48 protein-coding genes and 2 pseudogenes (2 of these 50 running past the window's edge) are annotated in these 57,671 nt (G+C 38.7%); 20 read left to right on the plus strand and 30 right to left on the minus strand.

Annotated elements, in window-relative coordinates:
* Both hisF (ATS76_RS11880) and hisIE read left to right on the plus strand, forming a co-directional pair.
* Window positions 1-752, plus strand: partial view of an imidazole glycerol phosphate synthase subunit HisF gene (gene hisF, locus ATS76_RS11880; protein ID WP_006793443.1) — the 3' portion only. The gene continues 28 nt to the left of window position 1, outside the view; only the last 752 of its 780 coding nucleotides appear in the window; its start codon lies off the left edge, out of view; the stop codon is at window positions 750-752.
* A complete protein-coding gene (gene hisIE, locus ATS76_RS11885; protein ID WP_058552311.1) occupies window positions 743-1,357 on the plus strand; it encodes a bifunctional phosphoribosyl-AMP cyclohydrolase/phosphoribosyl-ATP diphosphatase HisIE in 615 nt (204 codons plus the stop codon). The genes hisF (ATS76_RS11880) and hisIE overlap by 10 nt, the downstream gene beginning before the upstream one ends.
* A gap of 496 nt (window positions 1,358-1,853) precedes the next feature.
* Here the strand turns inward: hisIE and ATS76_RS11890 are convergent, their stop codons facing one another.
* On the minus strand, window positions 1,854-2,393 hold the full coding sequence (locus ATS76_RS11890; RefSeq protein WP_058552312.1) for a cytochrome b: 540 nt from the start codon (window positions 2,391-2,393) through the stop codon (window positions 1,854-1,856).
* Window positions 2,394-2,409: 16 nt separating this feature from the next.
* Window positions 2,410-3,417, minus strand: coding sequence for a catalase family peroxidase (locus ATS76_RS11895; RefSeq protein ID WP_058552313.1), 1,008 nt, complete (start codon window positions 3,415-3,417; stop codon window positions 2,410-2,412).
* A gap of 541 nt (window positions 3,418-3,958) precedes the next feature.
* Here ATS76_RS11895 and ATS76_RS11900 point away from each other — a divergent pair.
* The 6 genes and pseudogenes from ATS76_RS11900 to ATS76_RS11925 all read left to right on the plus strand — a co-directional run bounded on the left by ATS76_RS11900 (window position 3,959) and on the right by ATS76_RS11925 (window position 10,556).
* Complete coding sequence (locus tag ATS76_RS11900; RefSeq protein WP_058552314.1) at window positions 3,959-5,029, plus strand: efflux RND transporter periplasmic adaptor subunit; 1,071 nt, start codon at window positions 3,959-3,961, stop codon at window positions 5,027-5,029.
* 10 nt (window positions 5,030-5,039) lie between these two features.
* The gene (locus tag ATS76_RS11905) at window positions 5,040-8,099 is read left to right on the plus strand and encodes an efflux RND transporter permease subunit (RefSeq protein ID WP_058552315.1); all 3,060 of its coding nucleotides are present in this window, start codon (window positions 5,040-5,042) and stop codon (window positions 8,097-8,099) included.
* Window positions 8,100-8,581: 482 nt separating this feature from the next.
* Window positions 8,582-9,361: pseudogene (gene hisF, locus ATS76_RS11910) on the plus strand (imidazole glycerol phosphate synthase subunit HisF).
* Window positions 9,352-9,695, plus strand: a pseudogene (hisE, locus tag ATS76_RS11915) (phosphoribosyl-ATP diphosphatase). Before hisF (ATS76_RS11910) ends, hisE begins: the two co-directional pseudogenes overlap by 10 nt.
* A 142-nt stretch (window positions 9,696-9,837) precedes the next feature.
* Window positions 9,838-10,353 carry a hypothetical protein gene (locus ATS76_RS11920; protein WP_058552316.1) on the plus strand — a complete coding sequence of 172 codons (516 nt, stop codon included), beginning with the start codon at window positions 9,838-9,840 and terminating at the stop codon, window positions 10,351-10,353.
* 14 nt (window positions 10,354-10,367) lie between these two features.
* Entirely contained in the window at window positions 10,368-10,556 is a 189-nt protein-coding gene (locus tag ATS76_RS11925; protein WP_082664349.1) for a DUF1289 domain-containing protein, read from the plus strand.
* A 17-nt stretch (window positions 10,557-10,573) separates the two neighbouring features.
* Here ATS76_RS11925 and ATS76_RS11930 read toward each other — a convergent pair whose 3' ends face one another.
* The 4 genes from ATS76_RS11930 to ATS76_RS11945 form a co-directional block, all read right to left on the minus strand.
* Window positions 10,574-11,233, minus strand: a complete 660-nt coding sequence (locus ATS76_RS11930) for an NADPH-dependent FMN reductase (protein ID WP_058552318.1) — start codon at window positions 11,231-11,233, stop codon at window positions 10,574-10,576.
* 68 nt (window positions 11,234-11,301) lie between these two features.
* A complete protein-coding gene (locus ATS76_RS11935; RefSeq protein ID WP_058552319.1) occupies window positions 11,302-12,573 on the minus strand; it encodes an O-acetylhomoserine aminocarboxypropyltransferase/cysteine synthase family protein in 1,272 nt (423 codons plus the stop codon).
* Window positions 12,574-13,003: 430 nt separating this feature from the next.
* On the minus strand, window positions 13,004-15,091 hold the full coding sequence (locus tag ATS76_RS11940; protein ID WP_058552320.1) for a sensor domain-containing protein: 2,088 nt from the start codon (window positions 15,089-15,091) through the stop codon (window positions 13,004-13,006).
* A gap of 154 nt (window positions 15,092-15,245) precedes the next feature.
* Window positions 15,246-17,027 carry a M61 family metallopeptidase gene (locus ATS76_RS11945; protein ID WP_058552321.1) on the minus strand — a complete coding sequence of 594 codons (1,782 nt, stop codon included), beginning with the start codon at window positions 17,025-17,027 and terminating at the stop codon, window positions 15,246-15,248.
* A 205-nt stretch (window positions 17,028-17,232) separates the two neighbouring features.
* Here ATS76_RS11945 and ATS76_RS11950 point away from each other — a divergent pair, with 205 nt between their 5' ends.
* From ATS76_RS11950 to ATS76_RS11975, 6 genes are all read left to right on the plus strand, one after another.
* On the plus strand, window positions 17,233-18,768 hold the full coding sequence (locus ATS76_RS11950; RefSeq protein ID WP_058552322.1) for a GGDEF domain-containing protein: 1,536 nt from the start codon (window positions 17,233-17,235) through the stop codon (window positions 18,766-18,768).
* Between the two features lie 65 nt (window positions 18,769-18,833).
* Window positions 18,834-20,177 (plus strand): nucleotide 5'-monophosphate nucleosidase PpnN, encoded by a 1,344-nt coding sequence (ppnN, locus tag ATS76_RS11955; protein ID WP_058552323.1) that lies wholly within the window; start codon window positions 18,834-18,836, stop codon window positions 20,175-20,177.
* Between the two features lie 10 nt (window positions 20,178-20,187).
* A complete protein-coding gene (gene xni, locus ATS76_RS11960; RefSeq protein ID WP_058552324.1) occupies window positions 20,188-20,961 on the plus strand; it encodes a flap endonuclease Xni in 774 nt (257 codons plus the stop codon).
* Window positions 20,962-21,030: 69 nt separating this feature from the next.
* Window positions 21,031-21,417: a DUF3192 domain-containing protein gene (locus ATS76_RS11965; RefSeq protein WP_058405152.1), complete on the plus strand. Its 387-nt coding sequence runs from the start codon at window positions 21,031-21,033 to the stop codon at window positions 21,415-21,417.
* Between the two features lie 7 nt (window positions 21,418-21,424).
* Entirely contained in the window at window positions 21,425-23,113 is a 1,689-nt protein-coding gene (locus tag ATS76_RS11970) for a hypothetical protein (protein ID WP_058552325.1), read from the plus strand.
* 187 nt (window positions 23,114-23,300) lie between these two features.
* A complete protein-coding gene (locus ATS76_RS11975) occupies window positions 23,301-24,308 on the plus strand; it encodes an isocitrate dehydrogenase (protein ID WP_006793428.1) in 1,008 nt (335 codons plus the stop codon).
* Window positions 24,309-24,361: 53 nt separating this feature from the next.
* Here ATS76_RS11975 and ATS76_RS11980 read toward each other — a convergent pair whose 3' ends face one another.
* Window positions 24,362-27,376, minus strand: a complete 3,015-nt coding sequence (locus tag ATS76_RS11980) for an immune inhibitor A domain-containing protein (protein WP_058552326.1) — start codon at window positions 27,374-27,376, stop codon at window positions 24,362-24,364.
* A gap of 481 nt (window positions 27,377-27,857) precedes the next feature.
* On the opposite strand from ATS76_RS11980, the gene ATS76_RS11990 reads away from it, so the two are divergent.
* Together ATS76_RS11990 and ilvN are read left to right on the plus strand one after the other, a co-directional pair.
* Window positions 27,858-29,585, plus strand: coding sequence for an acetolactate synthase 3 large subunit (locus tag ATS76_RS11990; protein WP_058405149.1), 1,728 nt, complete (start codon window positions 27,858-27,860; stop codon window positions 29,583-29,585).
* The gene (gene ilvN / locus ATS76_RS11995) at window positions 29,585-30,082 is read left to right on the plus strand and encodes an acetolactate synthase small subunit (RefSeq protein WP_006793425.1); all 498 of its coding nucleotides are present in this window, start codon (window positions 29,585-29,587) and stop codon (window positions 30,080-30,082) included. Before ATS76_RS11990 ends, ilvN begins: the two co-directional genes overlap by 1 nt.
* Before the next feature lie 89 nt (window positions 30,083-30,171).
* Here ilvN and ATS76_RS12000 read toward each other — a convergent pair whose 3' ends face one another.
* From ATS76_RS12000 to ATS76_RS12075, 16 genes are all read right to left on the minus strand, one after another.
* On the minus strand, window positions 30,172-30,447 hold the full coding sequence (locus ATS76_RS12000) for an HU family DNA-binding protein (RefSeq protein ID WP_006793424.1): 276 nt from the start codon (window positions 30,445-30,447) through the stop codon (window positions 30,172-30,174).
* A 207-nt stretch (window positions 30,448-30,654) separates the two neighbouring features.
* Entirely contained in the window at window positions 30,655-31,194 is a 540-nt protein-coding gene (locus ATS76_RS12005; protein ID WP_058405148.1) for a DUF3833 domain-containing protein, read from the minus strand.
* A 1-nt stretch (window position 31,195) separates the two neighbouring features.
* Window positions 31,196-31,684 carry a chalcone isomerase family protein gene (locus ATS76_RS12010; protein WP_058552393.1) on the minus strand — a complete coding sequence of 163 codons (489 nt, stop codon included), beginning with the start codon at window positions 31,682-31,684 and terminating at the stop codon, window positions 31,196-31,198.
* Between the two features lie 46 nt (window positions 31,685-31,730).
* Window positions 31,731-32,234 carry a DUF2878 domain-containing protein gene (locus tag ATS76_RS12015; protein WP_058552328.1) on the minus strand — a complete coding sequence of 168 codons (504 nt, stop codon included), beginning with the start codon at window positions 32,232-32,234 and terminating at the stop codon, window positions 31,731-31,733.
* Window positions 32,212-33,474 (minus strand): SAM-dependent methyltransferase, encoded by a 1,263-nt coding sequence (locus ATS76_RS12020; RefSeq protein ID WP_058405146.1) that lies wholly within the window; start codon window positions 33,472-33,474, stop codon window positions 32,212-32,214. The genes ATS76_RS12015 and ATS76_RS12020 overlap by 23 nt, the downstream gene beginning before the upstream one ends.
* Before the next feature lie 49 nt (window positions 33,475-33,523).
* Window positions 33,524-34,252, minus strand: a complete 729-nt coding sequence (locus ATS76_RS12025) for a DUF1365 domain-containing protein (protein ID WP_058552329.1) — start codon at window positions 34,250-34,252, stop codon at window positions 33,524-33,526.
* A complete protein-coding gene (locus ATS76_RS12030) occupies window positions 34,245-35,501 on the minus strand; it encodes an NAD(P)/FAD-dependent oxidoreductase (protein ID WP_058552330.1) in 1,257 nt (418 codons plus the stop codon). The genes ATS76_RS12025 and ATS76_RS12030 overlap by 8 nt, the downstream gene beginning before the upstream one ends.
* A complete protein-coding gene (locus ATS76_RS12035; RefSeq protein WP_058552331.1) occupies window positions 35,498-36,208 on the minus strand; it encodes an SDR family NAD(P)-dependent oxidoreductase in 711 nt (236 codons plus the stop codon). The genes ATS76_RS12030 and ATS76_RS12035 overlap by 4 nt, the downstream gene beginning before the upstream one ends.
* A gap of 2 nt (window positions 36,209-36,210) precedes the next feature.
* Entirely contained in the window at window positions 36,211-36,639 is a 429-nt protein-coding gene (locus ATS76_RS12040) for a nuclear transport factor 2 family protein (RefSeq protein ID WP_058405142.1), read from the minus strand.
* Window position 36,640: 1 nt separating this feature from the next.
* Window positions 36,641-38,035: a deoxyribodipyrimidine photo-lyase gene (gene phrB / locus ATS76_RS12045; RefSeq protein WP_058552332.1), complete on the minus strand. Its 1,395-nt coding sequence runs from the start codon at window positions 38,033-38,035 to the stop codon at window positions 36,641-36,643.
* On the minus strand, window positions 38,035-38,988 hold the full coding sequence (locus ATS76_RS12050) for a YbgA family protein (RefSeq protein WP_058405140.1): 954 nt from the start codon (window positions 38,986-38,988) through the stop codon (window positions 38,035-38,037). The genes phrB and ATS76_RS12050 overlap by 1 nt, the downstream gene beginning before the upstream one ends.
* An 8-nt stretch (window positions 38,989-38,996) precedes the next feature.
* Complete coding sequence (locus ATS76_RS12055; protein WP_058552333.1) at window positions 38,997-39,677, minus strand: ChrR family anti-sigma-E factor; 681 nt, start codon at window positions 39,675-39,677, stop codon at window positions 38,997-38,999.
* A complete protein-coding gene (locus tag ATS76_RS12060) occupies window positions 39,670-40,293 on the minus strand; it encodes a sigma-70 family RNA polymerase sigma factor (RefSeq protein ID WP_058552334.1) in 624 nt (207 codons plus the stop codon). Before ATS76_RS12060 ends, ATS76_RS12055 begins: the two co-directional genes overlap by 8 nt.
* 67 nt (window positions 40,294-40,360) lie before the next feature.
* Window positions 40,361-40,939 carry an LON peptidase substrate-binding domain-containing protein gene (locus ATS76_RS12065; RefSeq protein ID WP_171034603.1) on the minus strand — a complete coding sequence of 193 codons (579 nt, stop codon included), beginning with the start codon at window positions 40,937-40,939 and terminating at the stop codon, window positions 40,361-40,363.
* Window positions 40,940-41,174: 235 nt separating this feature from the next.
* On the minus strand, window positions 41,175-41,447 hold the full coding sequence (locus tag ATS76_RS12070) for a hypothetical protein (RefSeq protein WP_058405137.1): 273 nt from the start codon (window positions 41,445-41,447) through the stop codon (window positions 41,175-41,177).
* A 336-nt stretch (window positions 41,448-41,783) separates the two neighbouring features.
* On the minus strand, window positions 41,784-42,116 hold the full coding sequence (locus tag ATS76_RS12075; RefSeq protein ID WP_058552335.1) for a hypothetical protein: 333 nt from the start codon (window positions 42,114-42,116) through the stop codon (window positions 41,784-41,786).
* Window positions 42,117-42,267: 151 nt separating this feature from the next.
* On the opposite strand from ATS76_RS12075, the gene trhA reads away from it, so the two are divergent.
* Both trhA and ATS76_RS19080 read left to right on the plus strand, forming a co-directional pair.
* Window positions 42,268-42,897: a PAQR family membrane homeostasis protein TrhA gene (gene trhA / locus ATS76_RS12080; protein ID WP_058552336.1), complete on the plus strand. Its 630-nt coding sequence runs from the start codon at window positions 42,268-42,270 to the stop codon at window positions 42,895-42,897.
* A gap of 300 nt (window positions 42,898-43,197) precedes the next feature.
* Window positions 43,198-46,167, plus strand: a complete 2,970-nt coding sequence (locus tag ATS76_RS19080) for an EAL domain-containing protein (RefSeq protein WP_235590932.1) — start codon at window positions 43,198-43,200, stop codon at window positions 46,165-46,167.
* A 15-nt stretch (window positions 46,168-46,182) separates the two neighbouring features.
* Here the strand turns inward: ATS76_RS19080 and ATS76_RS12090 are convergent, their stop codons facing one another.
* Window positions 46,183-46,482, minus strand: coding sequence for an MGMT family protein (locus tag ATS76_RS12090; protein ID WP_058552337.1), 300 nt, complete (start codon window positions 46,480-46,482; stop codon window positions 46,183-46,185).
* The gene (locus ATS76_RS12095) at window positions 46,472-47,374 is read right to left on the minus strand and encodes a LysR family transcriptional regulator (RefSeq protein ID WP_058552338.1); all 903 of its coding nucleotides are present in this window, start codon (window positions 47,372-47,374) and stop codon (window positions 46,472-46,474) included. Before ATS76_RS12095 ends, ATS76_RS12090 begins: the two co-directional genes overlap by 11 nt.
* 122 nt (window positions 47,375-47,496) lie before the next feature.
* Here ATS76_RS12095 and ATS76_RS12100 point away from each other — a divergent pair, with 122 nt between their 5' ends.
* Together ATS76_RS12100 and ATS76_RS12105 are read left to right on the plus strand one after the other, a co-directional pair.
* On the plus strand, window positions 47,497-48,579 hold the full coding sequence (locus ATS76_RS12100; protein WP_058552339.1) for an efflux RND transporter periplasmic adaptor subunit: 1,083 nt from the start codon (window positions 47,497-47,499) through the stop codon (window positions 48,577-48,579).
* 2 nt (window positions 48,580-48,581) lie between these two features.
* A complete protein-coding gene (locus ATS76_RS12105) occupies window positions 48,582-51,659 on the plus strand; it encodes an efflux RND transporter permease subunit (protein ID WP_058552340.1) in 3,078 nt (1,025 codons plus the stop codon).
* A gap of 92 nt (window positions 51,660-51,751) precedes the next feature.
* Here the strand turns inward: ATS76_RS12105 and rluF are convergent, their stop codons facing one another.
* The 5 genes from rluF to glgC form a co-directional block, all read right to left on the minus strand.
* Window positions 51,752-52,717 (minus strand): 23S rRNA pseudouridine(2604) synthase RluF, encoded by a 966-nt coding sequence (rluF, locus tag ATS76_RS12110; protein WP_058552395.1) that lies wholly within the window; start codon window positions 52,715-52,717, stop codon window positions 51,752-51,754.
* Between the two features lie 64 nt (window positions 52,718-52,781).
* Window positions 52,782-53,852 carry a DUF418 domain-containing protein gene (locus ATS76_RS12115; protein WP_058552396.1) on the minus strand — a complete coding sequence of 357 codons (1,071 nt, stop codon included), beginning with the start codon at window positions 53,850-53,852 and terminating at the stop codon, window positions 52,782-52,784.
* Window positions 53,853-53,882: 30 nt separating this feature from the next.
* Window positions 53,883-55,097 carry an EAL and HDOD domain-containing protein gene (locus ATS76_RS12120; protein WP_058552397.1) on the minus strand — a complete coding sequence of 405 codons (1,215 nt, stop codon included), beginning with the start codon at window positions 55,095-55,097 and terminating at the stop codon, window positions 53,883-53,885.
* A gap of 92 nt (window positions 55,098-55,189) precedes the next feature.
* A complete protein-coding gene (locus ATS76_RS12125) occupies window positions 55,190-56,725 on the minus strand; it encodes a glycogen synthase (RefSeq protein ID WP_058552341.1) in 1,536 nt (511 codons plus the stop codon).
* Between the two features lie 71 nt (window positions 56,726-56,796).
* A protein-coding gene (gene glgC, locus ATS76_RS12130) for a glucose-1-phosphate adenylyltransferase (protein ID WP_058552342.1) crosses the window boundary here: on the minus strand, window positions 56,797-57,671 show its 3' portion. Its footprint extends 427 nt past the window's final position; 875 of the gene's 1,302 nt are visible here — the last part of the coding sequence; its start codon lies beyond the right edge, outside the window; it ends in the stop codon at window positions 56,797-56,799.

A 57,671-nucleotide genomic window follows, 5' to 3' on the forward strand; every position in this document is an offset into this window, starting at 1 on the left:
TAGATGTAAAAGACGGCCAAGTAGTAAAAGGCGTTAAATTTAAAGGCCACGAAATAGTGGGCGATATTTTAACAATGGCAAAAGCATACAGCGATGCCGGCGCCGATGAACTGGTTTTTTACGAAATCAGCGCAAGTGTTGAAAAACGCCTACTTGATGTAAATTGGGTAGAGAGCATTGCCCGCCACATCGATATTCCATTTTGTGTGGCTGGCGGTATTAAATCGGTAGCCGATGCAGCACGTGTACTAGAGCGTGGCGCTGACAAAATAAGTATTAACAGCCCTGCTATTGCCCGCCCTGAGCTTATAAAAGAGCTACACGATGAATTTGGTAAGCAATGTGTTGTTGTAGGTATTGATAGCTTTTACGATGAAGTGACCGGCGAGTATTTAGTGTATCAATTAACCGGCGATCCTAATGCATCAAGCCGTACACGTTACAAAACCGAGGAATGGGTTAAACGCGTACAAGACTTAGGCGCAGGCGAAATTGTTTTAAACTGTATGAACCAAGATGGCGTACGTAACGGTTACGACAATGAGCAGCTAAGTAAAATGCGCGCATTATGTAATATTCCTTTAATCGCATCTGGCGGTGCAGGCAGTATGCAAGATTTTGTTGATGTATTTAAACAAAGCGAAGTCGATGGCGCATTAGCAGCAAGCGTTTTTCACAAAAATGTGATTAACATTGGCGAATTAAAACAATTTTTAACCGATAACCAAGTGGCAGCAAGACTATGCAAGTAACACAACAAAACCAAACTCAAGTAGATTTTGCTAAAAGCGAAATGATCCCTGCGATTGTTCAAGATGCTCGCTCTGGTGTTATTTTAATGCAAGGCTTTATGAACAGCGAAGCACTAAAGGCGACGCTTGAAAGTAACAAAGTAACCTTTTACTCGCGTTCAAAGTCACGTTTATGGACCAAAGGTGAGTCATCAGAAAACTACTTAAACGTAGTATCGGTGCATACCGATTGTGACTACGACTCAATTTTAGTACTGGCTAATCCAGAGGGCCCAACGTGCCACTTAGGCACACAAAGCTGCTTTGGCGATGATGCTAAACCAAGCTTAAGCTTTTTAGCACAATTAGAAGATGTCATTGTTGAGCGTAAAAATGATGACCCATCAAAAAGCTACACCGCTTCATTGTTTGCTAAAGACTTAAGCCGCAGCTGTCAAAAAGTAGGTGAAGAAGGTGTAGAAGTGGCACTTGCAGCAATGAAACATGACAACAATGAACTTACCAACGAATCGGCCGATTTGTTGTATCACCTCGTTGTACTACTACAACGCCAAGGGTTAGAACTCACTGATGTAGTTGCTTGCCTACAAGGTCGTCATAAGTAAATACAACGATTACTGTGTGCGCCATTATGTGGCGCAGATCGTTATAAAAAGCCATAATTTTTCTTTTTAATTCAGCCTCTCAATAGCATTTATTCTCTCCCTTAGGTACCCTTTAACTAGGGTCTGCTGACCTTTGCGGATTAATATTTGTTCAAACTAGGGGCGGTTTAATCGCGGCGCGAGGTTTGCAACCTAGTGGGCTCGATAACTGCTCCTGCGTTATTCTACTGGCTTACATCCATGTAAGAATAAGTAAAAACCGAGCAAAGCTTCCGCGTCCTGCTCACGCCCCTTACCTACATCCATGTAGGCAACAAAGAGTAAATCGCCTCTAGGCAGAACCCTTCGGGCAGCGCCTGTTTGGCATTGATGCTGCGTTATCGCCTATATATGTGGAACATTCACACTACTTAGGCTCTTCCTTGCCTAAATACCAAACAGACTGCTGCAAATTTAATCTAAAAAGGTCAACAGCCCCTAATTAACTTTGACTAAATTATTTATGCTTACCCGGTAACATAGAACCCAATACGCCATCTTGCTTTATTAAACCATGATGAAGTGCAGCGCTTACATGCATAAAAATAAACAGTAAAAATGCATAAGCAATTAAGCCATGTGCTTCACGAAAAAATGCATAGGTCTCAATATTTTTACTAACTAAATTAGGCAAAGTAAATATACCAAAAAAGCTCACAGAACGTTCATCAGCACTTTGCATTAACCAGCCTGAAATTGGCATTAAAATCATATACGCATATAAGCCCACTTGGGTTAAATTTGCCGCTAAAGCTTGTGCTTTAGGAACACTTTGGGGTAATACAGGGCTTTTATGCAGTACTTTATTAATTAATCTTATCGCCACTAATATCAGTGCTAACACGCCAAACGATTTATGTAGTTGTATAGCTTCTACTTGCCATACGGCTAAACTTTGTACCATCGATAAACCAAGAAATAACATAGAAAGTATAATTAATGCCATCGCCCAGTGAATAAGCATACTCGACGCTGAGTATTTAGTAATTGTGTTCATTGACTCGTTCCTGTGATTAATTATTTAAAAGTACTTCTTTAGCACGACGACGAAATGACTCTGCATACGCAGCGCCACGGGCACGTAAAATAGGATCGGCACTTGGCTCAATACCTGTTGGTAATACCAGCGGATCAAAGTTCATGTTTTCACATACCCCACCCTCTTGTGCCTGCAAGCGTGATATTACTAACGTACCGGCGTTAATGGTTTTGCGCGATTGTGGCCATAAAACAGTTGGGTTGTTTTCATTATCTTCTTCGGTTGCAAAGCTAAACAGCATATCGAACTTAACCGGAGACTGAGCTACTTGGTCTTTAAGTTGTAGTTGCAACGCATCTGGTGAATTATTATTAAGTGGTTGGATATTTTCATCACTTAATTGTGGTTTAGCAAGCCAGCGCATGGCATGCTTTTCATCATTCTCATCCACCAAATAAAACGCATTGATACTGTGGTATTGCTCAGTGGCAAAGCTACTGGTTGGCGTGTAGCTTGCTTTCCAGTTAATAAAAGCAGCACTTTCAGGGTGTGCTGCAAAAAACGCTTTAATTTTTTCTGGGCTGCGCTTTTTAGTCACCGGATCGGGTGAAAGTGCTTGTAGTTGTTTAAAAAACGCTTCTGGCGTAGCTACGGCCATAACCGGAGGCGTATTCATTGCCACCCGCCATTCTTGGTTATCATCAGTAGTTATAGAAAACGCTAAACTACGCACAGGAGCTTTTAAATCAGGTGCAGTTGGATTATTACCCGCAATAGAAAAGCGACCTACAAAAGGAGTGGCTCCTAAATCAAATACCTTCGCTTGCGAATACTTAGCAAGCTCACCCGTTGACTCAAAAGAGCCTGCTAAACAAATACCTTTTGCGTGTGCTCGGCGAAATCCCTTATGGGTTTTATCACCTTGCTGTAAATTAACAAAACGCTGTGCAGTCACTGCGTCACGATTAAATGCGCCAGTAAAATACAAAATAGTCAGGGCAAATAAGCTAATAATTGCTATTAAGATGATTTTTTTACTCATGGTAGGATTTGACCTCGTATGATTATTTTTTGATGACTATGTTGGAATTTTTCACAGTTAAAATTACCCGTGAAAATAATGGCTAACCATTGCTGAGTGATGCTTTGAGTTGAAGTGTTTTTATCAAGCAATACCAACATCATTCTTACAAGACCGCTCCTAAGCAATTAATATTTCAATTTAATTTGTAAAAAGTACAGTTTGTGGTTTTAATACTACATAGCTAATATTTTAGGCGTCTGCTTTTAAAATGCTGATTATTAATTATACTTAGCCCACCATAAAGCAAATATTAAGTTGCACTTTTGGTGCTTTCTACAAAATCATACAAATTAAAACAAAACGGTACAGCAATAATAAACTATAGAAATTACAATGTTATTTATTGCCTACTACCTTACTGCTTCTTTTAAAGTAGTTATAGTTTAATAACTTACATTTCAGGTAAATTCGAAAATAAACGCAATTGGCTATTTTATAATTTTTACTGATTAAAAAATGCCAAAAATTAACAACGCACTTTTTATTTAAGGTAAGCCATATGATCAAAACACGTTGTTTTACTCAATTTAATTTGATTAGTATCACGTTTCTACTTTTATTAGCCGGTTGCTCAGAAAGCGAAGTCACTACAGAAAAACAAAACGAACCGCGTGCGGTTAAACTAATAACCATAGGTGATGAGTCGCAATCAAAAACGTTCACCTACCCCGCCACTATCGACACTATAAATAGCTCAAAGCTTGCTTTTCAAGTTAGCGGAAAGTTAGAAGCGCTTAACGTTATTGCTGCACAAAACGTAAACAAAGGCGATGTAATTGCTGTATTAGAACAACGAAACTTTATTAATGAGGTCAAGTCGAGCAAAATTCAGTTTGAAACAGCCGATAATGATTACCAACGTGGTTTGAAGCTCGTTAAAGATGGGGTTATTTCACAACGTGATATAGAGCAACTAAAATCTAAAAAAGAAGTAGCCGAATCGCAATATGACTCAGCGCAAAAAGCATTATCTGACAGTAAAATTATAGCGCCTTACGATGCTATTGTTGCAGAAGTACCGGTAAAGCAGCTTGAAAACATAAGTGCTGGGCAACATGTTGTTACTTTATTTGGTAAAGGTGAAATGGAAGCGGTGGTAAATATTCCCGCGTCTATTGTGGCCACAGTAGATTCTAAGCAGAACAATGTAGCCTCAGTAATTTTACAAGATGTATCAACTGCTCCCATTCCTGCAACATTTAGACGAGCCAATTTAGAAGCCGACTCAGCGAGCCAAACCTATGAAGTACGATTTGCCTTTGCTGTACCAAATAACCTCAATATATTGCCTGGTATGAATGCTAGTCTAAAAATAACCCGTGAAAGCAGCTCAAATACAACTCGCTTACTAGTGCCAACCTTTGCTATTTTTGAACAAAACGGAGAGCACTTTGTTTGGACGGTTGACGCTAAAACAATGCAAGCTTCTAAAGCTCCCGTTAAAATTGAAAATGGCATTGGCGAGCAACTCATTGTCACTGACGGTTTAAAAGCCGGGGATGTAATTATTGGTGCAGGTGCAAACTATGTGACTGAGGGTATGAAAGTACGTCCTTGGACTAAAGCATAGGAGCGCGATAATGGATTTAGCAAAATGGACAATCAATAATAAGTTAATTAGCACCATACTCATTATTTTAACTCTAGGATTTGGTTTTTCATCCTATAAAAACATGCCTCGCTTTGAAGACCCCGAATTTATAATTCGTACCGCGCAGGTGTTTGTTTCGTATTCAGGTGCAAGCCCACTAGAAGTTGCAAAAGAGGTCACTGAGCCGCTAGAGCGTGCTATTCAAGAACTGCAAGAAGTTGATACTATATCATCTACTTCATCTACGGGTTTATCTGAAATTAAAGTAGAGATTAAATCAGAGTTTTCTCCGACTAAATCTGAGTTGCAAGTTATTTGGACTAAGCTCAGAAACAAAATAAATGACACACGTCCAACATTACCGCCTGGTACTGGCACGCCACAAGTTTATGATGATTTTGGTGATGTGTATGGCTTAAGTTATTTAATTACCGCCGAAGGATACTCACCCGACGAGTTACATGCCTACGCTAAAGATTTGCAAAGTGACATTTTACAAGTAGAGGGCGTAGCCAAAGTTGCTATGACAGGCGTGCAGCAAGAAGGCATATTTGTAGAAATAGCCCGTGAAGAGTTAGCCTCTTTAGGCGTGTCTATTAATAATATTTACGGCATTTTAGATGAGCAAAACGCTGTATTGAGCGCTGGTAACACTCAAATTGGCGATCAACGTATTTTTATTGACCCTACTGGGGAAATAAACTCCGTTGATACCATTAAAAATCTATTGGTCAGTGCTAGCGGTGAAGGTAAAACAATTTATCTTAAAGATATTGCCAATGTATACCGTGGCTTTCAAAGCCCAGCAACCAAGTTAGTCCGTTATAACTCTAAACCTGTAATTTCACTTGGGGTCGCCAGTGTATTGGGTGCTAATGTGGTTAAAGTATTTGACCGCGTTGATGACAGAGTGAAACAAACTGAAAACCTCAGACCGCTGGGTATCACAGTGCATGAGTTTTACCACCAAGGTAAAGTAGTACAAGATTCAGTCGACAACTTTGTAGTGAATGTTTTAGTCGCACTGGTGATCGTAATGGTTACCCTGCTGCTATTTATGGGTTTGCGCTCAGGAATTATTATTGGCGCCGTACTACTGCTAACCATTTTTGCGACCCTTGCTACCATGGATTTTAGCGGCATACCCATGCATCGTATTTCGCTTGGTGCGCTTATTATCGCGTTAGGCATGATGGTTGATAACGCCATTGTAGTAACCGAAGGAATTTTAGTCGGTACACAAAAAGGACGTAAAAAGTTAGAAATTGCTAGCGAAGTTGTAAAGCAAACTAAATGGCCATTACTAGGTGGTACCTTAGTAGGGATTGTTGCCTTTGCGCCTATTGGCCTTGCTCCAGGTGATACCGCCGAATTTACCGGTCATTTATTCTGGGTAATTTTAATCTCTTTATTATACAGCTGGCTATTTGCCATTACCCTAACCCCCTTATTTTGTTATTGCTTGTTTAAAGAGCAAGATAACGATACCTCAGGCTCAGCGAAGCCAAATAAACTTATGGCACTTTATCAATCGGTAGTGGTGTCAGCACTGCATCATCGCTGGCTCAGTATTACCGTTGTAGTTGCCACCTTTAGTGTGTCTATGTGGGGATTTCAATTTGTAAAATCAGGATTTTTTCCAGCTTCTACCACACCACAAATGGTGGTTGATTTTTGGCTACCGCAAGGTACCGATATTGAAAAAACCAAAAAAGACATGCTCAAGTTAGAGGAATTTGTAAAGCAACAAAATGGTGTTGAAGGTATCCAAACCCTTATTGGTGGTGGCGGGCTTCGCTACATGCTTATTTATGGTAGCGAGTCACCAAACAGCTCTTACGGGCAAATTTTAGCCAAAGTCGATGACTATAAAAAGCTAGATAAACTCTTACCAATCGTACAAAACTACATTGACGATAACTTTGTTGATGCTCAGGGCAAAGTATGGCGTTTTGTAATGGGCCCAGGTGGTGGCTCTAAAATAGAAGCCACATTTAAAGGCCCCGACCCAGATGTATTAAGAGAGCTAGCTGCACAAGCAAAAGGAGTATTAATTGATGATGGTGGCGCCTTGTCTATTAAAGATACATGGCGACAACGCATTAGTGTTATTGAACCACAGTACTCTGCCATTAATGCGCAGCGCGCTGGTGTAACGCGTAAAGCGGTTGCTGAAGCCTTACAGCAGAACTTTTCTGGTCAAGTGGTTGGACAGTATCGTGAAGGTGAAGAGCTCATTCCTATTATTGTTAGAGCACCACAATCGGAACGTGTCGACATAAACGATATTGGCAACATTCAGGTACAAAGCAATATCACTGGTGAAACACTGCCCCTAGCGCAAGTAACCAATGGGTTTAAAACTGTCTGGCGCGATGGCATTTTAAAACGTGAAGACCGCGAATGGACTATAAAAGCTCAAGCGGATCCTCTGCCGGGTGAACTAGCCTCAGAGTTATTTAATCGGGTAAGGCCTAAAATAGAAGCCATTGACCTTCCTCAAGGGTATCGACTTGAATGGGATGGCGAATACGGACAATCGAAAGAGTCTAACGAAATGTTGGCCTCAACTATTCCAATGGGCTTTTTAGCCATGGTGCTGATTGTTATTGTGTTATTTAATGCTTTAAAACAACCAATTATTATTTGGCTGGTTGTGCCATTAGCCTTAATTGGTGTTGTGTTTGGGCTGGTAACCACACAAATACCACTAGAGTTTATGGGTATATTAGGATTACTGTCGCTCTCTGGTTTGTTAATTAAAAATGCCATTGTATTAGTAGATCAAATGGACATGGAAATTCGCCAAGGTAAACCTGCATATAATGCCATTATCGACTCGGCAAATAGTCGGGTAAGACCGGTAATGATGGGCACTCTAACCACGGTGTTAGGGGTTATTCCACTGTATTTTGATGCATTTTTCCAATCAATGTCTGTGGTTTTAGTATTCGGGTTACTGTTTGCTACCTTGCTTACATTAACCGTAATACCTGTTCTATACGCCATTTTTATGAATGTTAAACAAGACGAACAGGCAACTAATTAAACGCCAACAAAGATATGGCCATGCTTAGTAGTAAGTCATGGCCTTTTTATAAGCTTTGAGCAAAATAATTCATATAATTATCACAATTAACTTTTAAAAAATACTGCATATACAACATACCTTTCAAACCTTATAGCTGCTAAAAACGCCCTCAGATACGGTTATTCTTTTTCAAAATAAACATTTTAATTTTAGTATTTTATAAATTTAAATAAGCATTGAAGCGGATATTTTTTTAAGGCATTAATTATCACTTTAAGTTCTAGCTTTAAGTATTAACATAGCCGGAGTTCTATTATATGGTGAGGCTAAGAATTCATTGCATAGTAATGCATTAAGATTCATTCATTAAATTAACTATTCAAATTTATCAAATAAATAACATATCAAGTGCAGTCTATGCGTCTTCTATTTAGTCATACAAACGATAAATGTAAAAACAGCTTTATTTCAAATCAAAATTTTAAAAACTAGGCATTCTCATGTTATCAAAACGCATAATTCCTTGTTGAGATGTAAAAGACGGCTAAGTCGTTAAAGGGGTTAAATTTAAAGGCTACGAAGTGGTTGGCGATGTACTTACCCTAGCTAACGCCTACAGCGAAGCCGGTGCTGATGAACTTGTGTTTTAAGAGATCAGTGCAAGTGTTGAAAAACGGTTACTCGATGTTAATTGGGTTGAAAACATTGCCCGCCATATCGATATTCCATTTTGTGTAGCCGGTGGCATTAAATCGGTAGCCGATGCAGCTCGTGTGCTTGAACATGGCGCTGACAAAATCAGTATTAATAGCCCTGCAATTGCGCGTCCAGAGCTAATAAAAGAATTACATGATGAGTTTGGCAAGCAGTGTGTAGTTGTTGGCATTGACAGCTTTTTTGACGAAACAACCGGTGAATATCTTGTTTATCAGCTTACTGGCGATCCTAATGCGTCAAGCCGCACCCGTTATAAAACCGAAGAATGGGTTAAACGCGTACAAGACTTAGGTGCAGGCGAAATCGTTTTAAATTGTATGAACCAAGATGGTGTTCGCAACGGTTACGACAACGAGCAACTCAGCAAAATACCCCAGCTGTGTGATATTCCTTTAATCGCCTCAGGCGGTGCAGGCAGCATGCAAGATTTTGTTGATGTATTACAACAAAGCCAAGTAGATGGTGCGCTCGCAGCCAGTGTTTTTCACAAAAACGTGATAAACATCGGTGAACTAAAACAATTTTTAATCGATAACCAAGTGGCATCAAGACTATGCAAGTAACCTTAGAAAACCAAACTCAAGTTGCTTTCGCTAAAAGCGAGATGATCCCTGCCATTGTTCAAGATGCCCGCTCTGGCGTAATTTTAATGCAAGGCTTTATGAACAGCGAAGCGCTAAAAGCTACACTGCGTCACTGTTCGCAGAAGACTTAAGCCGTAGCTTTCAAAAAGTAGGTGAAGAAGGTGTAGAAGTGGCACTTGCGGCAATGAAACACGACAACAATGAACTTACCAACGAATCGGCCGATTTGTTGTATCACCTTGTTGTACTATTACAACGACAAGAGTTAGAGCTCACTGCTGTAGCTGCTTGCCTACAAGGTCGTCATAAGTAAATATAACGATTACTGTGTGCGCAATTATTTGGCGCACATCGTTATAAAAAGCCATAATTTTTCTTTTTTAATTCAGACTCTCAATAGCATTTATTCTCTACCTTAGGTATCCTTGGTAGCAATTACAAAAGGATAGCGCACTATGAAAACTTATATATCGCTTATACTCACGGGCCTTATTTTATCTGGCTGTAGCAGTTTAACCAGTGAACAAAAAGCCAAATTAGACAGCTTAACGCCCTGTGAAAAAATGGATGGCTTAATAACCGAATTCGATAATCGCTTTGATGCGTTAAAAGACACTAAAGTACAAAACTCATATTTAGATGTATGGACTGCAAAGTACAACGTATTTGGCGATAACTGCCAAGTGACTAGCTTTAACAATAAAACTGTGACCTATCAATGCCAAGAAAGCTACAAAGATCAACAACAAGCGGTAGCTATGCATCAACAAGCAGTTGAACTTACTCGCCAATGTTTAACTAAAAAAAACAACTGGTTAGAAACACAAAAAGAGTCAGAAACGTCGCTGCGTACCACCTTTGTACTTGATGATAAGTCGCCGGTTATTTCTGTTTATACCAGCAAAACGTTATCAAAAATTAAAACTTGGTCGACCTCTTTAGAAGTAGGAAAGCCCGTCGCCACTAAATAATGACGAGAGAATTTATGCGCCAAACACCCATTAAACAATCCACTCATTTAAAAACAGACTGTATCGGTGAATGTTATAGAATGAATGGCTACTGCACTGGGTGCGGGCGCACTAGCGATGAAATATTCGACTGGATTATTTTAACTGACGAACAAAAGCAAGCAATATTGACCTCCCCCCGCGAAGACGCAAACAAAGACTAGCTTAAATTTATCAACTGTTAAGGCGCATTACGTTGTGATGGGTCTCGTTTAAAATCCTTGCTTAATTGCTTAGGATCTAACGCTTCACGTTGTTTGCTGGCGCCCTCAGCCCACCACATTAATTGATTAAAGGTGCGCGAAAAATAGCTATCCCACGATGTTTGCTCTTCCCTATTGTTTACTTCACCACTTTCAATAAACACGTCTTGCGCTTTTGGTACATGGATCATTGCTGATACGGGTAAACAGCCCAGTTCACTTAAAAAACTGCGCATGCCAACAGCAGCACGTACGCCGCCCCACTGCCCTGCAGAATAGGTAACAATAGCACTGGGTTTATAGCCAAATAGAGAACTTCCAAAATGGTTTAACAAATTAGCGAGTGCCGGACTCATAGAATGATTATATTCAGGGCTTACCATCACAAAGCCATCGCTGGCTTTAACTTTTGTCGCTAAATCATCAAGCCGTTTAGGTACCTCAGCCTGCGAATAGGCAAAGTGCGGTTTAAACACAGGGTCTAAATCGTAATCGAGCGGATCAATAAGCTCTATTTCATGCTTAGAGTAATGCTCAAGCAAACAACACTCACATGCTTTTGCTACCCTTTCCCCTAAACGCGCAGGCTTAGGTGGAGTACTTTTTCTAACCGAACCGAGAAAGATTAAAAATTTCATGTATCGGCACTCCTTTTTAATTACAAAAATAAATACCTCAAAAAAGCTTGAGGTACTTACCGTACGATTTAGGCTTTATCGAGTGCTTGGCTTACATCGGCAATAATATCATCAATGTTTTCAATACCCACCGATAACCGAATTAAATCGCGGCTAACGCCAGCATTAGCAAGCTCTTCATCATTTAATTGGCGGTGCGTAGTAGATGCTGGGTGACACGCCAGCGATTTCGCATCGCCAATATTCACCAAACGTAAAATCATGTTTAGGGCATCAATAAACCGCGTACCGGCTTCAAGGCCACCAGCAATACCAAAACTTAAAATACCCGAAGCCTTACCATTGGTAATTTTTTGGCTCATTTCGTTATACGGGCTTGATTTTAATCCCGCATAATTAACCCAAAGCACCTTAGGGTGACTCTCTAGGTATTCAGCAATTTTTTGCGCGTTTTCGCAGTGACGATCCATTCTTAGCCCCAACGTTTCAAGGCCAATTAAAATATCAGAGGCGTTTTTAGGCGCAAGCGCCGCACCGGTGTTTCTAAGAGGGACAACGCGGCAACGCCCAATAAATGCCGCCTCAGCAAACGCATCGGTATACACTACATTATGGTACGACGGATCAGGCTCATTCATCATCGTAAAACGGGTGGCATTGGCTTTCCAATCAAACTTGCCCGAATCAACAATCATACCGCCAATCGCGGTACCATGGCCGTTAATATATTTAGTGAGTGAGTGCACCACAATATCGGCACCTAACTCAAATGGACGACACAGATACGGCGTAGCCACGGTGTTATCTACAATTAAAGGCACTCCTTTACTGTGGGCAATTTTTGCTAGGCGAGCGATATCAACTATATTCCCTGCAGGGTTACCAATCGACTCACAAAATACCGCACGCGTATTGTCATCAATAGCATTTTCAAAACCGTCAAAATCATCGGCTTTAATCATTCGCGCTTCTATACCTTGGCGTGGCAAGCTGTGGGCAAATAAATTATAAGTACCGCCATACACTTGGCTGGTGCTGACAATATTAGTGCCCACTTCACATAAACATTGAATCGCATAGGTAATCGCCGCCATACCCGAGGCAACAGCCAGCGCACCAATGCCCCCTTCCATTGCAGCAATACGGTGTTCAAGTACAGCATTGGTCGGGTTCATTATGCGGGTATAGATATTTCCAGGTACTTTTAAATCAAATAAATCAGCACCATGCTGCGTGTTATCAAACGTGTACGATGAGGTATTATAAATAGGCACTGCTGCTGATTTCGTGGTTTCTTCAGACTCGTAACCATGGTGTAGTGCTAAAGACTCTAATTTCATAATTAATTCCTTTGGTAAATTATTAAAACATACCACTTAAGGGAAATTAAATGCACGTAAAAATATAAATTCATAAGAAAAGAATAATATAACCGTTAAAGCTATAAATTAAGATTAAACTAGTTAATTTGGTTTTAGAGTGCCTAGCAGCTAATACTAGAGCATGAACTAAACTTGTTACTTCTTATTGTCTATTAAATTGTCACCTCAAAACATAGCAGACGCTGAATCCGAAGTGCAGATATAACTCAACCAATTTAAGAGCGATAGCACAATCAAAACCTTAAAAATACGCGCTCATGCCGCAATATGTGGAAGTAATTAATTAAACGAAGTCTTCAATCGATTTATGTTTGAATTCGAAAACCGTATATAAAATGTTATTTAAACACAGTAGTTACATCGCACCCTTTACAATGTTTACTGTAAGTTAACTATAAAAACGTATCGAAAAATCAATGAGGTCTTGCTCAGGTATTGGTTTACTAAAGTAATACCCTTGGGCAAAATCACAACCAAGTTCTTTTAATATTGTGAGTTGTTCTTGAGTTTCAACTCCTTCAGCAACCACTCTCAAGCCTAAACCATGCGACATGGCGATTGTTGCCTCTACTAAGCTGTAGTCTTCATTGTTTTCAGTAATCCCCCCAATAAAACCACGATCTATTTTTAATACATTAAACGGGTATTGCCTTAAGTAGCTAAGTGATGAATAACCCGTCCCAAAATCATCCATGGATAGAATAACCCCTAAATTTGTGATGTTGGTTAAGGTATCAGTAATGGTGGACTCTCCAGTCATCAACACTCCTTCTGTAATTTCAAGCTCAAGGTTTTTAGGCTCAATATTCGCATTTAATAACGATGTTTTAATAAAGTTAAACAGACTTAAATCTTTAAATTGACTTGGAGATAAATTTACAGCGATAGTAAAATTTTTATTTAACTTTTCTACGTTTTTCCATCGTTTGAGTAAGTGAAGTGATTCTTTAATAACAAACTCACCAATAGAAATAATTACGCCTGTTTTTTCTGCAATAGGAATAAACTCATCTGGTGCCACGCTACCGAGTACAGGGTTTAGCCACCGCAGTAATGCCTCTGCACCTGTAATTTCATTGTTTTTAACATCAAATTGCGGTTGGTAATAAAGAATGAATTCATTGCGCTGCAGAGCACCTCGCATTTGCTCTTCTATTGCTAAGCGTCGTTGAATAACGGTATTCATTTGACTGGTAAAAAACGAATATGTGTTGCGCCCCAGTGCTTTTGCCTGATACATCGCTGTATCTGCATTTCTGAGTAAATCAGAAGCTGTTTTGCCGTTATCTGGAAATATTGCCACACCAATACTAATTGTTAACATTAACTCGCGGCCTTCAATTATGAAGGGGTTTCTAAAATTTTGCAGGATCTTCTCAGCAATACCCACTGCATTTTGCTGAGTAGAAACCCCTTTAGACAGAATTATAAATTCGTCTCCTCCTAGTCGACCAATTGTATCTGCTTTTCTCAAAGCGTTTTGCAGGCGGTTGGCTGTTTCAATCAAAACCTTATCGCCAGCCTCATGGCCAAGTGAATCATTTATTTTTTTAAAGTCGTCTAAATCTAAAAAAAATACCGCGGCTTTTTCATTATTGCGATCGGCTTCTATTGTTACCTGTGATAATCGATCGAGGGCTAGTAAACGGTTTGGTAATTGTGTAAGGCTATCAAAATAAGCTTGTTTACGAATTAATTGTTCTGATTGGTGTTGTTCGGTAATATCTCGAATAATTATCATTATTTGGTCATACTTAGAGACTTTATTTATTCTTGCCTCAAAGTAGGCTAAGCCTTGGCGTACTGTAAGCTCATATTTAAATGTCACCATCTCTTCTTGTTCAATTGCTTTAGCGATATGTATTTCGAATTTTTTAGCAACACCCTTTGGTAAAATATCAAACATATTATTACCAATAAACTTTTCAGGGGATACATAAAGGGTATTTTTGTTATTAGTATGGTAATCAATGATGATTCCATCATGATCCATTAAAAAAAGTAAATCAGGGATAGCTTCAAAGATTGTTTTCAGCATTTGCTCTTTAAAAGTAGCAATGGCTTGGGCCTTTTTTACATCCGACAAATCAATGTCTATACAATACATTTGCTTGACTTTAAATTCATTTTCAAACATTACGTGGCTTGAATAAACGTATATATCAGTTCCATTTTTATGCTTAAGTAGTATTTCTGCAGCGGGTATTGCTACGCCTTCCTTAATCCACTTTGTATGAGCCTCAACTACCATGTCTTTCATCGGAGCGGGTATGATAAGTTCTTCTAACTTCTTTCCAAATGCTTCTTCTGATTTAAAGCCATAAAGCAATTCACTTCCCTTGTTCCAATACACAACTCGTCTTTGTTCATCATAACCTTGCACTGAAATTGAATTTACACTTTCAAATAGTTGGTGCAATGAATCGTTAGTAACAAACTGTTTAGATAATTGATTAACAACTGTGCTGGAACTCATATTGTGGCTATCTCCTATAAAATTTCCTCATTTTATAATAGAAGTTAATTGTTGAATTTCCATACACATATATTCAAAAGTAAGCTTAAGTGTATTATTCACTGTTAAAATAATAAAAAAGGAGCCTTAGCTCCTTTATTAGTGTTGTTAAATCTTATTTAACATCATTTGGGTGCTCAACACCCATCCATGCTTTAAAGCGTGCTTTTTGATCTGTAGTTGCTTGAGGATTTGCTGTTACCTTTTTGGGCTTATCAAACTTTTCAGTTAACACTAAGGTAAGGCTTTGTAGTGAATCACGACGAATAAAGTCAATGGTTACCTTATCTGAAGGACTAAAATTTTCAAGGGTCGACTTCAGATCTTTTCTTACGTGATGCTTGTTTATAGCTACGATTTTATCGTTAGTCGTTAAACCCGCTTTCCAAGCACTACCACCACGTTGAACATGTGTTAATGTTAAAAGCTGCCCGGTATTTTTAGCTACTGCATCTATGCTGGCAACAGCCTTAGCGTCTTTGGGTCGCTCAAAAACTAAACCTACTTTATTGAGTAATTCGTCAAAATCAATTTTTGCAGGTGAATCAACATACTCTTTCCACCAGTTTGAATAATCGAGACCCGTCAGGTTTTTTAAAATGCTTAGTACGTCTTTTTCATTAAAACCTAATGGTAACTTATGGTTGTTATAAAGTGCTTTATGCACATCACGGTAACTGACTTTACCTGCTGTTTTTTCTAGTAGGTTAATATCAAGCACCATTGACAACAATGAGCCTTCTGAATATATATTAGTACTGTAATTACGTCCGTGATCTCCACCTTGGTTAATCCATTTATCAAAACTTGTTTCACTGGCACTTTGAACTTCTCTGCCTGGTGTTTGTAAGTGTCTATTTATGGTTTTTGTAAGCCCTTTAAAAAACTCATCCGTTGTCTCAATTCCTGAACGCACTAATAAATGGTCCTCAAAGTAACTTGTCGAGCCTTCTGCAATCCAAAGTAATTTTGAATAATTCATATTAGTATAATCGTAAGGTACCAATCCCTCTGGACGATATGCTTTTACATTCCAAGTATGAATAAATTCGTGCGCAGCCGTACTAATAAAGCCTAAATAATCTTCACGAGAGCCAAATCGATCGCGCGGCCTTTGAATTATGGTCGAATTTAAATGCTCGGTTGCACCACCAGCGCCAGAGGTTGCATGCACCATAAACACATAGCGCTCATAGGGGTAACTATCCCAAATTACATTGCCCGTTGTTACTAGCTTTTTAAGATCACGGAGCATTAATTCAACGTCGTAATTACCTTCCCCCCAAATTACTAATTCGTACTCACGCCCTTCAACGTTAAATGAGTGAAGCTGGTTAATACCTGTTTCGATAGGCGAGTCCACTAGCACATCATAATTAGCTGCTTTGAATGAATGAGTAGAATCTAAATTACCCATTCCAGATACTGAACGCCACTGTTTAGGAACCTCTAAATTAATCGTTACAGGCTCTTGACGAAATGATTCGCTAAACATGAAAAAACCAGAAGCGTCTATAAAAGCGTGACTATCATCAATGTGGCGAGCACGCTTACCTAGTTCATTGGCGTAAACCTGATACCCTACACTTACTTCTGTGGGTGTATCAATATGGACACGCCATGTACTGTGATCAATTTTTTCCCACTTTAAAGGGTTACCCTCTTTATCCGTTGGGTTAAAATAACGTACTCCATTGGCAAGATTAAGAATTTCATAACGACCGGAGCGCCAAGAAGGTAATTTAATATCAAGATGAGCTTGTGCTGACTTAGGAAATTGAACGCGAACATCACCCAAATGATGTTGGGGTTCATCTATACTCAATGAATAATTAACATCAGCAAAAGCAGATGCAGATAACGCAGCACAAATTGATAAAACTAATAACTTTTTCATATGAACTCTATTAAAGACCTTGATTGCCTCCAAGGTTATCAAGCGAACATTTAAATGTGAATTAAAAGCGATAAACACTCATTTATACCAGTTTGTACGCACTAGGCTGATAAAAATATAGAGTTTTTACCGAGATAACTACACTTAATATAAATTTGTTGTAGACTTAGAGTAATAAAATTACAAATCATGGTGGCTTGCCTAGGTGTCAGAAAAATCTACTGCTACAGAGAGAAAACTAAAACAAGCAATTGGTGCGCGCATGGCACTGGAAGACGCGCGAAAACATCAAGTAGACACCCTCTCTATTTTTTCATCTAAATTATCCTTAGCGTGTAAGGGTCTTGATACGGAACTTGACAACAGACTTGCTAACTTTAGAAGCGCACTCAACAAAGGCGTTGGTTTTGATGATTTATCCCCTTTAATAGACGAAACAATAGAGCTGTTAAAAAAACAAGAGTCCATTCAACTTTCGCAACAACGTGACCTACAAGAAAGTGTTTTATCAGCGGGCAAACAACTCCAAAAAACCAAAGGCTTGCCAGAAGGCACACGCCGCTCGTTGAGAAATTTACTCGATCACGAAATGAATAACGTTCATTCCACTCATGACTTTATTCCGATACTGGAAAAATTAATTAGCTTTTATCACCAGGCGCTAAACACAAAACTACGTGCAGATAGCAAGATTACTTGTGAAGCGACGCCTGCATTAGCACAAAAACTACTTGAACTTGCTAACGACTTAGTTCTTGAAGATGAAGCAACAGTAGAAATTAAGCGTATTAAAAGCATTATATCTGAAAGCGATAATTTAGGCTCATTGCTCGATACGGCCATAAACATAATTACTGTTGTCGTAAAAAATATAAATAAAGAACGAGAGTCAGCTCAAAGCTTTTTATCGTCGCTTAACCAAACAATTGAAGAACTGCATAAATCAATAGTCGCTACAAGTAAGCATTCAACGTCAATGGGGGCTGAGTTTGAGACCCTCAATAAAAATATTAAAAGTAAAATAGAAAACTTAAACGAAAAAACACAATCCGCTACTTCTATTTCATCTTTAAAAGAGCTTGTTGATAATGAACTAAAGTCGTTAACTCAAGACTTTATGGCAAAAGAAAAACTAGAACGCCAAGACAGGGAAATACTTGTATCGAGTTTTAATGAGATTAATGGCCGTATTGGTACGCTTGAAACAAAACTAACAAAATACAAAAAGCGCTTAAACGATCAACGCTTTAAAAGCCTACTAGACGGCTTAACAAAATTACCTAATAGAGCCGCTTTTGACGAACGCTATAACCACGAAATGCATTTATTTAATGTTCAGCAATCAAATGTTACGCTGGTTGTTATAGATGTTGATCATTTTAAATCAATAAACGACAGGTTTGGCCATACAGCTGGCGATATTACGTTGCAAGTGATTGCAAAAGCATTACAAAAGACGATACGCAAATCTGATTTTATAGCGCGATATGGCGGTGAAGAATTTGTCCTATTGATGAGTGAAACCACAGTTGATAATGCGGTTGCACCGCTTGAAAAACTCAGAAAAGTTATTAAAAATATTCCGTTTAAATTTAAAGATAAGCAAATTGAAATAACTATCTCCGTAGGCGCTACGCAGTTAAAAAAAGGGGATACCCCAATTAAAGCTTTTGATAGAGCTGACGATGCTTTGTATGAAGCCAAAAATACTGGTAGAGACCGCCTTTGTATAAGTAAATAATGCCATACGGGTATAAATAATGTATGGCTCAGTAGTAATTTACATAAATAGCAAGGAGTACGCCCATGTTAATACAGTTAAACCCAACTGGTGTATTAGATTTACTATCTCAGTTAGAGGTTGATTTATTAGAACAATCCTCAACTAGCGAGCGTTATAAGTTATTTAGAAATTGTGTATTAGCGGTACTTAATGTAGGCAGCCATACCGACGAAAGTTCGCAAATATACGACAAGTATAAAGACTTTGACATTCGCTTACTCAGCCGAGAGCGCGGCATAAAAATTGAGCTTGAAAACCCACCTCAAACTGCCTTTGTAGATGGTGAAATAATCACCGGTATACACGAACACATATTTTCAGTTATCCGCGATATTTTATTTATTTGTCAAAAGTACGAAAAAGATCTGCAAGAACAAAAAGCCATTACTCATATGGTGTTTGACATGCTTAGAAATGCGCATGCGCTTCGTGTAAATAGCGAGCCTAATATGGTGGTTTGTTGGGGCGGGCATTCAATAAACGAAATTGAGTATAAGTATACCAAACAAGTAGGTTATGAATTGGGCCTGCGTGGATTAAATATTTGCACTGGTTGCGGACCTGGAGCAATGAAAGGTCCAATGAAAGGCGCTACTATAGGCCATGCAAAACAACGTATTAAAAACAATCGTTATTTAGGGCTAACAGAGCCCAGCATTATTGCAGCAGAACCCCCTAACCCAATAGTAAACGAACTCGTTATATTGCCAGATATAGAAAAACGGTTAGAAGCATTTATACGTACAGCCCATGCAATTATTATATTTCCAGGCGGTGCGGGCACTGCCGAAGAACTACTGTATTTATTAGGCATTTTATTGCATCCAGATAACGAAAAGCAGTGCTTACCCGTTATTTTAACCGGACCAAAACAAAGCAAAGATTACTTTGAAAAACTGTGCGAATTTATTGAAATGACGCTCGGAAAAGAAGCGCTAGACAAATTTGAAGTTATTATTGACGATCCCAGTTTAGTTGGACAAAAACTAAAATCTAAAATGGCTAATGTTCGCGAGTATAGAAAAAGTGAAGGCGATGCATACTATTTTAATTGGACGCTTAAAATTGATAACGATTTTCAGCAGCCCTTTGCACCTACACATGAAAACATGGCAAACCTAGATTTACACTTGGATCAACCAAAACAACAGCTTGCAGCAAACTTACGACGTGCATTTTCAGGTATTGTTGCCGGTAATGTTAAAGATGAGGGAGTAAGCGCCATTAAACAACATGGACCTTATACTCTCAATGGTGAACCTGCATTAATGCAAGATATGGATGTACTTTTACAAGCCTTTGTTGACCAAGGCCGCATGAAATTACCTGGTAGTAAGTATACTCCGTGTTACAAAATAAAAGCATGAGTCATATAGTTTGAAACCTCATTTATTATTAATTGATGCGCTTAATTTAATTAGGCGCATTTATGCAGTTGATGTAAACCAAAAACACAACAACGAAGAGCAATTAATACTTACGTGCAGTGAGCGTGTAGCTCAAGCATGCAAAAAACTGCTTCGCATAACGCAAGCAACGCATGCAATTGCAGTGTTTGACGGAGATAAAAGTTGGCGCTATCACTTTTATGAACATTACAAACACTCAAGAGCCCCGATGCCCGAAACACTAAAAGGTGCGTTATATCATTTTAAATCAGCAATTGAGGAAACCGGTATTATTGTGTTTGAACCAATAAATGATGAAGCTGATGATATTATTGCTACGCTTGCTTGCAAAGCCGCTGATAAAAAAATAATGAATACGATTGTATCTACTGACAAGGGATTTTTACCGTATTTAAACAATGAAATACAGATTTATGATTATTTTAAAAGGCAGTATTTAGATGAACCCACAATGGAAGAGCGCTTTGGTGTAGAAAAAAATAAACTCGTCGATTTTTGGGCACTTGCAGGCGATAAAACGAATGACATACCTGGTGTAAAAGGAGTTGGTATAAAATCAGCTCAGCAGCTTGTTAATAATTACACCTCTGTAAATGAAGCATTGAGTGATGAATTACTAAACACAGCGCTACGCAAAAAACTTGAAGCCAATATGGACATGTTCGTTATATCTAAACAATTGGTTAGTTTAAGAACAGATATAAATTTAGGGTTTAGTTTAAAGCAGCTTAGGCTTAATTAGTCGCAAGTAAATAGCGTGTATTTATAACAAAACGTATACTAATACCCGTGGTAGCATTTAAGGTAAATAGTGTTGAAAAAGTTTATACGGTATTTAATTTTAGGGTTGGGGCTATACGCGCTCATTGCAACCTTAGTGATTGCTTTTTACAAAGACGATCCACAAGCAATGATTTGGCAAGATCGAGAATCATTTAATAAGCGCTACATTGAAAAGCTTTCGCTAGATTCTCAAACTACACTCAACACCGTACTTGATTACCTTGGTAGCCCAGACTTAACATTTGCCAAGCGCGATAATGAACAAGTATTACAAATTATTTTTTATCGCACGCAGCATATTACGTCAGACGGTATAACAACGATGGATGAATGCACGGGCTTATTATTTAAAAATGGCCAGCTAATTTTATGGGGACCAAGTGCATACAGTAAATATCAGGAAGAAATTAGGTGAAGGCATAATGGATGAGCCCCTTGCAAATCGTTTAAAACAACTGCACGAAAATACGCAGCGTTTTTTAATTGGCTATAATAATAAAGACCATTGGCAAGCCTTATACCCTATGGCCTGTAAATTAGCCGAACAGTATAGAGTCTTATACGAACACTGCCCTAATGCACTACTATCCAAATTAACGTTATTTAATTCCCACTACAGCTATTCAGCTAATTTAGTGATAAGCCAGTGTGTCATTACTGCAAGCTTATGTGCTAGCCAAAATTACGACAAAAAACTAACCGAACTTTACATAAACGCCGCACTTGTGGAGCATTTGTGTGTCTGCTCGCAACTAAACAAGCTAGCTGAACAATCTGAATTTAGTGCTAACGATAAAAAGATTTGGCAGCTGCGTCATCAATTTGCAGCAAAAATAATGTTAAGCTGTGGCAATAGCGCTGCACCGATTACACATATACTCGCAAAACTAAATAAATATAAGCAAGCTCTCGTAAATACACCAAAGATAATGCTCTACGATGGTGGAATTACGCTTGTTGCACTCGCTAATATAATAGCAATGAATATAACCCATACCCCTGCTAAAAAGCACATAAGCTTTTATCAGGCCTTGTCCGATTTATATTTACGCACGCCAAATATTTTTGCACAACATTTAATTAAATCTTACGTTGCCCACGTAGGGGCATTTTTGGCTGGTAGCCGAGTTGTGTATCAAGATCAAAATATGATTTATCTAGCGACCGATAAACAAAACAGGCATATATTAGTTACCCCTGCAAATAAACAAAAATTAGCTTGGTTTAGAGTAAAAGCGACATTAAAAGACAACCCCAAACAATGGAAATGTGCAGATAAAAAGCTTCTATACAGTGTATGGAACAGCGAACATATTACTATTAACGAGCAAGGCTGTTTAAATAAATCAAACCAACTAATTGAGTTAATAAGCCAAATTAAAGTTAACCATGAATATAGTTTTAAAGGTTTAAATAAAATAATGGCTCATCATCCCGAGATTGTTACGCGAGTGTGTGAAGCCGTTAAACCTTATAATAAAGAACATCAAGCAGCTAAAGATCTGCGCCATAGCTTGTCTATGGTTGGATACAATAATGCGCCTGCTATTATTCAGCGCGTCGTATTTGAGCAATTGGTTAATTCAACACCCCACCCACTACAAAAGTTTATATTAAATCGACTAGACTGTTTGGTAAAAATAATGGCTTTATTGGTAACACACAATAAGCAGTACCAATTTGAGCACATCACTTTACCTTTGTACGCATATACTCATTTTTTGTTAACCCAATGCAGTACTCGCTTAACACGAAAAATAGCTATCGATGAAGCGCCAAACAAAACGTTAAGCACTCCATTTAGTGCATTTTTTGGTGTATCTAATATTAATAATGAGCATGTAAAAGCATTGCTTTTGCAATTACTAAGCGATAACCCTTGGGCAAACACGTTGTTACAGGCAGAGCAAACAGCAAAAAAACAGCTAACAAATGAGCATAAGCTATGGGTTGCTTTAAAAGTGATTGCACAACGGGTTTTCAAACCTGAGCTAAAATTAACCCCATGGCAACAGCAAACTCTGAGTGAGCAACTAAGACTAAATGGCTGGGATGATGAGCGACCTTTTTACGCCCAATTAGCGGGTTTACAAATATATAACAATATTTAGTTCGTTTATTACCACTATAAATAGAAGTTATACCCATTATTTATTCTATAAACTGGCAAAATAAGTGGTAAATTGGTATAAATGCGCCCTTAAAATTTTCAATCATTCACATAAATGACCTAACAAGCAGTTACTCTTTTAGAGTAATTTTTTTATGTGCACATCAAACTCTTTAAAGGAAACGTTAATGGCCAAACAAACCATCACAGTGATCAAAGGCGACGGCATCGGTCCGAGCATCATCGACTCAGCACTTGAAATACTAAAAGCCGCAGGATGCGATTTTGATTATGAATTTGTTGATGCTGGCCTAGCCGCTCTTGAGAAAACAGGTGAGTTACTTCCACAAGAAACGATCGATACCATTGCTAAAAACAAAATTACACTTAAGGGTCCGTTAACTACGCCTGTAGGTGAAGGTTTTACGTCTATCAACGTAACACTTCGTAAGCAATTTGGGTTATACGCAAACGTTCGCCCTGTAAAATCATTTGTGGGCACTAAAGCTCGTTACGATGATATTGACATCATCACTATTCGTGAAAACACACAAGGCATGTACTCAGGTGCAGGCCAAGTAGTGAGTGAAGATGGCAATGAAGCTGAAGCAAAATCAGTAATAACACGTGAAGGTGCTGAAAAAATCGTAACATTTGCTTATGAACTTGCAGTGCGTGAAGGCCGTAAAAAAGTAACCGCTGTTCACAAAGCAAATATTTTAAAGTCTACGTCTGGCTTATTTTTAAAAGTTGCTCGTGAAGTAGCTGAGCGTTACCCACAAATTGAATCAACAGAAATGATTGTTGATGCAACATGTATGAAGCTTGTAATGACACCTGAAGAATTTGATGTAGTTGTAACTACAAACTTATTTGGTGACATTTTATCAGACCTATGTGCTGGCTTAGTGGGCGGTTTAGGTATGGCACCAGGTGCAAATATTGGCGAAGATGCTGCAATTTTTGAAGCTGTGCACGGTAGCGCGCCAGATATCGCAGGTAAAAACCTAGCAAATCCTACTTCGGTAATTTTAGCGTCTATTCAAATGCTAGAGCACTTAAATATGGGTGACACAGCAGAGCGTATACGCAGCGCCGTTGCTGATGTAATCAAATCAGGTGACCGCACTACACGTGATTTAGGTGGCAGCCACGGAACAACTGATTTCACACAATCAGTGATTGACCGTCTGTAATTTAATAGGACGTTCAAAAAAGCCAGCGTTTAATGCTGGCTTTTTTATGCCGTTTAAAAACGTTTTGACCTAATTGAAATTAACAACATTAAAACTAATAACCCCCCAAGCGCCCCTCCACTAGAGCTTGTACCATTATTATTTTCTGGCTGTGCTACGCTTACCGACAAGTTAGCACTGATAACCTCACCCGTATTTGTGTCTGTTATGGTTAAAGCCACAGAGTAACTGCCAGCACTTTGATACGTATGACGTGGGTTTTGAACTTGGGATAGGTCGCTGCCGTCACCAAAATCCCAACTGTAAGCATAATTTTTAAAGCCACCTATCGCATCTGCATTAAATTGAACCGTTAAGTTATTCGTTGAAAAAGAGGTATTAACTGCTAGTGGAACATTAACGTTTACATTTACGTTTTGAGATACCGACACCCCTTGGTCATCAGTCACGGTAAACGACACTGAATAATCACCCGAGTATAAATAGTTATGTGAAACGCTTTGTGATGCTAACGAACTGCCATCGCCTAAATTCCACTGGTAACTGTACGGCGCTAACCCTCCTTCAACGTCAGCTTGTGCTGTTAATAGCCCTTGTGTTATTTCGTAATCAATTGCAGTGATACTCAGGGGAGCAACAATGGTTACTGTCGTTGTTGCTGTCTGCTCATCGTTGCCGTTACTTGCTGTAAATTTAACATCATAGCGTCCGTAACCTTCAAAAACGTGCGAGGGGGTTAATTCAAAACTTGTTTTTCCGTCACCAAAATCCCAAATAAACGTGTCAGATGGTGAAAGCGTTAACCCTTCTACTTTAAAATCAGCTGTGAAATCTGAGAGCGAGTAACTAATACCATTTAATGGCTCATAATTTAATAATATTTCAATGCTTTCATTATTGCTTTCTTGGTTTGTGAGCGTAAAACCAAAACCAACTTGTGGTAATGTAACACCCGATTCTGCTTGTTGTGCAAAGCTGAAGTCCGTCTTATCGCTAAAAGAACTAATAGCAGATAAGTCATTATCTCCTAGCCCAGCTCGCTGAGCATAAAGACTGAATGCGGCATCTCGTACCTGAATAGCTGTATTTGCTGGCGATTGCGTGCCTCCTTTATTGATAGCACGCTGATCTGCGTCAACAACCAATGCAAAACCACTACCAGGATGCTCTGTTGTGTTGTTATCCGTATGTGATTCATCGCTATACCATAGTAATAATCCTGGCGAGTAACCTTCTTTTTGTAAGCCACTATCTACACCCGAATAGTCACGCAACTGCAGGTAGTAATACGATGGCCTAGCAAATACATAACTACCCACTTTTGAAAAGCCGGCTAAGGTGATAGTGCTTTGAGTTTCTGCGTTATTTTGCCAAATTAATGAACCACTTTGCTCAATACGCATATCGTCAATAACAAAGCCATAATAGTGCGTATTAGCGTCTGTTAAGTATTGTACTTGCAACTCTATTGTTTGCCCTGCATAAGCAGATAAATCAAATTGGTGTATTAAATAACCGTTAGGAAGTTGCGCATCAGCATTTAAAAATGAATCGCCTGTAATATAAGGGCCAATATTGCCATAGTAAGGGTTTATAGATTGTGTATAGTTGCCAGCAATAGGCATACCATTAACCTTTATTTGGACTAGGTCGTAATCTTTCTCAATACTGTAAAAGGCAACAAAGCTCAGCATAAGCGACTCAGTTGTACTTGGTAAATTAATGGTATTTACTAAACTCGTATTAAGATTATCGCCAGTATTTGAATAATATTGAAAAACACCTTCTACCGGGGTTTTAAATTTTTCAAGTTTTGGTGGTAATGTAACCTTTATTTGGCTTTGTAATATAGATGTACTTGCTGCATTATTTATCACTTGCACAGCATTGGTATTAATCTCATCCATATCAAGGCTGAGCTGGTTTACCCAATTACCTTGGTAGCGTGTTTGTAGATACTCTAGCGCATATGGGCTGAACATGACCGGCTCAGACCCTCTGGGAGAACCCGCCCACGTACCTGATGACATAACAGACCATGAAGCAACGGGTTCACCAACCGTATTAGACTGTAAATCATATTCATCCTTTAAACCTAAATCGTGTCCAAACTCATGAACAACAACACCAATGGCTGCATCAATAGGATTTATTGTGTAACCAAATAGCTTAATGTCACTACCAACAACTTCAGAAGGTTGACTATTTTCGTCTAAAACATAAAAGCGATGTGACCAAATAGCATCAGTGGCTAAATAACCACCGCCCGACTCTTCACCAATACTAGAATGAAAAATCATAACATGATCGATTATCCCATTTGGCTCATCGGTAATACCGTCACCGTCTATGTCATCAAGGTCGGTTAAATCATAGTCTGCTAAATTAATATTAAATTGGGCAACCGCTTTTTCCACAGCTTCTTGCACTAGGCTTGGAGCGTCTTTATCTCGGGTGGAGCCTAAACGTTCACCGTAAAATTTAGCATTATTATTTGCAGTTACCCACCCGTAAACTTGCCCTTCAAAATTTAAGCTGTTGCCCGAAGCAGCTGCATAATACTCAGCCGCAGACAAAAGAGTCTCTCCATTAGGACCTTCATATCCGCTCGAATTAAACAACATCTGCTGGTAATGTTCGGCTGAGTAATCGGCATAAAACATGCCTGTATCTTGAGGAGTTAACTGGTTTTTGTCGTGTTTTAAGTTAGGAAAATCAATTAAAATAGTTAGCACTTTAACTGTATTTACTCGCTCATCAGGAACTAAGCCTGTTGAAAAACTCGGTTGTTGTTTAAACAAGGCCTTATTTTGTAACGAGTTATACGATGATATGCCTGATGATTGACGAAACCCATTTTTTAACGGCAGTTGCAGTGGTGATTGATTACTGATGAATTCATTATAAGAAGCTTCTAACTCATCGGGAGTTAAACCCTCTTTTTTATTAAGCCAATACAAAATACGTTCTTTGTTAGTCACCCCTAAATCGTGCGGAGTCGGTGCTTTAGCAGTAGCGATAGTGCTAAAAAACATAGTAAAAAAAGTAAGTAACGCTATTTTGTTCACTGTGTGTTCCTCAAACAGATTGTTAGACACATCATACCTAATAACAATCATTTAAACAGGTTATAAACTAGCTTAAAGTATATGCTAGCAACCTATTTTTGCTTAAGCCCAAAACAACAGCAAGTAAATGAAAACAAACAAATTGCATATTATCTCCTTAAAACCTTTAAATACCATTCAAATAAAGCATTAAAAAGCCAAAAAGACCCAGCAAATGAATTTAAAATGCAAAAATACACATTCAAGGTTGACATACACACCTAAAACACTTAAAAATAGCTCTATACAAAATTTCACATCAAAGCAGTGTTTTGCTAAGTAGAGTAAATAACTATGAAAACACAATTTAATCTTCTAGTCGTTCTCGTACTGGTCTTAGTAATAAGCCCAGCGGGGATGTATTAAAAGGTAATACTGCTTTTTAAAAACCCTCGCTTTAAGCGGGGGTTTTTTTATGCACAAAAAGCGCAGAGGAATGAGGATGAGCAAACAAGAGTATAATGGCTCTGAACTAGTCGTTCAGGCATTAAAAGAATTAAAAGTAAAATATATATTTGGCTACCCTGGTGGCTCGGTATTAGATTTATACGATGCACTTTTTCAACAAAATGACATTGAACACATCTTAGTTAGGCATGAGCAAGCGGCAACACACATGGCTGACGGTTATGCACGTGCTACCGGAGAAGTCGGTGTCGTTCTTGCTACCTCAGGCCCTGGTGCAACAAATTGTATTACGGGTATTGCAACCGCTTATATGGACTCTATTCCAATGGTTGTATTATCAGGACAAGTACCCACTAGTTTAATTGGTGACGACGCCTTCCAAGAAACAGACATCGTTGGCTGCTCTCGCCCAATTGTAAAACACAGTTTTAACTGCAGAAGCGCGCAAGAAATTCCAGCTATTTTGGCAAAAGCGTTTTATATTGCAAGCACTGGCCGCCCTGGCCCTGTTGTAGTTGAGCTACCAAAAGATATGCTAAATCCGACAATCAAATTTGAATACGACTTTCCTACAACAACTGAGCTTCGAACATATAGCCCAAATACAAAAGGCCACTCAAAACAAATTAGAAAAGCAGTGGCTGCTATTTTGGAAGCTAAAAAGCTAGTTATATACTCTGGTGGCGGGATTATTATTTCAAACACATCTGAGCAATTAACTCGATTAGTAGAATCATTAAATGCGCCCATAACTAACACCCTAATGGGGCTTGGTGGTATATCAGGAGTCCACCCTAATTTTATTGGTATGCTAGGGATGCATGGTACTTTAGAAGCAAACAAAGCGATGGCTAACGCCGACGTTATACTCGCATTGGGTGCCCGCTTTGATGATCGGGTGACAAATAATGTTAAAAAGTTCTGCCCTAACGCCACTATTGTTCATGTTGATGTAGATCCAACCTCGATTTCTAAAACCATTAAAGCACATATCCCTGTTGTAGGCTGTTTAGACACGGTACTTAAACAACTACAAGATGGCATAGATAAAAGCACAATCCAAATAGATCGCAGTGCACAAGAGGATTGGTGGCGACAAATTATTAGCTGGCGTGAACAAAAATGTTTGGGATATAAACAACAACCATCTGAAAAAATTAAACCTCAAGCCGTTATTGAGGCCCTTTATAAAGCAACTGAAGGAGAAGCTTACATAAGTTCTGATGTTGGGCAACACCAAATGTTTGCAGCACAATATTACCCATTTAAATACCCTCGCCAATGGATAAACTCTGGTGGCCTAGGCACTATGGGCTTTGGTTTACCCGCCGCTATGGGTGTTAAGCTTGCATTTCCTGATAAAGAGTCGGTATGTGTAACAGGCGATGGCTCTATTCAGATGAATATTCAAGAACTTTCTACGTGCTTACAGTACAACTTAGCGGTTAAAGTGGTTTCTCTCAATAACCGTTCATTAGGAATGGTTCGTCAATGGCAAGATATGGTGTATGGCGGACGTCATTCTTCCTCGTATATGGACTCGTTGCCTGACTTTATAAAATTAGTTGAAAGCTATGGCCACGTTGGCATTCAGGTAAACACGCTTGAAGAGCTTCAACCCGCTATTGATAAAGCAATGAGCATAACTGATCGACTCGTATTTTTAGATATACTTGTAGACGAGAAAGAGCATGTATACCCAATGCAAATTAAATTAGGTGGCATTGACGAAATGTGGTTACGTAAAGGAGTAAAAGCATAATGCGTCGTATTTTATCGATATTATTAGAAAACGAACCCGGTGCACTATCTCGTATCGTAGGGTTATTTTCGCAACGGGCATACAACATTGATAGCCTAACAGTGGGTACCACTGACGATCAATCTTTGTCTCGTATTACGATAACAACAATGGGTGATGACCGAATTGTTGAACAAATTACCAAGCAAGTAAATAAGCTAGTTGATGTTCTAAAAATTATTGATTTAACTGAAATGAGCCACATTGAACGCGAACTACTCCTCGTAAAAGTATTTGCACAAGATGAAACAACGCGTGCAGCGGTAACGCGAGTGGTCGATGTGTTTAAAGGTGATATTTTAGATATGGGGCGTCAGAGTTATAGCTTACAACTTGTAAGCAGCACAGATAAAATAGAATCATTTTTAGATACGTTACGCCACGAAACAGACATCATAGAAGTTGTGCGTTCAGGTGCAGTTGGAATTGGCAGAGGCGATAAAGCCTTAAAAGCCTAACTTTACTGATACGGAGCCGTTTCAATACGGCTTTTAGAATATAAAAAAAGGGCTTAATAGCCCTTTTTTCAATTAATTTGTAAAACCGATTATAGGTTTACTTGGTCTTTAAGACCTTTGCCTGCTTTAAAGCTTGGGATAGTTGCCGCTGCGATTTGGATCTCAGCACCCGTTTGAGGGTTACGGCCAGTGCGTGCTGCACGTTCTTTTACTGAGAAAGTACCAAAACCAACTAATGCTACTGAATCACCTTCTTTAAGTGCAGAAGTTACAGCACCAGTAAATGCGTCTAGCGCACGGGTAGCAGCGGCTTTAGAAATTTCCGCGTCAGTAGCAATTTTTTCAACTAATTGAGCTTTATTCATTGTTAGATTCCTATTCGTTATTATTTTGCCTTCGCAAAACCTATCTTTATGTATTTTTTAAAAGTTAGCAACAGCAAATTGCAATTTTTAGTTAAAATCTTATAAAACACATAAAATTATATTAATTTCCGCTAAAATACAGCATCTTGTGTTAACAAAGACTTAATTTTTGTACAATTTTGGTGCGTGTTCATCAACGTGTAAAAACTATATTTTTTCGATAACTAAGGTCACTTCCCCGACCTCGACACCAAACTTAACAATAGATGTGCGGTTAATCAAGCGTGATTGTGTTACCAAATACATCCAGTCATCAAAATTAACGTCTAAAGTACTCCCGTCATACGGAAGCTCAACGTTATAATTCCAATGAAATACACTGCCATCACTCTTACCTTTTGCTACACCAAGAACGTCAGCAGCAGTGCCTGTAAGAGTGTTATCATCGTTAAGAGTTATTTTCCAGATGCGTTTTTGTGTTTCACCATCATCATACACAAAATCTTCTTCTATAACGCCCTGGTTGCCCTCCCACGTAGCGTTCATGTCAACCACTAACTTACGGGTTAATTCACCTTTAAAGTCTTGCACTACGCCGTAGGCTTTTAATTTACCGCTAAAGAACGTTTTAAAGTCAAAATTGGGGGTTGTTTTACTGTAATGCTCAACGCTAGGTGCAGAGCAGCTAACTAAAAGGAGCGCAAGTACGCACACAAAAGTCATTTTTAACGCGTTATTAATAGTCATTTTAATTCCCTAATAGTTTTTTTCTTAAAGCCGGTTCAGACGTATTTTCAGCTAACCAAATAGCTAAAAAATCACTCGAAAAGGCAATATCATCAATTACACCTACTTTTTCATCGTTAAAGAAAAAAGTACTTTTGCCTTGTTCGTCTGTAATCAAGGTTAAAGAGTCGCCTTTGCTTATGTTTGGCCAAAGCGATAAAAGCTGCTTATCGTATTTATTAACTAAATCTTCCTTACCAATTAACTCCCACTGCTCATTAGTTGCTTTTACAATTTCTTTGGCTTCAAAATCACGTAAGTAGGTAAGCTTAAATTTGACAGGGTGTTCACCCAAGGCATAATCGCCAGAAGGAGTATATAAGGTGGCGTCGTATACATCCCAAAACAAATACTCCATTCTACCCTCACCCACTTTGCTAAATTCATCATTAGCAAAAGCAGAAGTACATAATAATAGGTACAGCAAAGTTGTATTAATGAGTGCTTTCAACATTAAAGTCCTTATTTAAATAAAAAATTAACTAGGTAAATCGGCCTCAAGTAGGAGGTATTATCGACTTTATTTTTTGATTTATAAGTACAATGAGCGTAAAGGCTGCTGACCACATCGCACCGTAGGCTAACCAAAATTGCCAAAGGGGTAACCCTAAATCAATTACGTTAAATCGTGCCCCCGCCCAATAACTAGCAGGTGCAAAAACCAAACAAACAACAAAAACTTGCCAAAATTTTAAACGACTCAAAAAGTGCATCGATGTGTTTAATGATAGTAGTAGTGCGGCCCATAGAAAAACCAACCACAAAGGAAATGGATCGACCTTGAACGCAAGTAAGCCAAGCTCTACAGAAATATATTCGAGCAATAATGCAATTGGGAGTGCTTTCAGTAAGAGTAATGCGTCTTGTTTTTTTTGTTTTGATAAATAAAACATTAAAACAATAATAATCGAACTAAATAAAATTGATTTTCCTTCAAGCAGTAATGATAAAAACCACACTGCTTGAAACAAAACAAAATTAATAAGCGAGTGCAATTTCATCTACACTGCTACTAAAGCGAGGTTTACGCGCCATTAAATGTACGGTACTGGTTGCACGGGTTCTAAATGCACCTTCACAGTACGCAAAATAAAATAACCATAGCCTATAAAAGCGGTCATCAAATTTTGAGCGGTCTAGGTCTGGCCAACTCTTGATAAAGCGCTCACGCCAATCAGCTAACGTTCTTGCGTAATGCGTTCCAATATCACTAACAGTATGAATGACCATATCGGTGTTATTCTTAATTTGCTCACTCATTTCGTTTAATGAGGGTAAACACCCACCTGGGAAAATATACTGCTGGATAAAATCTGAATTTTTAAGGTAGTGCTTATAACGCTGATCGCTAATGGTGATTGCTTGTATCAACATTGCGCCATCGTCCTTTAGCAAGGACCCACATTGCGTAAAGAAGCTAGGTAGATATTCGTGGCCCACCGCCTCAATCATTTCAATTGACACTAATTTGTCGTATTTGCCTGTCAGCAACCGATAGTCGAGTTTAAGGAGCGTTATTTTATTTTCTAAGCCTAGCTCTTTAACTTTTTGAGCGACATAATCGTATTGCTCATCAGATATCGTTGTAGTCGTTACTTGGCAGTCATAATGCGTTGCCGCAAAAATGGCAAATGCCCCCCACCCTGTACCAATCTCTATTACTGAGTCACCGGCTTTCAATTCAACTTGTTCACAAATACGCTTTAGCTTGTGTTGCTGAGCATCTTCTAAACTGGCATCTTTTGAGGGATATACTGCACACGAGTAAAGCATCTCCTTACTTAAAAACGACTCATATAAATCGTTACCTAAATCATAATGAGCAACTATATTTTTCTTGGATCCCGACTGAGAATTTTTGTTTTTTAAATGAGTCAACCTGTTAGCAATATTACTGAAAAATGCGAATTTTCTTTCAAATTCATCCAGCTGCTTCTCATTTATGGCAAACAATTCAATTAGTCGCGTTAGATTGTCACAACTCCATTGACCTAAAATGTAAGATTCGCCTGCACCAACACTGCCAGACAGCGCAAATGCCTTATACATCGCTTTGTCGTGAATTGTTACCGTTACTTTTAAATCAGATGATGCATCTCCAAAAACAAGCTGCAGATCTTCATCAATCACTGTGATTTGCCCTGTTTCTATTGAAGAAAATGCTTTAAATACTAATTTTTTATAAAGCCCTGTAAACCAGCCTGTGTTTTGTTCGCAATTTAAGCTAGACACTTTTTCCATTAGAACACCTATGTTATTTTTATTACTGCTTGTATGTAATTTGTGACTTTTAAGAATGGCCTAAAAAAGGCACTCTTTTTATAAACAGCTTCAACGCTTGGTAATAAATACCTTTAAATATTGTCCACGTCATTGCTGGGAAACGCTTTAACAACTGACTCATTTCTTTTTCAGTCAGTTCTTTGCGGGTTAATCGAAGAGTAGCATCAAATAGCAACTCTCCATCCCGCTTATTTTCAATATGAATCAACGTTTTATCTTGCGTTAACCTGATTGTCCAGTGATAGTTCATATCAAGATTCATAAAAGGTGATACGGAAAATACTTTTTTAAAGTTCACTTTTTTCTCTAGAGGTATCAAGTAGTAGTGTCGCTCATTCCATGGTGTATTACTAACCTCAGCGACCATGTAATTAAATTCACTGTCACTATTACCATAAAAAAAGAAGTTTACTGGGCTAAAGTAAATACCAAAGCAACGAAGCTGTCCAAGCATGTAAACGTGGCTAAAAGTCTCTGTTACACCAAGCGATAATAACTGATGATTTGCACGTTCAATGATTGAAGCATCATTATTATGGGGACTATTAACAAAATAGTCTGATTCGTTAAATTTTAATGCTTTTGAACCAGACGTACCTAACCATTTATGCTTATTATTCAATTGCTCTGGATTATTGAGGTCAACCCACATCATATACAGTGGATTACTAAAATGATGAGTCTTAACAGCAAAACGGCGATGCTTAACATCGCCTAAATAAACAGCACTAGTCAAACTCAACCCCTAACTGCCTTGCCACATCGACACCACTGCGCACACCATCTTCATGGAAACCGTTGTACCAATAGGCACCACAAAAATAACTATTATTTTGACCATCGATAGTTTGTTTAAGCCCTTGCGCAGCGATGGAGTCTTTATTGAAAACAGGATGATGATAAGTGAATTCACGCAATATTTTGCTTTTATCTATCCCTTCAAGGTGGTTTAACGTAACACAAAACTGAGTATCTGATTGAATACCTTGCAATATATTCATTTGATAAGTAACAACAGCTGCTTTGTCGGTGTTTTTGTTTAATAAATAGTTCCAACTAGCCCAAGCAGCTTTTCTGTCAGGTAGTAGATTTGTATCTGTGTGAAGCACAACAGAGTTCTCAGTGTATGGGATTGCACCAAGTACAGATTTTTCTTGGCTTGTTGCATCACCAAGTAATTTAAGTGCTTGATCTGAGTGGCATGCAAAAACCACCTTATCAAATATATGCTGCTCACCATTGGAAAGTTCAATGGTTACTTCGTCATTTGCACGAATTACCGATTTAATATCAGTGTTTAGCTTTATTTTATCAGCAAACCCTTTTATTAATGGATTAATGTATTGGCGTGAACCACCAGGCACAACATACCACTGAGGTCTATTTGTGATATCTAAAAGGCCATGATTAAAGAAAAATTTTACAAAAAACTCTACACCTACATTTTCCATTTCCTTAATACTAGTAGACCAAATAGCTGCGCCCATGGGTAGGATATAATGATACTTAAAAAAGTCATTAAACTGATTCTCATTAAGAAGCTGGCCCAATGTTTGAGATTGTTGGTATTCGCCTTTTTCGTGTATGGCTTTGCATAGTTTGTTAAATTTAACTATGTCAGATAACAAGCGCCAAAATTTAGGCCTAAAAATATTTCTTCTTTGTGCAAACAAACTGGTGAAGGTATGGCCATTGTACTCAAAGCCTGTTGCCTCATTATGAACACTGAAACTCATTTGGGTTTCTTGCTTTTTTATGCCAATGCGAGCAAGTAGCTTTTCAAAGTAAGGGTAGGTTCTGTTATTAAAAACAATAAAGCCGGTATCCACTGCGTAATTAACGCCCTTAACAGCTACGTCAACTGTCGCAGTGTGCCCGCCAATATAATCGTTTTTTTCAAATAAAGTGACATCGTAGTGTTTGTGAAGCAAATGCCCACAGGTTAAACCTGATACACCAGTTCCAATTATTGCTATTTTTTTCAACGGGTTAATCCTTTTGCTATTTTAAGCCAAAGCGGTAAAGGTAAAATCCGCAATGCTTTTAATATAAGCGTAAAACGATACGGAAAATGTACTTCTTTACGTCGCTTGTTTATTCCTTTGATCATATAATCAGCCGCTTCTTCAGCGGTCACTGCCATAGGCATAGGAAAATCATTTTTTTCTGTTAGAGGTGTTTTAACAAATCCAGGATGAACTAACGTTACATCTATGTCGGTCAAATCAACCGCTAGGCTTTTAGCCAAATAACTCAAGCCTGCTTTTGACGCGCCATAAGCCTCAGAACGGGGCAAGGGCAAGTATGTAACGCTTGAACTAACAACAACTAACTGGCCGCCACTTTTAACTTTGGGAAGCAACGCCTCTAGGCAAAAGCCTACCGACAGTAAATTGGCATTAATTACTCGTTCAAACAGGGCACTGTCAAAGTTTTTCGCATCGTCTATGTATTCACAATTGCCTGCATTTAGAATAACGCGGTCAAAGTGAGGGTACCCAATCGTTGCTTCTTTGATATCCTTTAAGTTTGTTGCGTCAAACTTACAACTTTCAATATTGTTGTGTTGTGAAAGCTCCGCTAATTTTTCTGTATTACGGCCACATGCAATAACAGTGTCACCCATTTGTGCATATTTAATTGCTAATTGCTCGCCAATACCTGACGTCGCGCCTGTTATTAAGGTAACCATAATTAACCCGCCCTTTTATCAATGTAATTAACCACACTGCCTAATATAGGGATGTGTTTGTAGAGTAGTTCGCCGACATTGAAGTAATCACGGTGCTTAATAATTTTTTCATTATCAAAAATTAATTTACTGTGCCCCTGCACAGATATGGTTTTACCAGAGGCCAGCTTGGGATGTGAATAATGCATTGTCCAATAGACAAATGCATTGTTATTAATACCAAACGAATCTGTAATATCAAACTGACAGTGCTTAACGTTGCTATATAAATTTGCAAAATAGTCTCGCAAACTTACTATGCCGTTAATTTCGTGCATTGGATCAATAAATTGAATGTTGTCGGCATAAATATCACTTAATAAATCCAAGTTAGAACTATTGAGTTGCTGGTAAATATCAACAAATTTATCTACTGGTAACTGGTTATCCATATCATACCTTAAATGCAGCGAGCGCACGTTCACGTGCAGCTTTGTGATCAACAATTGCTGGCCAATAACATTCACTTCCTTTGCCTGTTGCAGCTAAGTAAGTATGTGGGAAATGAATGTGTTTATCTGGCACATTTTCAAGCTCAGGCAAATACTTACGTATAAACTTACCTGTCGGATCAAATCGCTCACTTTGGGTAACAGGGTTAAAAATTCTAAAATACGGTTGCGCATCACAGCCTGTACTTGCAGCCCATTGCCAGCCACCATTATTTGAGGCTAAATCACCATCAATAAGGTGCTGCATAAAAAATCGCTCACCCTCACGCCAGTCAATTAATAAGTGTTTGGTTAAAAAGCTGGCTACTACCATTCGTAAACGGTTATGCATCCATCCAGTTTGCTTTAGTTGTAACATGGCTGCATCTACTAATGGGTAACCCGTACGCCCTTCGGTCCATGCGTTAAATTCTTTTTCGTTTTTGCGCCATACAACCGGATTATATTTCTCGTTAAAGTTTTCACCACGCGAAAGCTTAGGGTACTCTGCAATAAGATGCCTGTAAAACTCACGCCAAATTAGCTCGTTAACCCACGTAAATGTTTTACTTTTTGATGTGGTGAGTATGTCGGGGTAACGTTGCTGTATATTGATCAATAATTGTTTTGGGCTAACTATACCCAGCGCTAAATATGGGCTCAAACCCGATGTACCTTTAACACTGGGGATGTCACGCTGATCGTCGTAGCTTGTTAACTTATCGCAAATAAAATTATCAACAACGGTTAAAAGCGTTTCATCATCAACGGGCCATTTATCCGAACTACCATCGCTTTCAAGGTACTGGCTTTTTTCAATTTTTATAGGGTTTTGTTCTAGTGGCCATTGTGCCAAGCTAAAGTGGGTGTCTTGATATTGCTTTAACCATGCGCGTTTAAATGGTGTGAATACTTTATACATTTCATTACTTTGGTTTTTAACGCTACCAACAGGCGCAATTAAATCCCCTTCATATAACGTAAAAGTAATAGAACGTTTGTCACACTGTGCTAGAACGGCCTTGTCGCGATTAACCTCGTTTAATTCGTATTCTGTATTAGCAATAATGTGCTCAATGTTGTTAGTTTCACAAAACGAAAGTAATTCAGTTTCACAGTCGTCGAAACTAGGGGCATTAATTACATGAAGCGTTATACCATAATTGGCAAGTTGGTCTTGTAAATAAGCAACACGTCGATTAAGCAAATCAATTTGTATGGGCGCTGCTTGGTGCTGTTGCCACTGCTTTTCGCAAACAAAAAAAATGGCGTGTTTAGCGCCATTATTTAGCGCTTCTATTAACGCTTCATTCGAAAAAAGGCGCAAATCGCGCCTAAACCAAAATAATGTATTCATTAAATACCAAATCGTAGTTTTAAGTCATGAGGATAGGGATTAAAAAACACCTGTTTTTCTAGGTACTCTTTAGGGTGAACTTTTAGGTGGTGCTTAAGTAAAGTAAGAGGTACATAAAGCGGCACTAAACCAGAGCGATACTCGTCTATTGCTTCACGCAGTTCTTGTTTTTCAACCTTAGCTAAGTCTTTTTTAAAGTAACCTTGTAAGTGCATTAATGTGTTGCAATTATTACGGCGTGATGCAGGTTTTTTAAGCCCTGTCATTAAGCCTAAAATGTATTCATCAGCCAACGCATTTATGTCGTCACCTGTATAAGTTCCAAGCAATTTACCAAGTTCTCGATACGCTTGATAGTTGTGAGCCATTAATAAATACTTATGCTTGGCATGAAATTGAGTTAGGTGGTGAACACTTAACGGCTCTTTTACAAGCTGCTGCCAGCTATTTAAAACATATACGCGCATTACAAAGTTTTCACGTAAGTGCATATCGTTCAATCTGCCATTTTCCTCGCAAGGTAACAGCGGATTATGCTTCATAATTTGTTCGGCAAAAAAACCAACGCCCTCTGAGGTGTTACCTGTACCAGCCTCATTGTATATTTTTATACGCTCCATGCCGCAACTTGGACTTTTGGCGCAAAATACAAAACCACTCAACTCTTTAGCCTGCTCAGTCGCTACCTTTTTACCGTATTCAGTTAACTGCGGACCTACGTCGCCAGAGCCGTCAGGACGGCAGACTTTAATAGTGTCACCAACTCGAACTTGGCGAATTGTAGGTCGAGGTATTGGTAAGCCAACCGCAACCTCAGGACAAAAGCGTGTATATTCAACATGCTTTGCAAGTTCGTCCATACAAAAGTTTGACCTTTTGTGACCTGTATCAAATCTGACTTTTTCGCCTGCTAAGCAGGCGCTTATACCTATTTTTATTGTAGTTTTTTGCATGTAATCTCTTAGTAGATTAAATTACCAATTGGATTTAGTAACTTACTTAGCCCTTTATTAAAATGTAGCGCACTGCTCACAACTGTAAAGCATAAACACCCATCTTTTGTTATTGGCGTGTGTTGGTGGCTGCCATCTTGCCAAATAAAGTCACCTGGTACGTAGTGTCCGTCTTCATCACAAAACTCACCGTCTAGTAACAGGGTTATTTCAAAACCTGTGTGAGTATGTTCAGGAATTTCACCGCCAGCATCTATATGTAGCAAACTTGAGCGTAGCGCACCATCGTCTAATGCAACGCGTGAGCGAGCTAATTTGCCAACTTGAGTAAATTTGCTGTGTGAAATACGCGACAATGCGCGAGGCAATTGGTAGTTATGCTCATTAACACTTACTTTAACAGGTTCTACCTCATACACTTCATCTATAGAATCATCAGCAGTGATTAGGTCAAGCACGTTCATATCAAACTCTTCAAGCAATTGAGATTGGTTATCAATCGGTTGCTCAAAAGATTCGGTGTCTTCACTAAACAAAGCATCTGCATTGCTTGCTTCTATTTTTGCTACTTTTTCTTGGCAAACAGGACACATGTCTACATGTATCGAAACTGCAAGGCCCAAAGAGGCACTTAACGACGCTGAACAATACTCTGTAAGTAGTGTTTCACTCGGGTGATGTTTAATCATGCTGATCTCCCATTTCATTACGTAATTTCTGCAAGGCTAAACGTAATCGTGATTTTACCGTGCCTACTGGAATATTAAGTTGTTGAGCTAATTGCTCTTGCGACATATCTTGAAAATAAACCCCACGAACAACTTCGCGTTGTGCGATAGGCAATTTATCAAGGTAGCGTTTAATTTGTTTATCTTCTAAATGATCAGTGTATTCGTGATTTGTGTCTTCAGAATCGTTAATTAAAGGCCATATATCTTCGCTAATGTTTTCTTCTTTATTACTTTTCATCTTGCGAAGCATATCAAACGAGGCATTACGCATTACTGTGTAAACCCACGTAGTCGCAGCACCTTTATCGCTATTATATAAATGCGCTTTACGCCAAACTGACGTTAACGTTTCTTGCACAAGCTCCATCGCTTGTGCTTCAACACCAAACTGCTTTATTCCAAAGCGCTTAATTTTTGGTGAAAAATATTCAAATAAATAGGCAAATGCTTTTTTATCGCGGTCTTGTGCAACCGAAATTAATGCTTGCATAAGTTCAGAACTAGGCGTTTCTGGCATGGCAGTATACTTACCTGTGTTAGGTTCACAACGAGTTGACTGTTGTTGACTTACCATAGTAATTAATCCCATTATTGTTTTGATATGAGTAATACGTACAATAAATTGTGTAGGATCACATTATTTAGGCAAATTCGTTATTAATCACAGTATGGAGGAAATTGAGTAAGTTATCAAAGTTAGTTTCGAACGCAAGTTGTTGTTTTTTCTCGATCGAAATAGGTAATAGCTCAAGCCAACGTGCGGCTATCCACGCTAGGTTGTTAAAGTTAGTTGTTTTATAAAGTAGGTTTAATTCAGGGTTGCCATAAAACACATTGCGCAACGCATCATGTAGCAAAAAATGCTCCGCAACAGCAGTGTTTGTTTCGTTATACCAATAAGGCGTTTTGCAGTCAGATATTAAGCCATGACGGAGTTCTTCTTCGTCTTGGTAAACATCGTTAATTTGAACGCTTTTAGACGCAAAAACATCAATAAGCAGCACGTCATTGTCGTCTTGGTCAAAATCAATTATGTCAACCAAACAGCCTTGGGCGCTTATATTAAAAGGTGTGTCGTGCTCAAACGTACATAGTACAAAGCCCGTGCTATTTTTTAATGCAGTTTTAACCATATTTAAATAACGAGGCTCAAAAATACGCAAACGCGTGTAGCCTTCAGGTAAAATAAAAATGGGTAATGGGAAAATCGCACGTTTCATAAAGTCTACTTCTATCAATAACACTGCCTTTATTTACGTGCGTTTTTACTAAGTCGATCAGCTTTAAATAAACCGAATTAATTGCAATATATTTAGCTGGTTAAATATTAAGCCACCCGCCCATGCTCTTTAATGCTTGTACAGATACATACGCAGTTATAATACTCACTACAGGTGCTAACATAAGTGCAAATAATCCAAGTTCGGTACTCATCGTCTTATTCCTTTAAGTTGCTTATTTTGCGTTTTTTACTGCTGGATTCGTACTTTCAGCTACTTCATTACTGACTAAGTCAGCAGGCTCAATTAACGATTCAAGTGTTAGTTTTGTATCAAAATAAAGGGTATCTTTTATAGATTTTTCAAGCTCTATGGTGGTTTGCTTAATATAGCTTGTCACACTGCTTGTTAAAATATCAGTTACATCTAGGTCAACTTCTGTCGCGTTTACTTGCGAAGAACCTAATACTAATAAACTAGCCATAGCGATTTTAATTGAATGTTTCATAATGGTATTCCTTGTTGGTGTATTGTTTAGACGTAGTTATATACTCAAGGGTTGTGCCAAGATGAAAATAAAGTTTAAATTATTGATATATATAATTATTTTACAATGTAGGTAATTTATAAAAATTCAGGAGAGGTTAATTTAACCACGTAAATTTATTTTTTAGCCACTTTTTAGTTAAAATAAATAGTGGGTATGCTCAGTTTTATAGATTCGCAAAAGCATTAAATTAAAATGGTCGGTCAATCACAAAGTCATTATTAAAAACACGCAACCATAAATAATGGTTTTGAAATAATAAGATCAGTAAATATAAAAAGACTAATAGGCTTAGGCTTACTTTTTACCTAAACGAAAGGCATCAACCATACTCAACACCCAAATCACAATCATAAGTGGTAAGTATTTGTATTCTGCAAGTTTTGCACATGCTTGTGACGGCTCTTTTGCGGCACCAAATATAGAGGTAAGAGTCATAGGTATTTTCCCTGCCACAATTTCATTGGCTGTGCATTGTGCAACGGCAAAAATATCCTTCATCGTTAAAATTAATAACACCGAAAACACACCAGCAAATATTGCACCTATTAAATGCTTTTTTAACGAAAAGTGCCCAGCCCCTGGATAAATAATGGCTGTTAGTAATGCGGCTTTTAAATTTGCTTTCATGGTTTTTAACTTAAGCTATGTTGAAAATAGGCCAACCCATAGTGAATTATTTTTGTTTAAAATCAAGAAAAAGGTTTAACTTGTACAGTGATTGAAAATTTCAGCGTACACTTGTACACTAAACGCTAATTAAATAGTGGTAGGAGCAGTAATGTCACTCGACGCCCCTTATTCCCGTAAAGAAGAACAGCTCAATGTTATAAGCCATGCTCTGGGTATTATTTTTGCCGTGTTTGTTATGTGGGATCTATTTAGTCAAGCTACAAATCCCAAAGCCTATATAAGTACTGCAATATACGGTAGTACCTTGTTTATACTCTTTTTATCATCAACCCTATACCACGCCAGCGTCCAACCACGTTTACGTGCTTTATATAAGAAGTGTGACCACTGCGCCATTTATTTACTTATTGCTGGCACCTACACTCCTTTTTTATTGCTCTCACTTTCGGGGGCTTGGTCATGGGGAACACTCACTTTTATATGGAGTGTTGCTATTGCGGGTGTTGCGTACAAAATACTTGTTAAAAATGGTAATAAAAAAATATCCCTTGCCACTTACCTACTCATGGGATGGTTTGCATTAGCAATTATTTACCCGCTGTATTCAAACGTTAATATAAATGCACTTTACTGGCTATTAGCTGGCGGCGTATTTTATAGTGTAGGTACTGTGTTTTACAGCGCTAAAAGTACTCAATATAGCCATGCTATTTGGCACCTCTTTGTTATTGGTGGATGCGTAAGCCATTACATCGCTATTACCCGCTATGTGTATTAAGCAATAATACACATAGTCTTTTTTAAATATCACCTCATTACCTGCGTTTTTAGCTAATACCCTGGACATGTACTTATTAATAAAAATGATAACGAAATCTATCTCATGATCTAGAAATCTGTTTGCTATACTGAAAAAAAGAACTCAAAACGCCGTTGATTTAGATGGACGCGGCTAATACCAACTCGCTTAATTAATTATTATTGTTTGTTGGTATCAACAACGCTAGGTGTTATTACATTGTCATTATCTAAGACACGCCCAAAAATATTAAGCTTGTTTATCTATGCAAGACTCGTTTTGATCACTTTTTTAATATCAACACTTGCCGCCGTGTATTCAATTTACTTACTTGATCAATACATTTATCAGCAAAAGCAAATCTCTATAAGAGAAGTTTCAGGTAGTTACGTAAACCACATTAGAAATAACCTTAACCAAACGCTTTCTGCAGCCTATCCAATCGCAGCATTAATTCGCACACAAAATGGCAAAACAGATGGTTTTGAAGAGCTTGCATCTGAAATGTTAGCGCTCTACCCCGGCCTTGCCGCCTTACAACTTCATAAAAACGGTATACTTACACACGTAGTACCACTTAAAGGCAATGAAAGCGCTTTAAGCAATAATGTATTAGAAAATCCATTGCGAATTCAAGAGGCATTTTTAGCCAAACAAACCGGGAAATTAACCCTCGCAGGGCCGTTTGAGTTATTTCAAGGTGGAATGGGGGCTGCTGCTAGGCTACCTGTCTATCTAGATACGCAAGAGGGTAAAAAGTTTTGGGGTTTTGCTACAGCGCTTATTCGCTTTCCGGATATTCTGCAAAGCGTTGACTTAGCACAACTGCCACAGGCAGGTATTGGCTATGAACTTTCAAAAATCATGCCCGATACAAATGATGTACAAATTATTGTTAGCTCAAAAAACCAAAAAATAAAAAATACTGTAGACTTTAATATACAAGTGCCAAATGGGGTTTGGGTATTTAAAACTTATCCTATCAATGGCTGGAAAGATAGTAGCATGCTGTTATTTGGTGTTGCTATTGCAGCCCTGTTCATCCTTTTAACCACAGTCACTTCTTATTTAGTGACTCGCTTAAGAGCCAGTCACCTAAAACTAGAAAAAAAAGTAACGCAACGTACTCATGCACTACAAAATAATATTAAGGCACTTACCGATACCGAAAGACGGCTTCATCTGAGTCAAAAAGTAGGTGGGATTGCGACTTGGGAATGGGATATAAAAACCAATGTAATCCGTTTTTCTGAACATGGTATTAGATTAATTAACGGCAGTGTTAAACAACTAGAAATGACTAAAAATGAATATCTGGCCATTATTTACCCTGCTGATCGTGCCGATGTCATAAGAAATATAGAACAATGCATTGACGATGCAAAGGAATATAATATTGATCATCGTATTGTTAATAAACGCAGTGGAATTCGCTGGTTTAATACCAAAGGAACACTCGTTAGAGATAATCAAGGTATTGCAGTCACTATGTTGGGTGTATCAATCGATATTACTAAACGAAAGCTAATTGAGGAAAAGCTGCATTTATCTTCGCGCGTATTTAGAGATACTCACGAAGGCATTATTATTACTGATGCAAATCGACATATTGTTGATGTTAATCCTGCTTTTTGTCGAATAACCGGTTACAGCCATGATGAGGTAATAGGCCGCACCCCAGAGTTTTTAAACTCTGGTAAACAGTCAGACTCTTTCTATAAAGATATATGGCTACAATTAAACAAGGTTGGCCATTGGCAAGGAGAGATTTGGAACTGCAAAAAAAATGGCGAGCTGTATGCAGAGCTACTAACTATTTCCGTGTTAACCGATGATAACAACTTTACTTTTTACTTGGGAATATTTACCGATATAACCCAAGCTAAACGTCAACAAGAGCAACTAAGCCGAATTGCACATTATGATTTATTAACTAACTTGCCAAACCGTGTGCTGCTAGCAGATAGGCTTAGCCAAACCATGTTGCAATGCCGTCGACATAACAATTCACTGGCTGTGGTGTTTCTAGATTTAGACGGATTTAAGCAGGTAAATGATTCACATGGGCATGATATTGGCGATAAGTTACTTGTTGCGATCTCTATCCGTTTAAAAGATGCACTGCGTGAAGAGGATAGTTTAGCCCGTATTGGTGGCGATGAATTTGTTGCCGTATTAACCAACCTAGAATCAATTGCCGATTGTGTCCCTGTGCTCGAGCGGCTATTAGCTGCAGCAGCTAAACCGGTTACGGTGAATGACATTGTCTTAAATGTTTCTGCCAGTATTGGGGTGACCGTATACCCTGAAGATAATTTTGATGCCGATCAATTAATGCGCCATGCCGATCAAGCCATGTATATTGCCAAACAAATGGGCAAAAATCGTTATCATTTGTTCGATACGAGTCAAGGAGATACAGTTAAATTACAACAAAAAGGCATTGCGCTCATTCGTGAGGCTTTAGCGAATAATTGGTTTGTGCTTTATTACCAACCTAAGGTTGATATGCGAACCGGCGATATGATTGGCGTAGAGGCATTAATACGCCTGCAACACCCCGAGCGTGGCTTACTAAGCCCTATCGAGTTTTTACCAGCCATTGAAAACAATCAACTAATGATAGACCTTGGCGAGTGGGTTATTGATACCGCCTTGACTCAAATTAATCAATGGCAATCATTAACGCCAAGTTTAACTGTAAAAGTGAGTGTTAATGTTGCTGCAGTACAATTACAACAACCTGAATTTACCTCAAAGTTAACTGAATTACTATTGGCGCACCCACAAGTAAATGCAACCAATTTAGAGCTAGAAGTACTAGAAACCAGTGCACTGAGCGATGTGACCCATGTGTCTAAAACTATGCAGGATTGTAAAGCTTTAGGGGTTGATTTTTCGTTGGATGATTTTGGTACCGGTTATTCATCACTGACTTATTTAAGACGTTTACCAGCAAGTTTAATAAAAATAGATCAAAGCTTTGTTAGAGATATGCTTGAAGACTCGAGCGATTTAGCAATTGTAAAAGGCGTTATTGCGCTGGCTAATTCATTTAAACGAGGTGTTATAGCTGAAGGCGTAGAAACGCCTGAGCATGCAGCAACTCTTATGCTACTTGGTTGCCACTTAGCACAAGGTTATGGTATTGCCAAACCCATGAAAGCTGAGGCTATTCCTATTTGGTTAAACGAATGGACTGCTAATGAAATTTGGGCTTTAACTAACTTACATAAAATTGAGTATTAGCTGAGCTTTAGTTTACTACCAGCGGTACTTGGCCATATTAATACGCTGGTTAATAACAATGCCTTCAGTAATTAATCTCTCTCGTTGAATGTGATACTGAGGACAGCTCTCAGCAAACGATATTTTACCTTGGCTATTAACCACTCGATGCCATGGGATCGTCGAACCTTTTGGTATCTCTTTTAATAAACGACCTACCAACCTAGCATTATTAGGATAACCTGCAAGCGCCGCTACTTGGCCGTAACTGGCAACACAACCTTTGGGTATACTCGCTATGATAGTATAAATTACAGTGTGTTTATCAATATCCATTTTTATTAGCGTAGACCTTACTCAGCTGTTTAAATTGGTCCCATACAGTGCGTGCCACTGGGCCATGATGAATGGCGTGTTGCCTAAACGCTCTTATTTGTGCGCTAAATTTATGCTCGCGGTCGGTAATAAGGATTTCTTGTAATAAATCTGCTTTTATTTCAGGCGCGCAATGCTCTAAGCTCATCATGGCCCAACCAGCTCCTGAGAGTAAAAACGATTTTAAGGTCGCCACATCGTCTATTTTCATCATTGCGGAGCCTTTGGAATACGAAAGCCTTTCGCTGTCTATACTTAAATCGCTTTCAAACATTGCTAAGCAGGGGTAGTTTTGTAGTTGAGTATAAGTGAGCTGTTTGGGTAAAACCCCTTTTGCGCTTATTATTCCAATATCGAGCTTACCTATGGGCAAACTTTCTAAATCGCCAGTGGCATGAAATAAATCAAACCATGGGCCAATGCCTAGCTCTGCTTGTCCATTGTTTACTTGCTCTAACGACGCAAATCGTTTTCCACTGCTAATACAAAACTCGGTACTGGTAAACTGTTTAAAAGTATTACTTATGATCTGGTTGTAGCTTTGCTTATGACAAAGCTGCTCGTAACAAATTTTATATTGCGGTTCATTCCCTAATGAGAGCTCTTCTGCCAGTTTTGCAAGCTCGTCGTTCGCATGCAGCAGCTGTTGGGCTTCACGATGAAAGATACGCCCTTTTTCAGTCAGCTGTAATCTATACTTAGTTCTGTCTAAAAGCTCAAACCCTATTTGCGATTCTAGGTTTTTAATAGCCAATGTTAACGCAGGCTGTGTTTTATGAAGCTTTTGCGCAGCGCCGCTCAAACTTGCGCTTTGCACTATGGCATCTAATATTACTAATTGATTCAGCTTCATATACCGCCTCAAAACATTATAAGTAAAACTTATTGAGTCTCTAAAATTTAATGAATTTTATTTTATATGTTTGCAGCGTATCCTGCACTTAATTATTTTGCCAATATTGCAACGGAGAAGACATGAAACTCTTTCGTCTATGTTTACTAACAACGACCCTACTTAGCTTAATTGCCTGTTCTGAGCCAGAACAACAAGTTAAAGAAGAGCCCATTCGCCCTGTTAAGCTGTTCAATATTGGCCATGACTCTCAAATCAATATTCGTAGTTTCCCTGCTGAGGTGGTTGCAAACCAAGGATCTTACCTTGCATTTAGAGTAAACGGAGAACTTATAGAGTTTCCGGTTCTTGCCGGTGAACACGTTGAAAAAGGCGATTTACTAGCCAAATTAGACCCTGAAGATTTTCAACTGCAGTTTGATGAACGAAAGGCACGTTATGAGTTGGCAAAGTCGCAATTGAGCAGAATAGAGCAGCTATTTGAAAAGAAAATCACTAGCCAATCTGAGTTAGACCAAGCTTTAGCAAATATGCAAATAGCTGAATCTGCCTTTAAAATCGCTGAAACCAACCTCGAATACAGCGAGTTGCGTGCGCCATTTGCCGGTACCGTTGCAAAGGTATTTGTAAAAAACTTTGAAAACATTCAGGCAAAGCAAAATATTTTGCGCCTAGAAACTCGCGATTTAATGGACGTAGAAATTCAGGTTCCTGAAAAAATAGTGGCGCGTTTTAAAAAAGGCACTGATTACCATCCAACGGTTAAATTTGATGGCTTTGAAGATAAAGAATACACCCTCGACATTAAAGAATGGGACACCCAAGCCGATCCTGCAACACTGACCTATAAAGTGGTATTTTCGCTACCCGTCCCTGATGACTTTAACTTACTAGCCGGTATGACTGGCCGTGTTTTAATTGATTTAAGCAAAGTGACACGTTCGCAGGTTGCTTACACAATACTCCCTATTGAATCGGTTTTTTCTGATCCCCAAAAAGCGATTAACAATAATGCCTATGTTTGGCTTTATGATGAAAATACTGGCCAAGTCCATAAGCAAGCTGTTGAAGTTGGCCAATTACACCATGATGGCATAGAGGTACTTAGCGGTATAAAAGAGGGCCAAATTGTGGTGTCTGCGGGTGTTCACTCGATTGAAGAAGGCATGAAAGTTCGTCCATGGAATAAAGAGCGAGGCTTATAATTATGAGCTTTGCACAACTTTCCATAGAAAAAAAAGTAATTAGTTGGATGTTTGCCCTGCTGCTTTTAATTGGTGGTAGCGTATCGTATTTTGATTTAGGCCAACTAGAAGACCCTGAATTTACACTTAAACAGGCCATGGTTATTACCATGTACCCTGGCGCATCACCGCAACAGGTTGAAGAAGAAGTTACTTTTCCACTCGAAAATGCAATTCAACAGTTACCGTATGTTGATCATGTCACGTCTATTTCGTCAAATGGCAAATCTCAAATAGCCGTAGAAATGAAGAGCACTTATCGAAAAGAGCAACTTCGCCAAATTTGGGATGAAATGCGTCGTAAAATAAACGATCTTTCTCCGTCTTTACCCAGTGGTGTTTACCCAAGCACAATTTTAGATGACTTTGGCGATGTATACGGTGTTTTATATTCTGTTGTGGGTGACGGCTACTCTTACGATGAACTAAAAGACTATACCGACTATTTAAAACGTGAATTGGTATTAGTAAAAGGGGTAAGCAAAGTAACCATTGCCGGTGAGCAACAGCCACAAGTAATGGTAGAAATATCTACCCGTAAATTAGCCCAACTTGGTATAGCCCCTAGCCATATATTTGCTTTATTACAGTCACAAAACACGGTATCTAACGCAGGTAAAATTAGAGTGGGCGACGAATCAATTCGTTTTCACCCTACCGGCGAATTTAAAAATGTTAAAGAGCTTGAAACCCTGCTGATTTCTAAACCAGGTGCCAGCGAGCTTATTTACTTAGGTGATGTCGCCGAGGTATTTAGGGAATACGCTGAAGTACCTAATAATGTTATTAGATACAATTCTGAGCAAGCACTATTAATTGGCGTGTCGTTTATGAATGGCGTTAATGTGGTTGATGTAGGTAAACGTATTGATGCTCACTTAGCAGAACTTGAGTACCAGCGCCCGCATGGTATTGACGTGAATGCTGTTTATAACCAACCAAAAGAAGTAGAAACCTCGGTAGACGGTTTTATTGTTAGTCTGCTAGAGGCCATTGCGATAGTGATTGTGGTACTCCTTATTTTTATGGGCCTTAAAAGCGGCATTTTAATAGGCGGTATTTTATTACTAACTGTTTTAGGCACTTTTATTTTTATGAAGTTGTTTGCCATTGACTTACAACGTATATCGCTAGGTGCACTGATCATTGCCCTCGGTATGCTGGTAGATAACGCTATTGTTGTTACCGAAGGGATTTTAATAAACTTAAAACGGGGTCAAACTAAACTTAAAGCCGCTATTAATATTGTAGAGCAGACCAAGTGGCCATTATTAGGTGCAACCATCATAGGCATTACTGCGTTTGCGCCAATTGGTTTAAGTTCTGACGCAACGGGTGAGTTTGCCGGCAGCTTATTTTGGGTGTTATTTATATCGTTGTTACTTAGCTGGATAACCGCTATTACCTTAACGCCATTTTTTGCAAATCTTATGTTTTCAGAAAATGAGTTTAAAAAAGATAAAAACACCGAAGGCGATTCAGATAACGCCCCATACCAGGGGTTTATTTTTACAGGCTATAAAACACTATTAGATTTAGCAATGCATTACCGTAAATCAACTATGATCCTCATGGTTGTATTACTGTGCAGTGCCGTAGTGGGTTTTGGTTCGGTTAAGCAGTCGTTTTTCCCCGCCTCTAACACACCTATGTTTTACGTAGATTACTGGCAACAACAAGGTTCGGATATTCGTGCCACACTAGACGGTATAAAAAAGCTTGAACACTATTTGCAAAAAGAAGAACTTGTAGAAGAAGTAACAAGTACAACCGGGCAAGGTGCGCCACGCTTTATGCTTACTTATGCGCCTCAAAAGTCTTACTCGTCGTATGGACAACTTATTATAAGAGTAAAAAACCGCGAAGCAGTTGCGATTGTTATGCAAAAAGTCCGTGATTATTCTCAAAATACACCGTTATCAGCTCAACTAAAAATAAAGCCTATGGAAATTGGGCCTTCTACTGATGCAAAAATAGAAGCTCGTTTTACCGGCCCAGATCCTGTTATTCTGAGAAAACTCGCTGCAGAGGCTGAAAAACTAATGTCGCAAGACGACGGCGCCTTTAATATCCGAAACGATTGGCGTGCACGTACTAAAATGATTCGCCCACAGTTTAACGAGCAAAAAGCGCGACGTTTAGGGATCAGTAAATCAGACCTGGATGATGTGCTGCTTACAAGCCTTTCGGGTAAACAAGTCGGTGTATATCGTGATGGAACCCAGCTTTTACCTATTATTGCTCGCTCACCTGCGAATGAGCGCCTAAATGTAGACAGCGTTCATGACTTGCAAATATACAGCCCTGTTTTAGGTGTATTTGTGCCGGTAACGCAAGTAGTTGATGAGTTTATAGTTGAATGGGAAGATAGCCTAATAATGCGTCGCGATAGAAAGCGAACAATTACGATAATGGCCGATCAAAATGTATTAGGCGACGAAACAGCCGCTAAATTATTTGCCCGAGTACGAGGCCCCATTGAATCTATAGAGCTACCTCATGGCTACTCTTTAGAATGGGGCGGCGAATATGAATCATCTAGTAAGGCTCAAAAAGCAATATTCGGTTCTTTACCGCTGGGCTATTTAGCTATGTTTGCTATAACTGTTTTACTTTTTAATTCTTTAAAACAGCCTCTTGTAATTTGGGCTACGGTACCATTAGCAATTATTGGTGTAAGTGCCGGTTTATTAGCTATGAACGCACCGTTTAGTTTTATGGGCCTACTTGGGTTATTAAGCTTAAGCGGCATGCTTATTAAAAATGGTATAGTGTTAGTCGATCAAATAAACCTTGAGCTTCGCGATGGTAAATCGCCATATCAAGCAGTGTTCGAATCTGGCGTAAGCCGTGTGCGTCCTGTCGCAATGGCAGCTATAACCACAATACTGGGTATGATCCCATTACTATTTGATGTGTTTTTTCAATCAATGGCGGTCACTATTATGTTTGGTTTAGGCTTTGCCACTATATTGACACTAATAGTAGTGCCTGTTTTATATACTATGATTTTTAGAATTGAATACCAACCAAGTAAATAACGACATATTAAGTGTTTATCTAAATAAAAATGCCACAGCGTAAACTGTGGCTTTTTTTATAACTTAAACAAATATAATGGTAATTGTTTAGCTTATTTTTTTAAACTTAGCTTTGTTCGTGCGCCTGCTTTATTGCTAGATGCACTATTTGTTTTTACCGTTTTTGGTTTACCGACATAGGTTGTAGAGCGCTTTTGGTAAGGTGCTTTAGCGCGATTATTTTTTTGCTCGCCACCATGCTCTTTTTGTTTATTACGGCGCGGGTTTTCACCCTGAAAGTCACGCTTGGACGACACCCCAACGTTTTTATCCGCAACCTTATTAGTATCTAAAGAATGCTCTTGAGTTTTTCCTGAGTCCGCAATCGAGTCGTTAATTTGCGCCATTTCAACATCTGATAAATGACGCCACTGCCCTACTTTTAAGCCTTTTAACGTTACATTCATGATGCGAGTGCGCTTTAAAGTAACCACCTCGTAACCTAAATACTCGCACATTCTACGAATTTGGCGATTTAATCCCTGGGTTAAAATAATCTTAAATTCTTTAGGGGCTGTTTGTGTAACCTTACACTTTTTGGTAACAGTATCTAAAATAGGAATGCCGTTGGCCATTTTAGATACAAATTGGCGATTAAGTGGTTTGTCAACGGTGACTACGTATTCTTTTTCGTGGTTATTACCCGCACGTAAAATTTTGTTAACAATATCGCCTTCGTTGGTTAAAAAGATTAATCCTTCAGAGGGTCTATCTAATCGCCCAATTGGAAATATACGATCGGGATAATTAACCGCTTTAACAATATTGCTTTGTATTTTTCGCTCGGTTGTACACGTTATACCCACCGGTTTATTGTAAGCAATATAAACGCGTTTAGGTGGCGTTTTTAATGGTTTACCATCAACCAATACGACATCGGTTGCTGCAACCTTTACGCCCATTTCTGGCGAATTACCATTAACTGACACACGACCTTGCTCAATATATTTATCGGCTTCACGGCGTGAACAAAAACCTGTTTCACTAATAAATTTATTTAAACGTTTTAATTCGGTCATATCACTTAATGGTATTAGTTTTTTAGGGTCGCTAGTGTATACCCAAACCACCTAAAAATGCGAGTTATGCCGCCGATTTAATGTCGGTTAATTTACGCCAAAGCACTTCAAGCGGCCCTTGTTTAAAATAACAACTGTAAAATAACGTAAATAATAACTGCGCAGCAACTAAGCTCGCGGCAACTAACCAGTAATCTATTCTATTAAAGCTAAGTATCCACTCTGGAAATAACACTCTATAAATAAGCAATTGCATAACGGTTTGGCTTATATACAGTGTGAATGCCATCCGACCCGCCTGCTGTATTAGTTTGCCAAACTGTGGGCTATTGCCACAAAACTTAACGATTAAATGAATATAAAGCCCAGCCATAAACAGGGCGGCGAACATGTTAGAAATTTCTTGTAAACTAAAACCCAAGCCACCAGTAAGCGTTGATGTGTTTAATCTTATAGTACAAGAAATAAGTACACCTACTGTACATATCCGCAACTGCTGGCTTGATAAACCTTTGCTAAAAACTCTCTCTTTGTACGCGTAAATACCTATTAGCATAATGCCAACGCACATCCACATAGTCATTAGCGGTACTGTTATTAGCATAAGAATATTTATATAAAGATTTTCATTAAAATAATCACTGTAATGGGGGCTAAATAACTCGATAAACTTGGCAGAATCACGATAAGCCTGATCGTCAGGAATACTCAACAACACTAAAAATGTAACTACTGCTGAGAGAGCAGTAAACTCAAGCCCTCTTTGCAATAGCTTGGGGTTGTCGGTGTCTAAATATTTAATAATAAACCAGCCAGATACACCATAAACAAACAAAATATCACCAGCCCAAAGTAAAAAGCCGTGTATGAGGCCAAAAATTATTAGCCAATATAATCTGCTTTTTATTTGAACTGATGACTTATAGCGCTGCCATTGAATATATAAACCTGCGCCAAAAAGTAGACTAAACAGCGTTCTAAATCGGCCTTCTATAAACAGTATATTCAAATATTGAATGAGGGTGTCGCTTACAGGGGGGATGGTTAATGGCACATAACCAAATTCCATAAAACCAAAGGCATAGCCATTCATAAACACTAAGCCAAGCACGGCAATGCCGCGAATAAAGTCCATATTATAATTACGCATTAAAGCTATTTTCCGTTAAATATTATTTTTATAGCTGTCGGCCCAGTCAACCGACTTCTGGTAAAGCTCTGGTAGTATATCACTTTGTATATTTAAAAATATAACCGCTTGTTCGAGTGCCCACCAGCTGCCGGTTTCATATGCTTTAACAACTTTTAAAATGTAATACAGTGTGTTTTTTTCTTCAAGCAAGGCTGCTTTTATATCATCCTGAAAAGGTAATTTTTCAACTAGCAAGCTCATTGGTTGATCTAATATAGCATCAAGTAGCGAAAACAAGCCGGTTAAAAAAGCCTCTCCTGACTGATGCTTGGCCACTTTTTTAGCAATCAATTCACAAAAACGGGCACGCACCACGCACACTTGCATTAGCTCTGCAGGCTTTTTACCGGCAGTGTGAGCTGTCACGATTAAACTAACAAACTTTTTTAAACGCTCCTGTCCTAAATAAACAAGCGCTTGCTTTAACGACGCAATTTTACTTTGTATTGGAAACACACCGCTATTAATTAAACGCAATAATTTATAAGCTAGTGCTGCATCAAGTTCAAACAATTGTGCTATTGCCGTTAGGTCTGGATTAGGTTTCATTATCTCAGCGTAAATAGCCACGACTAACCCGTAGTTATAATCGATGTCGTTATGCTTCATCATGGTGGGTTTTGCAAAAAAATAACCTTGAAAGTAATCAAAGCCCATACCAGCAGCAACTTCATATTCTTCTTGTGTTTCTATTTTTTCGGCCAGCAACTTAATTTGTTTGTGATCTTTAAGCTTTTTTATAATAGGGTGAATATCGTCTAATGGGGTTATGGTTATATCAAATTTTATGAGTTTAACGAGCTTTAAAAAACGATCCCATTGCGGTTTATAAACAAAATCATCAAGGGCGAGATTAAAATTACTATGAAATAACTCTCGGCATAACTCGTAATTTGTATCGGTGGGCTCTATGCTCTCAAGCAGCTCTATTACAACGTCTTGGCATGGTAAAAAGGCACATAGGTCAAGCTCTAAAGATTCTGGCCCAATGTTGATAAGTGCTTTTTTACCTGAGGTGATATGGCGTGTACCCAAATTAAGCTGATTTTCCATAATAAGCCGCGCAGTTGCCTGTCCCTCGGCTATATCTGGAAAAAAGTTTTTAGGGCTGTCCCTAAAAAGCAGCTCATACGCAACTACTTTTTGACGCCGATTGAAAATTGCTTGCCTTGCAACAAATACAGACACTTTACCTACTTTATTTAAATCCATTAATACCAAGTTATTAATAGCGTAAATAATCTAAAATGTCACTTCGCTTAAGTTAAATCACATAAACTTTATCGGTATAAGGTTGAAATGTAATCACTTGCAACCTGCGACCACGAAAAGCGTACTGCTTTTGCATTAGATTTTATTCGCTGCCATTTTTTGGGATATTGTTTATAAAATGCTAGCGTTTCAGCTAAGCATACGTGCAAACTATGTGTTTGCTCAAGTAATGTTGCGCCGTTAAAACTAAACCCATTTTCGTTGTGTTTTACTGTATCTTTTAGTCCGCCAACACTATGGACCAAACAAGGTTGACCTGCACGCATTGCCAGCATTTGGCTAATTCCACACGGTTCAAAGGAACTAGGCATTAAAAATAAATCACCTAATTGATACATTAAGTCGCCTACTTTTTGTGCATAACCTTTTAAAAATAATAAGTTTTCGTTACGCGTCATAGCTTTTGTAAACACGGCTTCTAACGCTTTATCGCCAGAGCCTAATATAATTAAACGCCCACCGTACTCATTAATACTATTACATACTGCGTCTATAGCAAGTTCACCATTTAATGACTGGCACAATAGCAATACTTTTTGCTCTGTAAGTCTACCTACGCTAGTTACTAGTGGCCCATTATGTGGGGTTGCTTTAAACTGTTTCAATCGTTGGTGTGCAATGTAGTGACCGCTTTCAAGCTGTTCGCTGTTACTCATCCAACTAAACAAGCTTTTTTCAGCCTCGCTGTACAGCTCATTAATATCTGCCTTTATCACTTCAGGAGCAGGGTATTCACAGCCATTCAAAATGCCGACCACTTTACCCAGATTAGCTGCATTTTGAAGATCGTGCTCAAGCCCTTCACCACCAAAAAAGCCATCGTTGTAATTACTTGGCTTAAGTACTTCTTGGCTATAGGTAGGCGACACTAAATGAATTTTATCTGCTAAATTAATAGCGCTTCGCATTGGGTTAAAACAATTTGTGTACCTTGGATCACACAAGTGTTGGCCGTTATAACTTAGTGATGGAAACCAAGCCTCTAAGCTCGACTCATCGTGCTTAAAAGGTCTTATTCCTTGTAGTGCTAAATTGTGTACTGTGTAGGCTAAATGTATATCAATTAGAGGGCTGTAACGCGGTTCAAATTTTAAGAGAACAGCAACACATGCACTATGCCAATCATGCAAATGCAATGTATTAGGGCGTTTTAGTACCCCTTGCAATAATGCTTCGCAAACCGCGGCATTAAATAGCGCAAATTTTGTTGCATCGGTTGCAAATGGCCTGCCCGGTGCATCATTACAATAAACGCTACCCGATTCACTAAACATTGGGTGACTTATCACAATTTGGGTTATGTTATTTTTTGTTTGATCCACTTTAAACAAGGTTAATACATGAGATTGAGCATTAAAGGCTACCGTTACTTCACCTATGTAATGCCTATTTAATGGCTCAAATCCATAATCTGGGATCACCACATCTACCGATACGCCTTGCTTTGCAAGAGCCTTAGGTGCATCACGAACTACATCTGCTACACCCCCTACTTTAGCGCCAGGTAACGCATCGTTTTCTGCACCCACCATTAATACATGCATTAATTTACTGCTTCCTTTGTTTTAATAAGCTCGCCCGCTACAGGGCAAGCTTGTTTTTACCTAACTCTGTATTAAGCTAGTTTCTTATTTTCTTGTGTTTGACGTTCTAATTTTTTAGCAAGTTCACTAAGCATTTCTCGCGTAACAAGTACAATGCCTTTTTTTGATACCCTAAAGCCATTCTCTTCATCTGTTTTGCGATCAAAGCCTATTTCAAGCCCTGCTGGTATTTCACAACTTCTGTCTATTATTGCACGTTTAATTTTACAACCGCGGTTAATAATAGCACCCGGTAAAATAACCGATTGCTCAATTTCACAAAATGAACGCACATGCACGTTAGAAAACAACAAGGATTTTCTTACTGCCGAACCCGAAATAATACACCCACCAGACACGGTAGAATCAAGGGCCATTCCTCGTCTATCGTCATCATCAAATATAAATTTAGCTGGGGGTAATTGCTCTTGGTATGTCCAAATTGGCCACGCTGGGTCGTATAGGTCAAGTTGAGGCTCTGGCATAACAAGCTCCATGTTAGCCTCCCAAAATGAGTCAAGTGTTCCTACATCGCGCCAATAAGGCTGACCTTCCTGTTGAGGGTCTCTAAATGGAAATGCAAAAACGTTATGCTCTTCAATAATCGCAGGGATTATATCATGCCCAAAATCGCGACCTGAGCCTTCATTTTCTGCATCTTTCTTGAGTTGCTCAAATAAGAACTCAGTATTAAATATGTAGTTACCCATGGATGCTAAACATGTACCCGGCTTGCCTGGCACTGAGCTTGGCATAGCTGGCTTTTCATCAAAACGGCAAACACGGCTTTCTTCATCTACCGTCATCACGCCAAAAGTATCTGCAGCTTCTTCAACGGGTACTTCAATACAACACACGGTCATATCGGCCCCTTTTTGCACATGCTCAGCAAGCAATGCACCGTAAT

Source organism: Pseudoalteromonas sp. 10-33 (assembly GCF_001469195.1).
GTDB lineage: Bacteria > Pseudomonadota > Gammaproteobacteria > Enterobacterales > Alteromonadaceae > Pseudoalteromonas.

Coding starts and splice junctions, on each gene's coding strand:
- ATS76_RS11925 (WP_082664349.1), top strand. CDS start 10,368: ATGCGCCAAACACCCATTAAACAATCCACTCATTTAAAAACAGACTGT.
- ATS76_RS11940 (WP_058552320.1), bottom strand. CDS start 15,091: ATGAGTTCCAGCACAGTTGTTAATCAATTATCTAAACAGTTTGTTACT.
- ATS76_RS12015 (WP_058552328.1), bottom strand. CDS start 32,234: ATGAAATTGCACTCGCTTATTAATTTTGTTTTGTTTCAAGCAGTGTGG.
- ATS76_RS12115 (WP_058552396.1), bottom strand. CDS start 53,852: ATGGACTTTATTCGCGGCATTGCCGTGCTTGGCTTAGTGTTTATGAAT.
- ATS76_RS12020 (WP_058405146.1), bottom strand. CDS start 33,474: ATGGAAAAAGTGTCTAGCTTAAATTGCGAACAAAACACAGGCTGGTTT.
- ppnN (WP_058552323.1), top strand. CDS start 18,834: ATGTTAATACAGTTAAACCCAACTGGTGTATTAGATTTACTATCTCAG.
- hisIE (WP_058552311.1), top strand. CDS start 743: ATGCAAGTAACACAACAAAACCAAACTCAAGTAGATTTTGCTAAAAGC.
- ATS76_RS11970 (WP_058552325.1), top strand. CDS start 21,425: ATGGATGAGCCCCTTGCAAATCGTTTAAAACAACTGCACGAAAATACG.
- rluF (WP_058552395.1), bottom strand. CDS start 52,717: ATGACCGAATTAAAACGTTTAAATAAATTTATTAGTGAAACAGGTTTT.
- ATS76_RS11990 (WP_058405149.1), top strand. CDS start 27,858: ATGAGCAAACAAGAGTATAATGGCTCTGAACTAGTCGTTCAGGCATTA.
- ATS76_RS12125 (WP_058552341.1), bottom strand. CDS start 56,725: ATGCATGTATTAATGGTGGGTGCAGAAAACGATGCGTTACCTGGCGCT.
- ATS76_RS12005 (WP_058405148.1), bottom strand. CDS start 31,194: ATGACTATTAATAACGCGTTAAAAATGACTTTTGTGTGCGTACTTGCG.
- ilvN (WP_006793425.1), top strand. CDS start 29,585: ATGCGTCGTATTTTATCGATATTATTAGAAAACGAACCCGGTGCACTA.
- ATS76_RS12040 (WP_058405142.1), bottom strand. CDS start 36,639: ATGGATAACCAGTTACCAGTAGATAAATTTGTTGATATTTACCAGCAA.
- ATS76_RS12095 (WP_058552338.1), bottom strand. CDS start 47,374: ATGAAGCTGAATCAATTAGTAATATTAGATGCCATAGTGCAAAGCGCA.
- ATS76_RS12075 (WP_058552335.1), bottom strand. CDS start 42,116: ATGAAAGCAAATTTAAAAGCCGCATTACTAACAGCCATTATTTATCCA.
- ATS76_RS12060 (WP_058552334.1), bottom strand. CDS start 40,293: ATGGTAAGTCAACAACAGTCAACTCGTTGTGAACCTAACACAGGTAAG.
- ATS76_RS12100 (WP_058552339.1), top strand. CDS start 47,497: ATGAAACTCTTTCGTCTATGTTTACTAACAACGACCCTACTTAGCTTA.
- ATS76_RS12055 (WP_058552333.1), bottom strand. CDS start 39,677: ATGATTAAACATCACCCGAGTGAAACACTACTTACAGAGTATTGTTCA.
- ATS76_RS12035 (WP_058552331.1), bottom strand. CDS start 36,208: ATGGTTACCTTAATAACAGGCGCGACGTCAGGTATTGGCGAGCAATTA.
- ATS76_RS12000 (WP_006793424.1), bottom strand. CDS start 30,447: ATGAATAAAGCTCAATTAGTTGAAAAAATTGCTACTGACGCGGAAATT.
- ATS76_RS12050 (WP_058405140.1), bottom strand. CDS start 38,988: ATGCAAAAAACTACAATAAAAATAGGTATAAGCGCCTGCTTAGCAGGC.
- ATS76_RS11945 (WP_058552321.1), bottom strand. CDS start 17,027: ATGAAAAAGTTATTAGTTTTATCAATTTGTGCTGCGTTATCTGCATCT.
- phrB (WP_058552332.1), bottom strand. CDS start 38,035: ATGAATACATTATTTTGGTTTAGGCGCGATTTGCGCCTTTTTTCGAAT.
- ATS76_RS12090 (WP_058552337.1), bottom strand. CDS start 46,482: ATGGATATTGATAAACACACTGTAATTTATACTATCATAGCGAGTATA.
- ATS76_RS12065 (WP_171034603.1), bottom strand. CDS start 40,939: ATGAAACGTGCGATTTTCCCATTACCCATTTTTATTTTACCTGAAGGC.
- ATS76_RS12070 (WP_058405137.1), bottom strand. CDS start 41,447: ATGAAACATTCAATTAAAATCGCTATGGCTAGTTTATTAGTATTAGGT.
- ATS76_RS11890 (WP_058552312.1), bottom strand. CDS start 2,393: ATGAACACAATTACTAAATACTCAGCGTCGAGTATGCTTATTCACTGG.
- ATS76_RS11935 (WP_058552319.1), bottom strand. CDS start 12,573: ATGAAATTAGAGTCTTTAGCACTACACCATGGTTACGAGTCTGAAGAA.
- ATS76_RS12105 (WP_058552340.1), top strand. CDS start 48,582: ATGAGCTTTGCACAACTTTCCATAGAAAAAAAAGTAATTAGTTGGATG.
- ATS76_RS11895 (WP_058552313.1), bottom strand. CDS start 3,417: ATGAGTAAAAAAATCATCTTAATAGCAATTATTAGCTTATTTGCCCTG.
- trhA (WP_058552336.1), top strand. CDS start 42,268: ATGTCACTCGACGCCCCTTATTCCCGTAAAGAAGAACAGCTCAATGTT.
- ATS76_RS11905 (WP_058552315.1), top strand. CDS start 5,040: ATGGATTTAGCAAAATGGACAATCAATAATAAGTTAATTAGCACCATA.
- ATS76_RS11975 (WP_006793428.1), top strand. CDS start 23,301: ATGGCCAAACAAACCATCACAGTGATCAAAGGCGACGGCATCGGTCCG.
- ATS76_RS11930 (WP_058552318.1), bottom strand. CDS start 11,233: ATGAAATTTTTAATCTTTCTCGGTTCGGTTAGAAAAAGTACTCCACCT.
- ATS76_RS11920 (WP_058552316.1), top strand. CDS start 9,838: ATGAAAACTTATATATCGCTTATACTCACGGGCCTTATTTTATCTGGC.
- ATS76_RS11900 (WP_058552314.1), top strand. CDS start 3,959: ATGATCAAAACACGTTGTTTTACTCAATTTAATTTGATTAGTATCACG.